This is a genomic window from Ralstonia sp. 1B3, from assembly GCF_036631435.1.
On record NZ_JAPNUG010000015.1, the window covers coordinates 1 to 57,671 of the forward strand.

Annotated in this window: 36 protein-coding genes, 3 tRNA genes and 20 pseudogenes (1 of these 59 running past the window's edge); 27 read left to right on the forward strand and 32 right to left on the reverse strand. The window is 63.9% G+C overall.

The window, feature by feature from the left end:
• The 7 pseudogenes from OWR21_RS03885 to OWR21_RS03915 all read left to right on the forward strand — a co-directional run.
• A pseudogene (locus OWR21_RS03885) lies at positions 1 to 683 on the forward strand (sigma 54-interacting transcriptional regulator); the annotation flags it as partial.
• 1,150 nt (positions 684 to 1,833) lie between these two features.
• Positions 1,834 to 2,496: pseudogene (locus OWR21_RS03890) on the forward strand (LuxR C-terminal-related transcriptional regulator).
• A 61-nt stretch (positions 2,497 to 2,557) separates the two neighbouring features.
• Positions 2,558 to 3,423 (forward strand): annotated as a pseudogene (locus tag OWR21_RS03895) (zinc-dependent peptidase).
• A pseudogene (locus OWR21_RS03900) lies at positions 3,420 to 3,976 on the forward strand (hypothetical protein). Before OWR21_RS03895 ends, OWR21_RS03900 begins: the two co-directional pseudogenes overlap by 4 nt.
• A gap of 203 nt (positions 3,977 to 4,179) precedes the next feature.
• Positions 4,180 to 4,439 (forward strand): annotated as a pseudogene (locus tag OWR21_RS03905) (type B 50S ribosomal protein L31).
• A 183-nt stretch (positions 4,440 to 4,622) separates the two neighbouring features.
• Positions 4,623 to 6,409, forward strand: a pseudogene (locus OWR21_RS03910) (ArnT family glycosyltransferase).
• A gap of 18 nt (positions 6,410 to 6,427) precedes the next feature.
• Positions 6,428 to 7,768, forward strand: a pseudogene (locus OWR21_RS03915) (MATE family efflux transporter).
• 244 nt (positions 7,769 to 8,012) lie between these two features.
• Here OWR21_RS03915 and OWR21_RS03920 read toward each other — a convergent pair.
• The 4 genes and pseudogenes from OWR21_RS03920 to gltX all read right to left on the reverse strand — a co-directional run.
• Positions 8,013 to 8,086: transfer RNA gene (locus tag OWR21_RS03920), tRNA-Glu, on the reverse strand.
• Positions 8,087 to 8,205: 119 nt separating this feature from the next.
• Positions 8,206 to 8,281 (reverse strand) — tRNA-Ala (locus tag OWR21_RS03925).
• Between the two features lie 126 nt (positions 8,282 to 8,407).
• Positions 8,408 to 8,821, reverse strand: coding sequence for a hypothetical protein (locus OWR21_RS12560; RefSeq protein ID WP_442968595.1), 414 nt, complete (start codon positions 8,819 to 8,821; stop codon positions 8,408 to 8,410).
• A gap of 111 nt (positions 8,822 to 8,932) precedes the next feature.
• Positions 8,933 to 10,011, reverse strand: a pseudogene (gltX, locus tag OWR21_RS12565) (glutamate--tRNA ligase); the annotation flags it as partial.
• On the opposite strand from gltX, the pseudogene OWR21_RS03935 reads away from it, so the two are divergent.
• Positions 10,010 to 10,965, forward strand: a pseudogene (locus OWR21_RS03935) (patatin-like phospholipase family protein). The pseudogenes gltX and OWR21_RS03935 overlap by 2 nt on opposite strands.
• Positions 10,966 to 11,038: 73 nt before the next feature.
• On the opposite strand, the gene OWR21_RS03940 reads toward OWR21_RS03935, so the two are convergent.
• The 5 genes and pseudogenes from OWR21_RS03940 to OWR21_RS03960 form a co-directional block, all read right to left on the reverse strand.
• Positions 11,039 to 11,686 carry a C40 family peptidase gene (locus OWR21_RS03940; protein WP_027677664.1) on the reverse strand — a complete coding sequence of 216 codons (648 nt, stop codon included), beginning with the start codon at positions 11,684 to 11,686 and terminating at the stop codon, positions 11,039 to 11,041.
• 241 nt (positions 11,687 to 11,927) lie between these two features.
• Positions 11,928 to 13,581, reverse strand: a pseudogene (locus tag OWR21_RS03945) (ABC transporter ATP-binding protein).
• Positions 13,578 to 14,701: pseudogene (locus tag OWR21_RS03950) on the reverse strand (ABC transporter permease). The pseudogenes OWR21_RS03945 and OWR21_RS03950 overlap by 4 nt, the downstream one beginning before the upstream one ends.
• A 14-nt stretch (positions 14,702 to 14,715) precedes the next feature.
• On the reverse strand, positions 14,716 to 15,768 hold the full coding sequence (locus OWR21_RS03955; protein ID WP_027677667.1) for a microcin C ABC transporter permease YejB: 1,053 nt from the start codon (positions 15,766 to 15,768) through the stop codon (positions 14,716 to 14,718).
• A 16-nt stretch (positions 15,769 to 15,784) separates the two neighbouring features.
• On the reverse strand, positions 15,785 to 17,671 hold the full coding sequence (locus OWR21_RS03960) for an extracellular solute-binding protein (protein WP_147213691.1): 1,887 nt from the start codon (positions 17,669 to 17,671) through the stop codon (positions 15,785 to 15,787).
• A gap of 308 nt (positions 17,672 to 17,979) precedes the next feature.
• On the opposite strand from OWR21_RS03960, the gene fabI reads away from it, so the two are divergent.
• Positions 17,980 to 18,774, forward strand: coding sequence for an enoyl-ACP reductase FabI (fabI, locus tag OWR21_RS03965; RefSeq protein ID WP_147213690.1), 795 nt, complete (start codon positions 17,980 to 17,982; stop codon positions 18,772 to 18,774).
• A 184-nt stretch (positions 18,775 to 18,958) separates the two neighbouring features.
• On the opposite strand, the gene OWR21_RS03970 is transcribed toward fabI, so the two are convergent.
• The 6 genes and pseudogenes from OWR21_RS03970 to cysS form a co-directional block, all read right to left on the reverse strand.
• Positions 18,959 to 19,052 (reverse strand) — tRNA-Ser (locus tag OWR21_RS03970).
• Positions 19,053 to 19,198: 146 nt separating this feature from the next.
• Positions 19,199 to 20,449 carry an aspartate kinase gene (locus tag OWR21_RS03975; protein ID WP_045204290.1) on the reverse strand — a complete coding sequence of 417 codons (1,251 nt, stop codon included), beginning with the start codon at positions 20,447 to 20,449 and terminating at the stop codon, positions 19,199 to 19,201.
• 96 nt (positions 20,450 to 20,545) lie between these two features.
• Complete coding sequence (gene tilS / locus OWR21_RS03980) at positions 20,546 to 21,964, reverse strand: tRNA lysidine(34) synthetase TilS (RefSeq protein ID WP_147213689.1); 1,419 nt, start codon at positions 21,962 to 21,964, stop codon at positions 20,546 to 20,548.
• Positions 21,933 to 22,901, reverse strand: coding sequence for an acetyl-CoA carboxylase carboxyltransferase subunit alpha (locus OWR21_RS03985; RefSeq protein WP_009238448.1), 969 nt, complete (start codon positions 22,899 to 22,901; stop codon positions 21,933 to 21,935). Before OWR21_RS03985 ends, tilS begins: the two co-directional genes overlap by 32 nt.
• 86 nt (positions 22,902 to 22,987) lie before the next feature.
• Positions 22,988 to 23,879 (reverse strand): annotated as a pseudogene (locus tag OWR21_RS03990) (DNA-3-methyladenine glycosylase family protein).
• Entirely contained in the window at positions 23,864 to 25,255 is a 1,392-nt protein-coding gene (gene cysS / locus OWR21_RS03995) for a cysteine--tRNA ligase (RefSeq protein ID WP_147213687.1), read from the reverse strand. The pseudogene OWR21_RS03990 and the gene cysS overlap by 16 nt, the downstream one beginning before the upstream one ends.
• A gap of 253 nt (positions 25,256 to 25,508) precedes the next feature.
• On the opposite strand from cysS, the gene OWR21_RS04000 reads away from it, so the two are divergent.
• Genes OWR21_RS04000 through OWR21_RS04015 form a run of 4 tightly spaced genes read left to right on the forward strand, consistent with a single transcriptional unit; the run spans position 25,509 to position 28,143 of the window.
• Entirely contained in the window at positions 25,509 to 26,159 is a 651-nt protein-coding gene (locus tag OWR21_RS04000) for a tetratricopeptide repeat protein (protein WP_147213686.1), read from the forward strand.
• A gap of 51 nt (positions 26,160 to 26,210) precedes the next feature.
• Positions 26,211 to 26,792 (forward strand): peptidylprolyl isomerase, encoded by a 582-nt coding sequence (locus tag OWR21_RS04005; protein ID WP_147213685.1) that lies wholly within the window; start codon positions 26,211 to 26,213, stop codon positions 26,790 to 26,792.
• 29 nt (positions 26,793 to 26,821) lie between these two features.
• Entirely contained in the window at positions 26,822 to 27,328 is a 507-nt protein-coding gene (locus OWR21_RS04010; RefSeq protein WP_027677677.1) for a peptidylprolyl isomerase, read from the forward strand.
• On the forward strand, positions 27,325 to 28,143 hold the full coding sequence (locus tag OWR21_RS04015; RefSeq protein WP_147213684.1) for a UDP-2,3-diacylglucosamine diphosphatase: 819 nt from the start codon (positions 27,325 to 27,327) through the stop codon (positions 28,141 to 28,143). Before OWR21_RS04010 ends, OWR21_RS04015 begins: the two co-directional genes overlap by 4 nt.
• A gap of 21 nt (positions 28,144 to 28,164) precedes the next feature.
• Here the strand turns inward: OWR21_RS04015 and cysE are convergent, their stop codons facing one another.
• Together cysE and OWR21_RS04025 are read right to left on the reverse strand one after the other, a co-directional pair.
• Positions 28,165 to 28,911, reverse strand: a complete 747-nt coding sequence (gene cysE / locus OWR21_RS04020; protein WP_147213683.1) for a serine O-acetyltransferase — start codon at positions 28,909 to 28,911, stop codon at positions 28,165 to 28,167.
• Positions 28,912 to 29,058: 147 nt separating this feature from the next.
• Positions 29,059 to 29,943, reverse strand: coding sequence for an RNA methyltransferase (locus OWR21_RS04025; protein ID WP_147213682.1), 885 nt, complete (start codon positions 29,941 to 29,943; stop codon positions 29,059 to 29,061).
• Positions 29,944 to 30,077: 134 nt separating this feature from the next.
• On the opposite strand from OWR21_RS04025, the pseudogene OWR21_RS04030 reads away from it, so the two are divergent.
• The 3 genes and pseudogenes from OWR21_RS04030 (at position 30,078) to OWR21_RS04040 (ending at position 32,590) form a co-directional block, all read left to right on the forward strand.
• Positions 30,078 to 30,889 (forward strand): annotated as a pseudogene (locus tag OWR21_RS04030) (inositol monophosphatase family protein).
• A gap of 295 nt (positions 30,890 to 31,184) precedes the next feature.
• Positions 31,185 to 31,889, forward strand: coding sequence for a glutamine amidotransferase (locus OWR21_RS04035; protein ID WP_332394643.1), 705 nt, complete (start codon positions 31,185 to 31,187; stop codon positions 31,887 to 31,889).
• A complete protein-coding gene (locus tag OWR21_RS04040; protein ID WP_147213679.1) occupies positions 31,886 to 32,590 on the forward strand; it encodes an MOSC domain-containing protein in 705 nt (234 codons plus the stop codon). Before OWR21_RS04035 ends, OWR21_RS04040 begins: the two co-directional genes overlap by 4 nt.
• 12 nt (positions 32,591 to 32,602) lie before the next feature.
• Here OWR21_RS04040 and OWR21_RS04045 read toward each other — a convergent pair whose 3' ends face one another.
• Both OWR21_RS04045 and OWR21_RS04050 read right to left on the reverse strand, forming a co-directional pair.
• Positions 32,603 to 34,420: a methyl-accepting chemotaxis protein gene (locus OWR21_RS04045; protein ID WP_332394644.1), complete on the reverse strand. Its 1,818-nt coding sequence runs from the start codon at positions 34,418 to 34,420 to the stop codon at positions 32,603 to 32,605.
• Positions 34,421 to 34,489: 69 nt separating this feature from the next.
• Entirely contained in the window at positions 34,490 to 36,373 is a 1,884-nt protein-coding gene (locus tag OWR21_RS04050) for a methyl-accepting chemotaxis protein (protein WP_147213677.1), read from the reverse strand.
• A gap of 238 nt (positions 36,374 to 36,611) precedes the next feature.
• On the opposite strand from OWR21_RS04050, the gene OWR21_RS04055 reads away from it, so the two are divergent.
• The 3 genes and pseudogenes from OWR21_RS04055 to OWR21_RS04065 all read left to right on the forward strand — a co-directional run bounded on the left by OWR21_RS04055 (position 36,612) and on the right by OWR21_RS04065 (position 41,326).
• Positions 36,612 to 37,508, forward strand: a complete 897-nt coding sequence (locus OWR21_RS04055) for a LysR family transcriptional regulator (protein ID WP_332394645.1) — start codon at positions 36,612 to 36,614, stop codon at positions 37,506 to 37,508.
• 95 nt (positions 37,509 to 37,603) lie between these two features.
• Positions 37,604 to 40,245: pseudogene (gene mutS / locus OWR21_RS04060) on the forward strand (DNA mismatch repair protein MutS).
• A gap of 4 nt (positions 40,246 to 40,249) precedes the next feature.
• Positions 40,250 to 41,326: a hypothetical protein gene (locus tag OWR21_RS04065; protein ID WP_332394646.1), complete on the forward strand. Its 1,077-nt coding sequence runs from the start codon at positions 40,250 to 40,252 to the stop codon at positions 41,324 to 41,326.
• 47 nt (positions 41,327 to 41,373) lie between these two features.
• Here the strand turns inward: OWR21_RS04065 and OWR21_RS04070 are convergent, their stop codons facing one another.
• Complete coding sequence (locus tag OWR21_RS04070) at positions 41,374 to 41,901, reverse strand: FKBP-type peptidyl-prolyl cis-trans isomerase (protein ID WP_147213627.1); 528 nt, start codon at positions 41,899 to 41,901, stop codon at positions 41,374 to 41,376.
• An 11-nt stretch (positions 41,902 to 41,912) separates the two neighbouring features.
• Here OWR21_RS04070 and OWR21_RS04075 point away from each other — a divergent pair.
• Together OWR21_RS04075 and OWR21_RS04080 are read left to right on the forward strand one after the other, a co-directional pair.
• Positions 41,913 to 43,141 (forward strand): annotated as a pseudogene (locus OWR21_RS04075) (ribosomal protein uL16 3-hydroxylase).
• 239 nt (positions 43,142 to 43,380) lie between these two features.
• A complete protein-coding gene (locus OWR21_RS04080; RefSeq protein ID WP_037043393.1) occupies positions 43,381 to 43,623 on the forward strand; it encodes a hypothetical protein in 243 nt (80 codons plus the stop codon).
• A 152-nt stretch (positions 43,624 to 43,775) separates the two neighbouring features.
• Here OWR21_RS04080 and OWR21_RS04085 read toward each other — a convergent pair whose 3' ends face one another.
• From OWR21_RS04085 to OWR21_RS04120, 8 genes are all read right to left on the reverse strand, one after another.
• Positions 43,776 to 44,561 (reverse strand): MBL fold metallo-hydrolase, encoded by a 786-nt coding sequence (locus OWR21_RS04085; protein ID WP_147213625.1) that lies wholly within the window; start codon positions 44,559 to 44,561, stop codon positions 43,776 to 43,778.
• Positions 44,562 to 44,595: 34 nt separating this feature from the next.
• Positions 44,596 to 45,792, reverse strand: a complete 1,197-nt coding sequence (bamC, locus tag OWR21_RS04090) for an outer membrane protein assembly factor BamC (protein ID WP_147213624.1) — start codon at positions 45,790 to 45,792, stop codon at positions 44,596 to 44,598.
• 61 nt (positions 45,793 to 45,853) lie between these two features.
• Complete coding sequence (gene dapA / locus OWR21_RS04095; protein ID WP_147213623.1) at positions 45,854 to 46,738, reverse strand: 4-hydroxy-tetrahydrodipicolinate synthase; 885 nt, start codon at positions 46,736 to 46,738, stop codon at positions 45,854 to 45,856.
• Between the two features lie 118 nt (positions 46,739 to 46,856).
• Positions 46,857 to 47,423: a class I SAM-dependent methyltransferase gene (locus OWR21_RS04100; RefSeq protein WP_332394647.1), complete on the reverse strand. Its 567-nt coding sequence runs from the start codon at positions 47,421 to 47,423 to the stop codon at positions 46,857 to 46,859.
• A gap of 10 nt (positions 47,424 to 47,433) precedes the next feature.
• On the reverse strand, positions 47,434 to 48,636 hold the full coding sequence (locus tag OWR21_RS04105; protein ID WP_147213621.1) for a tryptophan--tRNA ligase: 1,203 nt from the start codon (positions 48,634 to 48,636) through the stop codon (positions 47,434 to 47,436).
• Between the two features lie 21 nt (positions 48,637 to 48,657).
• Positions 48,658 to 49,323, reverse strand: a complete 666-nt coding sequence (locus OWR21_RS04110) for a site-2 protease family protein (RefSeq protein WP_027677695.1) — start codon at positions 49,321 to 49,323, stop codon at positions 48,658 to 48,660.
• Positions 49,324 to 49,389: 66 nt separating this feature from the next.
• Positions 49,390 to 50,013 (reverse strand): L-threonylcarbamoyladenylate synthase, encoded by a 624-nt coding sequence (locus tag OWR21_RS04115; protein ID WP_147213619.1) that lies wholly within the window; start codon positions 50,011 to 50,013, stop codon positions 49,390 to 49,392.
• Positions 50,014 to 50,026: 13 nt separating this feature from the next.
• Entirely contained in the window at positions 50,027 to 50,887 is an 861-nt protein-coding gene (locus OWR21_RS04120) for a 3',5'-nucleoside bisphosphate phosphatase (RefSeq protein ID WP_332394648.1), read from the reverse strand.
• 149 nt (positions 50,888 to 51,036) lie between these two features.
• Between OWR21_RS04120 and OWR21_RS04125 the strand changes: the two are divergent.
• The 3 genes and pseudogenes from OWR21_RS04125 (at position 51,037) to OWR21_RS04135 (ending at position 53,055) form a co-directional block, all read left to right on the forward strand.
• Positions 51,037 to 52,115: pseudogene (locus OWR21_RS04125) on the forward strand (NAD(P)/FAD-dependent oxidoreductase).
• 8 nt (positions 52,116 to 52,123) lie between these two features.
• A complete protein-coding gene (locus tag OWR21_RS04130; protein WP_332394649.1) occupies positions 52,124 to 52,669 on the forward strand; it encodes a DUF4166 domain-containing protein in 546 nt (181 codons plus the stop codon).
• Positions 52,666 to 53,055 carry a thiol-disulfide oxidoreductase DCC family protein gene (locus tag OWR21_RS04135; protein WP_332394650.1) on the forward strand — a complete coding sequence of 130 codons (390 nt, stop codon included), beginning with the start codon at positions 52,666 to 52,668 and terminating at the stop codon, positions 53,053 to 53,055. The genes OWR21_RS04130 and OWR21_RS04135 overlap by 4 nt, the downstream gene beginning before the upstream one ends.
• Positions 53,056 to 53,063: 8 nt before the next feature.
• Here the strand turns inward: OWR21_RS04135 and OWR21_RS04140 are convergent.
• A pseudogene (locus tag OWR21_RS04140) lies at positions 53,064 to 53,980 on the reverse strand (alpha/beta fold hydrolase).
• Positions 53,981 to 54,059: 79 nt separating this feature from the next.
• Positions 54,060 to 54,928 (reverse strand): annotated as a pseudogene (locus OWR21_RS04145) (ferritin-like domain-containing protein).
• Positions 54,929 to 55,016: 88 nt separating this feature from the next.
• Here OWR21_RS04145 and OWR21_RS04150 point away from each other — a divergent pair.
• The 3 genes and pseudogenes from OWR21_RS04150 (at position 55,017) to OWR21_RS04160 (ending at position 57,065) form a co-directional block, all read left to right on the forward strand.
• Positions 55,017 to 55,542: pseudogene (locus tag OWR21_RS04150) on the forward strand (gamma carbonic anhydrase family protein).
• Positions 55,539 to 56,552 (forward strand): Hsp33 family molecular chaperone HslO, encoded by a 1,014-nt coding sequence (gene hslO, locus OWR21_RS04155; RefSeq protein ID WP_332394651.1) that lies wholly within the window; start codon positions 55,539 to 55,541, stop codon positions 56,550 to 56,552. The pseudogene OWR21_RS04150 and the gene hslO overlap by 4 nt, the downstream one beginning before the upstream one ends.
• 105 nt (positions 56,553 to 56,657) lie before the next feature.
• Entirely contained in the window at positions 56,658 to 57,065 is a 408-nt protein-coding gene (locus OWR21_RS04160) for a hypothetical protein (protein ID WP_316901627.1), read from the forward strand.
• A 56-nt stretch (positions 57,066 to 57,121) separates the two neighbouring features.
• Here OWR21_RS04160 and ftsB read toward each other — a convergent pair.
• Both ftsB and eno read right to left on the reverse strand, forming a co-directional pair.
• Positions 57,122 to 57,455 (reverse strand): annotated as a pseudogene (gene ftsB / locus OWR21_RS04165) (cell division protein FtsB).
• Positions 57,456 to 57,546: 91 nt separating this feature from the next.
• A protein-coding gene (eno, locus tag OWR21_RS04170) for a phosphopyruvate hydratase (RefSeq protein WP_009238483.1) crosses the window boundary here: on the reverse strand, positions 57,547 to 57,671 show its 3' portion. It continues 1,159 nt past the right edge of the window; only the last 125 of its 1,284 coding nucleotides appear in the window; its start codon lies off the right edge, out of view — the gene reads right to left on this strand; it ends in the stop codon at positions 57,547 to 57,549.

Here is a 57,671-nt window from a genome sequence, read left to right on the forward strand (position 1 = left end):
GCGTCATATCGGCTGGGTGGAGCACGCCAACGGCGGCACGCTGTTCCTCGATGAAATCGGCGACCTGCCGCTGGAGAGCCAAGTCAGCCTGCTGCGCTTCCTGCAGCAAGGCACGATCACGCGTCTTGGCGGACACCAGGCGATTCCGCTGGACATCCGCATCATTTCGGCAACGCACGTGGACCTGGAAGCGGCCCAACACCACGGCGGATTCCGTACCGACCTGTTTCATCGACTGTGCGTGCTGACCTTGTCGGTGCCGCCGCCCGCGAGCGGGGCAGCGACATCGTGCTGCTGGCCGAACACATCCTGGCTCAGCACGCGAGCGAAGCCTGCACCGCATCCGCGGGTTCACGCCCTGCGCGCTCCACGCGATGATGCATTACCCCTGGCCGGGCAATGTGCGCGAGCTCATCAACCGCGTGCGTCGCGCGCTGGTGATGACCGACAACCGCAAGATCTCGGCCGCCGACCTGCATCTCGAAGGCTATGCCTCCGTGTCGGGCCAGACGCTGGAGGAAGCACGCGAAGGCGCCGAATCGGATGCCATCCGCACGGCCATCGCGCGCAACGGCTTCCATATGGGCATGACCGCGCGCGAACTGGCAGTGTCGCGCGTCACGCTGTATCGGTTGATGCAGAAGCACGGCATTCGGGCAGAGCATCCGCTGCATCCGGCCTAGGCTTGATCGCATCGCTTTCATTCCGATCGTCGGGGCGTAGCGCTGATGCTGCGCCCCGGATGCGCTTTGAAGCAGGAGAAGCGGCGAGACCGAATTGGCCGCGCGAGCTCCTCATCCGGTCCACCCAATAGTTGGTTCAACGGACTGAATCCGGCAGCCGGCACCAGACGAAACGGAGGCCACCAGCGCAGCAAACGCGGTCAGGTTGGCTTGCATCGGGATGCCCATGCGAAGCGATGACTAGAAGAAAAGAGTGCCCGCCGGGGGACGGAGCACGAAACCGTTGAAGGTACGATGCCACCCCGTCCGTTGCACGTTGCGAACGCCGCACATTTTGGTGCGTTCGCGAGCATCAACAACGACGCCCGCCGCCGAGAGACTGACGCGGCGCCTGTAATCCGGCGCGGTAGCTGCACATGCCTCGATACACCCCACTTCCGGGGGGATTGCGCAAGCCCCGTCGCCGTTGGATTGTTAAGCCACGCATGCGACGTACTCAGTTCGCCGTCCGTGAGCGCGGACACGACAGAACCGGTGGATGGATCGAATGCGCGGGTGGGAATAGGACCGAATGCGAGTCGCGCCGGCAACGTATCGGCGAGAACGCTTCGAAGGGCGACCAGCAGCGTGATGACACGCCGCATAACGAGATCGCCGTCTACTGCGAGCGCCGGCTTCATGACGACCATGGCCGCGCGATTTGCGACCACTCCGGTCTTCTCGACCATCCACCCGAACGGCAAACGTCGAGCACAGCGCTGCGCGATTGTCGGCATGGCTCGCTCCTCCCGAAGGGTATAGAGCGACATCCATGCCATGACGGCTAACGCCTTGTTTTAACGGGATATTTTTCACACGGAGAACCACCCAACCCGGCATGGCATGCGTTTTTTGTGTCGCGACTGAAACAGCGGTCGCCATAAAAACCGCAGTAGTCGGGTGCAGGCTCTCCGGTGGCCGAATTGCGCGCCCTGGCAAACGCTGGGCTACAGTACCCAGGACGCAGCAACGAGGGTCCCGAGGCATGGCCGTGGCGCCTGTCATTTTTGACTTCCGCCACTAAAATGATTCGGAACGGGGTCTGCTCCGGCCTGTATCTCGCCTGGGCGACAAGGATGTTCGCAAGATCGGTAACAGGTCGAGAACAACGATGAACACTGTTTTGATCGAAGCCCATCCGTTGGTGCGTACAGGCATTGCGCACCTGCTACGGACGCTCAAGGGCGTCACTGGCGTCACTGTCGTCGAACCGGACGAAGGATGTTCGACGCCATCGAAACCAATGCCGACGCTGGTCTTCTTGTGATCGGCCTGCCGCTGCCACATCTCGACGAGTTGTCGGCCATCGGCGAGATCATGCACCGCCCGCACGCGCGCCACGTGGTCGTGCTGGCTGAATCCGAATCGCCCGACATTATCCCGCTCATGCAGATGGGCTTGTCGGGGTACACGCTCAAGCATTCGCCGGGCGAAGTCATCGCGGCTTCGCTTGAGCTGGTGCTCGTGGGCGGTCAATACATTCCAGCCAGCGCGCTGCTGCCGGAATCGCGTCTGGACGGCGCGCCCAACCCCGCGCTGGCAGGCGACCCGCAGACCGATCCGAAGCTGCTCGGGATTACGCCGCGGCAGTACGAGATTCTGGTGCTGCTCGCGCGGGCATCCGGTCAAGACCATCAGCCGCATGCTGAATATCTCCGAAGCAACAGCAAAGGCGCATATCAGCACGCTGTATCGGCGCCTGAAGGTCCGCAGCCGTACCGAGGCGGTGTACGTCGCCAATCAGCGCGGCGCGCGCCTGCTCTCGGTCGCCTGACTCCATCCAAAGCGAGAGCGCACGTCGCAAAGTCGCACGCGACGGCCGATATACTGGCCGCATGCTTTCGTCCGTTTTCCGCTGGTTCTCAGGCCGCGCACGTGCGCGGCGCCTGGCGCGTTACGCCATCTCCGACGCGCTGTGGTCACGCGCGCTCGACGGGCTGCCCTTTCTGCTCGATTGGCCTGACGCGGACCTCGCACGCCTGCGTGAAACGGCCACGCTCTTCATCGCCGAAAAGGAATTCACCACCGCGCACGATTTGCCGCTCACCGACGAGATGGTGGTCAGCATCGCCGTGCAGGCAAGTGTGCCGATCCTGGAGCTTGGCATCTCGTGGTACGGCGGATGGCACGGCGTGGTGATCTACCCCGGCGAGTTCATCATCCGCAAGGAAGTCATGGACGAAAACGGCGTTGTGCACAACGTGCGTGAAGAAGCCGCCGGCGAAGCATGGGAGCACGGCCCGGTCATCCTGTCGTGGCAGGACATCGAACTCGGAGGCGCACTGGCCGAGCCCGGCGCGCAGCCGTACAACGTGGTCATGCATGAGTTCGCGCACAAGCTGGACATGCTCAACGGCGAGTCGGACGGCATCCCGGCGTTTTCATCGCGCCTGCATGGCAGCGTCGACCGCGAGCAATGGGCCGATGACCTCTACGCCGAGTACGACGCCTTTGCCCATCGTTGCGAGCAGATTCCGGAGCATCGGTGGGGCGACGATCCGATCCTGTCGTTGCTCGACCCCTATGGCGCACAGCATCCGGCTGAGTTCTTGCGGTGGCGTCGGAGGTGTTCTTCGTCGAACCGGTGGCCATGCGCGAGACGCTGCCGTCGTTGTACGCGCTCTTGCAGGCTTTCTACCTGCAGGATCCGGCACGGCGCGTGCTGGAACCTGAACAACGCCAGGAGGGCTTCCTGCCATGACGATTCGCCAAGCGCTTCGCACCACGCTGCTCGGTTGTTGTCTCGCTGCCGGCACTGCGTTGGCGCAACCGACAGCGCCCGTGATCCTCAGCGTTACCGCACAGTTCGATGGGCAATCCGAGACCAAACGCGTCACGCTTGCAACGGACGCGTCCACCATGGGGCAGCACGTCGCCTTGCTCGAACGTACGCATACCTACGACGTGGGGGCTCGATGCCGCGCAAGGAATGGGAGACACGCTTCGCCGCCGGCCTGCCCGACGACACGATCCCACAGGGCTGCGACACCACCACCTGCCAATTCATACGTCACCGCTGGGCCAAGACCGGCGTCGACGTCACCCTGCGACCAATGGTCGTGTCGGGCGAGTTCCAGACGCTGTCCATCGGCGTAACGCTGCATCGGTTCCAGCCTTCGCCCGACGCTGAGGCCCCTGCCCGAGTCGATACCTGGACGCGCAACCTGGACACCTCGTTGCGCATCGGAGACACCAAAACGATGGATCTGGACGGCCACGGCGTGCTGACGATCGAGCGCTTGGCCGCGCCTTAATGAAAATAAGACTTATTAGTCTCTTTTCGATGCACCGGCACGACGGATTTTGCGGCAAGCGCGTTGCTCAAGCCTTTATTTCTCTGGCATAATTCTCGTTTCTCCACCCGGCAAGTGATTCGAGGGCTGGTCGCACGGTGGCTCCTACCCTGTGAGCACCTGAAGCGCGCCGCGAATTGGCTACCTCTACCCCAGGGCCCATCATGAAAGAAGGCATTCACCCGAATTACCGCGAAGTCGTGTTCCAGGACATGTCCAGCGACTTCAAGTTCATCACCCGCTCGACTATCCAGACCAAGGAAATGATCACGCTGGACGGCAAGGAATACCCGCTGGCCAAGATCGAAGTCTCGTCCGAATCGCACCCGTTCTACACGGGCCAGCAAAGGTTCTGGACACGGCCGGCCGCGTCGAAAAGTTCCGCAACAAGTTCGGCAGCAAGATCGGCAAGGCTGCCAAGTAATACCGGCGCCGGAGACGGCTCAGCGCATGATCCGCTCAGTGCAGACCGTCTTAGTGGTCAGAAAAAGGCAGCTCCGGCTGCCTTTTTTGTTTCTCGGCACATGGTAGGCCGTTGATTCGGCCCCTCTTTACGATCCGCACGTCGCTGTGCAACCCCGGCTGGGCTCGCCTGGTCTGACACTCGATGAACACCACCCGCGTCTCGCGCATCCGCCTGACTGCCGCCGCCACCCGCGAGTTGCCGCGTTGGCTGCTGCTCGCCATCTGCGTCATCTACGGCCTGTCGGGGCTGTTCTCGCGCGACCCGTGGAAAAACGAAGACGCCGCCGGCTTCGGCGCGATGTGGACGCTGGCCACCGGCAACGCGCAGGACTGGCTGATGCCGAACATCGTCGGCCGCCCGGTCGTGCAATCGGGGCCGCTGGTGTTCTGGATCGGCGGGGCGTTCATTCGCCTCTTCGGACAATGGCTGGGCCCGGCGGACGCCTCGCGCCTGGCGACCGCCCTCTTCTTTTTCGTCACGTGCGCGTGCATCTGGTATGGCGCCTATCTGCTGGGGCGCCGTGCCGAGGTCCAGCCGTTTGAATTCGTCTTCGGTGGCCAGCCCAACACGCGCGACTACGGCCGTACGCTTGCGGATGGTGCGCTGCTGATCTTCCTCGCCTGCGTAGGCCTGGCGCAGCGCGGTCACGAGACGACCCCGCTCGTTGGGGCGCTGTGCTTCGTGGCGGTCGCGGTATATGGCTTGATCCGTGCGCTCGACAAGCCGGTGCACGGCAGCCTGATCTACGGCATCGGCATCGGTTGCCTGTCGCTGGCGGGCGGCCCAATCCTGCCATTGGCAATCACGGTGGCCGTATTGATCGCCGCACACGCCACGCGCGTGGTGCCGCTGCGCCCGCTGCTGACAGTGGCGCTGCCCGTGTCGCTCGTTATCGGCTGCTCATGGCCGGCGATGGCGCACTTGCTCGCAAATAATCCGACTGACGCTGTGACGTACGTTCGAGAATGGGCGCGCTTCGATCGCCATCAGTATGCTGGCCCCACGACCCATTCGCTTGGCTTTGTCGCACGCAACCTGCCGCTGTTCGCATGGCCGGTCTGGCCGCTGGCTGCATGGGCATGGAAGAGCTGGGGCGGCATGCGCACCGCTCCGCATATCACGCTGCCGCTGGCTGTCTTCCTGCCGCAATTTGTGTTGCTGCTCATGCAGCCTCACCCGGGCGACGACGGTTTCCTCTTGCTGATTCCGCCGATGGCCGTGATGGCGACGTTCGCGCTGCCAACGCTCAAGCGCGGTGCCATCAGCGCAATCGACTGGTTTGCGCTGCTGGCCTTCACCATCCTGGGCGGCACGCTCTGGCTGCTGTGGATCGCCAAGATGACGGGTTTCCCGCCTCAGCTTGCGCGCAACGTGTACCGCATCGTGCCCGGCTATCGACCCGAGTTCAGCTGGACCGCACTGGTATGCGCGCTGCTCGTGACTGCCGCGTGGGTGCTGATCGTCGTCTGGCGTACATCGCGCGCGCCCAAGGCCATCTGGCGTGCCGTGGTGATCTCGGCCGCCGGCACCACACTGATGTGGGTGCTGATGATGACGCTGTGGCTGCCCACCATCAACTACGCCAAGACCTACCGCGATGTCGCGCAGTCAGCTGCGCTTGCGCTGCCGCGCACCTACACGTGCAGCCGATCCGCATGGGCGATGCGCAGCTTGCGTCGTTCGCGTACTTCGGCCACATCCGCTTTGGCAATGCAGAAGACAACTGCGACATCCTGCTGCGCCACGACCCATACGACTACGGCGCACCAACGAGCGTCTCCAACTTCGAGTGGCGCCTGATCTGGGAAGGCCGCCGCCCTGCCGACCGCGATGAGCACTTCCGTATGTACCGCCTGACCGAGGCCGCGGCGGCCACGCATCCGCCGCCGAACCCGGCAACCACACGCCGACGTAAACTGCGCCAGTAACGCTTCCGCAGCACCTCCATGTTTGTCGCCGACGTCCGCCGCATTACCGCACTGGCTTGGCCGGTACTGATCGGCCAGTTGGCAGTCATCGCCTTTGGCGTCCTCGATACGGCGATGGCCGGCCGCGCCTCTGCGGCAGACCTCGCTGCCATCGGGCTCGGCGGATCGATCTACGTGACGATCTACATCAGCCTGATGGGCGTGCTGCAAGCGCTCTCGCCCATCGCCGGACAACTGTACGGCGCGCAACGGCACAGCGAGATCGGCGAGGAAGTCCGCCAGGCCGTTTGGCTGGGACTCGTGCTCGCGGCGATCGGCATGCTGATCCTGTGGTTCCCTGCCCCACTCCTGCAACTGGCGGACGCCACGCCGGAACTCACCGAGAAAGCCACCGCCTACCTGCGGTATGAAGCGCTCGCGTTGCCCGCAGCGCTCGGCTTCCGGATCTACTCCGCGTTGAACAACGCGCTGTCGCGCCCTGTGATGGTGACGGTGCTGCAGCTTGCCGGCCTCGTCCTCAAATTTCCGCTGAACGCGCTGTTCCTGTATGGCGGCATGGGCATCCCAGCGATGGGCGGCCCGGGATGCGCACTCGCCTCGATGATCATCAGTTGGCTCTGGTTTGTCGCAGCGGCTGCCATCCTGATGCGTAACCCAGCGTACAAGCCGTTTGCGATTTTCACGCAGTACTCGCCGCCCAATCGGGCGCGGCTGTGGGCGCTGGTACGCCTGGGGGTGCCGATGGGCTTCACCTACTTGATCGAGATCACGTCGTTCACGTTGATGGCGATCTTCATCGCACGCCTTGGCACGGTGGTCCTAGCAGGGCATCAGATTGCCGCCAACCTTGGCGCGGTGGCCTACATGGTGCCGCTGTCCCTGTCCATCGCGACGTCGACACTGGCGGCGCAATCGATCGGCGCACGCGATCGCGTGGCGGCCCGGCGTATCTCGTTGAACGGCATCAGGTTGGCGGTGATGTGTGCGGTTGCCGTTGGCGCGGCGGTGTTGTTCCTGCGGCGGAGTTGGTGAGCCTCTACACACGATGCCGCTGTCCTGGCGATTGCGGTGCCGCTGCTGCCTTTCATTGCCTTCTACCAGATGTTCGACGCGCTACAGGTCATGACGGCGTTTATCCTGCGCGCATACAAGATCGCGCTCATCCCAACCGTTATCTACGCGCTCTCACTGTGGGGCGGCCTGGGCGGCGGCTATGTGCTCGGATTTGGACTGCTGGGGGACGTTGCGACGGCACTGCGTGGCGCAGCGGGCTTTTGGGCGGCCAATGCGCTCAGTTTGATGGTGGCCGGTGCATTGCTGCTCAGCTATTTCAATCGCGTCAGCCGCACCGCCGATTAAAGCAAGCCATTCGCGGCCGCTTTAAAACGACATCAATCCGGATCGACTGGAATTGAATAGAAAGCGCAAAAGAAAAAACCCGCTGCAAGCAGCGGGTTTTGATTTGGCGGAGCGGACGGGACTCGAACCCGCGACCCCCGGCGTGACAGGCCGGTATTCTAACCGACTGAACTACCGCTCGTGTCGGTTGCAAAATCAGCTAGAGACTGATTTTGCTAATGAGCTTCTGGTTAAGCTCTTGTTTTGGCGTCCCCTAGGGATTCGAACCCCTGTACTCACCGTGAAAGGGTGATGTCCTAGGCTCTAGACGAAGGGGACAGAAACTGTTTTGCAACGCTTTCTGTCTTACGCTGCGAAGTCCGCTACTATAACGAACTTTTTTGCGTTTTGGAAGCCTCTTTTCAAAATTTATTTTTGAATCGAATCTTCCGGCATTTTGGTGGAGCTAAGCGGGATCGAACCGCTGACCTCTTGCATGCCATGCAAGCGCTCTCCCAGCTGAGCTATAGCCCCAAGGTACTGCCTTTTACTGCTTGCTTCTTACTGCATTTCGCTTCGTGTTGCAGCGAAAACAAGAGTATAGGGGAAGTGTTTAGCGCTTGGCAATACCCTTTCGCAAAAATTTTTGAGCCGCATTGATCACGCCGCCAAGCGACGCAGAACGACGTCGCGACCGAACAGTTCCAGCACGGCATCAATCGACGGCGTTTGCAGTTGGCCCGCCACCAGCAGGCGCACCGGCATTGCCAGCTTCGGCATCTTCCAGCCCTGTGCGGCCAACACTTCCTTGAAGGCGGCGCCAATGGCCTCGCGTTTCCACTCGGGCAATGCGCCCAGCTTCTCGGCCAGCGCGGCAATGCCAGGGCGTACGTCGTCGGTGAGGTGTTGCGCAGCCAGTTCCGGCTCGACCGTGATATCCGTGCGATAGAACAGCAGCGCCGTCTGGGCGACTTCACGGAGCGTGTTGGCGCGATCCTTCACGAGCGCAATCACGTCGGCCAGCACAGGGCCGCCATCGACCTTACCACCCAACTCTTCAATGAACGGCTTCACCAGATCGGCCAGGCGCGCGTTATCGGCCTGCTTGATGTAGTGGTTGTTCAGCCAGGCAAGCTTTTCAGGGTTGTACTGCGCCGGCGACTTGCCCAGGTGCTCGAGGTCGAACCACTCGATGAACTGCTCGCGCGAGAAGATCTCGGCATCACCGTGGGCCCAGCCCAGGCGGGCAAGGTAGTTGACGATGGCTTCGGGCAGATAGCCCGCATCACGGTAGCCGGTGACGGCCATGGCGCCGTGGCGCTTGCTCATCTTCTCGCCCTGCTCGTTGAGCACGGTCGGCAAGTGAGCATAGACCGGCGGTGTACCGCCAAGCGCGCGCAGGATGTTGATCTGGCGGGGGTGTTGTTGACGTGGTCGTCTCCGCGGATCACGTGGGTGATCTGCATATCCATGTCGTCAACGACCACGCAGAAGTTGTACGTGGGCGTACCGTCGGGGCGCGCGATCACCAGGTCGTCGAGTTCGTCGTTGGAGATTTCGATGCGGCCCTTCACTGCGTCGTCCCACACGACGCTCCCACCGATCGGGTTCTTGAAGCGGATCACAGGTTGCACGCCGGCCGGCGGCGTCGGCAGAACCTTGCCGGGCATGGGGCGCCAGGTGCCGTCGTAACGGGGCTTCTCGCCGCGCTCGCGTTGCGCCTCGCGCAGGGCATCCAGCTCTTCGGTGCTCATGTAGCACGGGTAAGCCAGATCCTGCTGAACCATCTGCGCGACCACGGCGCGGTAACGGTCCATGCGCTGCATCTGGTAGAAGGGGCCTTCGTCGATATCCATGTCCAGCCAGGCCATCGCTTCCAGGATCACGTCGACGGCTTCCTGGCTGGAGCGCTCCACATCGGTGTCTTCAATGCGCAGGATGAAATCGCCCTTCATCTTGCGTGCGAAGGCCCACGGATAAAGTGCCGAGCGGATGTTGCCCAGGTGGATGAAACCAGTGGGGCTTGGAGCGAAACGAGTGCGGACGCGCTGTGTCATAGGAATGGCTGAACGAATAAGGCCGCGCGATCGAATCCTGAGCGCGGATTCTGGGCGGCCTCTATCAAAACCGAAATTATAGCAACCGAGCTGCGCCAGTCTGACCGATCCGTCGCCGAACTTTGGCACAATGGCGGCCGGCCGCAGCGCGCTCGAGTACGACCGAACATCACTGCGCGACATACCCAACCGCCCTAACCTCCTCATGCAACGCCGCCTCCTCCTGGGCGCCGCCGGCGCCTCGATGCTCTCCGCCTGCACCGTGACGGGCTTTTCGTCCGGCAAAACTGAAACGCCCGTCACGCCCGCCACGGCTGTACTTCCGCCCACGGCCCAGCCAGCCACGCAGCCCGTCCGGATCGGATTGGCATTGGGCGGCGGTGCCGCGCGCGGTTTTGCGCACATCGGCGTCATCAAGATGCTGGAAGCCCAGGGCATTCAGATCGACTTCATCACCGGGACGAGCGCGGGCAGCGTGGTGGCGGCGATCTACGCATCCGGCATGTCGGGGTTGGAAATGAACCGCATGGCGCTCAAGATGGACGAGGCCATGATCGCCGACTGGGCACTGCCGTTCGGCACGCGCTTCGGCGGCTGGCTCAAGGGCGAGGCGCTGGAGAAATACATCAACCGGCTGGTCAAGCAAAGAGCATCGAGCAGATGCGCATTCCGCTCGGCATCGTCGCGACGGACCTGGCAAGCGGCAAGCCGATCCTGTTCCGGCGCGGCAATACCGGTCAGGCGGTGCGTGCGTCCTGCAGTATCCCGGGCGTGTTCCAGCCGGTAACGATCAGCGGTCGCCAATATGTGGACGGCGGCTTGGTGGCGCCCGTGCCCGTTACCTACGTCAAGCAGATGGGCGCGACGTTCGTGATTGCAGTGAACATCTCAGCGGACCCGTCCAACCAGGCGGTGTCAGGACAGGCGAGCATGCTGCTTCAGACGACGGCCATCATGGGCCAGAGCATCAGCAAGACGGAGCTGGCCCAGGCCGATGTGGTGATCACGCCGTCGCTGCCGTTTGTGAAGGGCAGCGACTTTACCGCCCGCAACGAGGCGATTCTCGCAGGCGAGCAAGCCGCGCAGGCCGCCATGCCACTGCTGCGGGAGAAGCTGCATTTGACGCAGACCATCGTGGGCACCCTGCTGCCGCCGCACTGACACTCCGGTCAGCGGATAACAAAAAAGACCGCCGCAGCGGTCTTTTTATTGCGTGATAGCGGGCCCGAGCGAATCAACCGCCGTACATTGCCAGCGGCTTGCCGGCGGCGTTCGGATCGACTCGCTTGAGTTGCTCGACAAAGTTGTCGGCGCCATCCTTGATTGCGGCGCCCGAGTTGCCTTCGATGCGGCGGGCACCGTTGTAGCGCGTCACCCAGTACGAGGCAGTCATGTCATCCACGCGGATCTTGCTGCCGGTGGACGGTGCGTGCACAAACTTGTTGTCGCCGATGTAGATGCCGACGTGCGAGAACGTGTGGCGCATGGTGTTGAAGAACACCAAGTCGCCGGGACGTAGTTCAGCCGTGTCCACACTGGTGCCCACACGGCTCATTTCCACGGCGCGACGCGGCAGCAGGAAACCGAACGTGTCGTTGAAAACGTAGCGGACGAAGCCGCTGCAGTCGAGGCCCGATTCCGGCGTGTTGCCACCGAAACGGTAGCGCAGACCGATCATGCCCAGGGCGTTCATGACGACGTCGCCGGTCTTGCTCATCACGTTGGAGATGAGGCCCGGCTTGGCTTCGGGCTTGACGTCGGCGCGGACTTCCGTGTCCTTGAAGACCGTATCAGCATGCACTGCATTCGACACGATCACGCCGCAACCGATCACAACCCCTACCGCTAGGCGCGCCATGGAATGAAGTACGAAATGCTGCATTGGCTCTCCCTCGGAAACTCGTAATGATGCGGCCAACATACGCAGCCGCAAATGAGAACAGTCCGAATCTTGTTAAAACAATCTCGCAGGATGATAAAAGTGACACTTTGACTTGTCAAAGGTCGTTACAAATTCATCGGAATCCACATGCAAATCAGGCACTTAGACATGACTTTGGATGCGCATTCTTACAAAAACAGCGCATCAAAACTGCACTGATTCGGGGCAAACGCGGTGCGTTTTACGGGTTATCCCGGGCAGGGATGAGTGAGGCAGCCGCCATCAGCTTGCAGGTGTAGGGGTGAGAAGGCGACGCCAACACCGCTTCGGTATCCCCCTCTTCCACCACCTTCCCATCCTTCATCACCACCACGCGATGTGACATCGCGCGGATGACGGCAAGGTCGTGGCTGATGAATAGATACGACAGGTTGTACTTTTTCTGAAGGGCTGACAGCAGCGAAAGCACCTGCTGCTGGATTGACACATCGAGTGCCGAAGTGGGCTCATCCAGCACCAGCAGCTGCGGCTTGAGAATCAGCACACGCGCGATGGCGACGCGCTGGCGCTGTCCACCGGAGAATTCATGCGGGTAGCGGCCGAGCGCTGTGCGGTCAAGGCCAACTTCGCGCAGCGCCTCGATCACGCGGTGACGGCGCTCGGCGGCGTTGACGTGCGGTTGGTGCAGCGCCAGCCCTTCTCCGACGATTTCCTCAATCGTCATGCGCGGCGACAGCGAGCCGTATGGATCTTGAAACACCACCTGCATGCGCGCACGCACTGCCCGGCGCTCGTCGCGCGAAATACGCAGCAGCGAATTGCCCAGGAAACGCAGGTCGCCGCTCTTTGCCGTTTGCAGCCCCAGCAGCGTCTGCGCTAGCGTGGTTTTGCCTGACCCCGATTCGCCGACGATGCCAAGCGTCTCGCCTTCGCGCAGCTGCAGCGACACAGCATCGACCGCGGTGAACGGGTCAGTCCGGAACCAGCCGGCAAACCCGGGACGATGGCGTTCGTAGGTGACCGTCAGCTTGTCGGCTTCAAGCAGCACGGGGCAAGCGGCACCAGCGGCAGCACGTCCCGCTGCGGACGGCTCTCGAGCAGCCGGATCGTGTACGGATGCTGGGGCGCGGCAAACACGTCGGCCGTGTTGCCGGTTTCGACCAAGACGCCGCGCTCCATCACGCCGACGCGCTCGGCAAACGCGCGCACCATGTTCAGGTCGTGCGTGATGAGCATGATGGCCATGCCGAATTCGGCCTGCAGTTCGCGCAGCAATTGCAGGATCTGCATGCGCACCGTCACATCGAGCGCGGTGGTCGGCTCGTCGGCCAGCAACAGCTTCGGCGAGCACGCCAGCGCCATGGCGATCATTGCGCGCTGGCGCTGGCCACCCGAAAGCTGATGGGGAAGGCGTCAAACCGGCGCGGCGCCTCGGCAATGCCGGTGCGTTCCAGCAGCGCAATCGCACGTGCCTTGGCGGCGCGCTTGTCCAGGCCCTCGTGCAATTCCAGCGTTTCGACGATCTGGTTGCCGATCGTGTACAGCGGGTTGAGCGCAGTCATCGGCTCCTGGAACACCATGGCGACGTCGGCGCCGCGCAGGCCGCGCATCTCGCGCTCGCTGGCGGCCAGGAGGTCGCGGCCTTCGAGCAGGATGCGGCCGCTGTATTGCGCGTCGGCCAGCAATCGCATGATCGATAGCGCGGTCACGGACTTGCCCGAGCCGGATTCGCCCACCAACGCGAAGCGCTCGCCGGCGTGCAAGTCGAGCGAGACATGCTTGACGGCTTCCGTCACCTCGCCGTGTTCAGATTCGAAATGCACGCACAGGTCATCCAAGCGCAACAGCGGACCGTCGTACTTCGGCGTGGAGGAACGCAGATCGACGCGGGTCATTTCACCCCCGCCGGTTTCTGGCGCGTACGCAGTTGGGCGAATGACAGGCGCGTGTCGAAGGCATCGCGCAGCGCGTCGCCCATGAAGGTCAGCAGGACGAGTGTCAGCACGAGCACCACGAAGGTCGACAGCGAGATCCACCAGGCATCCAGGTTGGCCTTGCCTTGCGCAAGCAGCTCGCCCAGGCTCGGGGTGGATGGCGGTACGCCGAGGCCAAGAAAATCCAGGCTCGTGAGCGCAAGAATGGCCGCGCTCATGCGAAACGGCAGGAAGGTGATCACGGGCGTCAGGCTGTTGGGCATGATGTGGCGCCACATGATCTGCCAACTGGACAGACCCATCGCCCGCGCGGCCTTCACATAGTCGAGCGAGCGGTTGCGGTAGAACTCGGCGCGCACGTAATCCGACAGACTCATCCAGCCGAACAACGACAACAGGATGATGAGCAGCCCAAGACTGGGCGTGAAGATCGATGCGAAGATGATCAGCAGATACAGCTCCGGCATCGAGCTCCAGATTTCAATCAGCCGCTGCGACACCATGTCGAAGCGCCCACCGAAGAAGCCCATCAGCGCGCCCGTTAGCGTGCCGACCAGCACGCCGAGCACCGTCAGCGCCAGGCCGAACAGCACCGACACACGGAAGCCATACAGCAGCCGCGCAAACACATCGCGGCCACGATCGTCTGTGCCGAGCCAGTTTTCCGCAGAAGGCGGCGCCGGATTGGGCTCTTTCGAAAAGTAGTTCAGCGTCTCGTACGAATACGGATTGGGCGGGTAAATCGCAAAGCTGCCCGGCTCCTTGAACTTGTCTCGAATGAACGGATCGAGGTAATCCGTCGGTGTCGGGAAATCCCCGCCGAAGGTCGTTTCGGGTACGACTTCACGATCGGGAAATACCAGTTGCCGTGATACTTGACCACCAGCGGTCGGTCATTGGAGATGCACTCGGCGCCCAGGCTGAGTACGAACAGCACCACGAAGATGAGCAGGCTCCAATAGCCCAGCCGATGCTGCTTGAAGCGGCGCCACGCACGCTTGAGCGGCGATGGCGAGTGGCGCACCGGATGTGGCGCGGCCGTGTTGGATGCATGCGTGGATGTGCGCGAATACTGAGTCATGGTCGCCGGCCCGCCTATCGCCCAACCGAGCCGAAATGGATCCGCGGATCGACCAGCACGTAGCACACGTCGGAAATCAATCGCGCAGCGAGGCCAATCAGCGTGAACAAGTACAGCGTGCCGAGCACGACGGGATAATCACGTCGCATCACGGCCTCATACGACAGCAGGCCCATGCCGTCGAGCGAGAACAGTTGCTCGATCAGCAGCGACCCCGTGAAGAACGCGCCAATGAAGGCCGAAGGAAACCCCGTCACCAGCGGCAGCAGCGCGTTGCGGAAGATGTGCTTCCACAGCACGCGCCGCTCCGACAAGCCCTTGCTACGCGCAGTCAGCACATACTGCTTGCGGATCTCCTCCAGGAACGCATTCTTCGTCAGCATGGTGATGACGGCAAAGCTGCCCACCACCGATGCCATGACGGGGAGCGTGATGTGCCAGAGGTAATCCGTGATCTTGCCGAGCAGGCTGAGCTGATCCCAGTTGTCGGATGTGATGCCGCGGATCGGGAACCACTGGAAGAACGTGCCGCCGCCAAACAGCACCAGCAGCAGCACCCCCAACACAAACCCCGGGATGGCATAGCCGACCAGCACGATGATGCTGGTCACCAGATCGAACCGGCTGCCTGCGCGCACGGCCTTCGCAATGCCGAGCGGCACCGCTATGAGATACGTGAGAAAGAACGTCCACAACCCGATCGAAATCGATACCGGTAGTTTCGACTTGATGAGATCCCACACGCTGCGGTGCTGGAAGTAGCTCTCACCCAGATCGAAGCGCGCAAAACGGCCGAGCATCAAGAAGTAACGTTCGACGGGGCTTTTGTCGAAGCCATACAAGGCGCGGATTTCCTTGATCTTCTCGGCGTCGACGCCCCGACGGCCGCGATAGTCGAAGGCACCGCCACCGCTGGCCTCGCCGCCCGCGCCCCGCCCCTTCATCTCCATCATCATCTGTTCGACCGGGCCACCGGGTACGAACTGGATCACGACAAACGTGAGCGTGATCACGCCGATCAGCGTCGGGATCAGGAGCAGCAACCGTTTGATCAGGTACGCGAACATGGTGTCACCGATGCGGTCATTTGGCAGCCGATTGGGCGGATTCCGGCGTCCGCCACCAGGCCGTCAGAACCCAGGCCTCGGCCGAGTAGTAATACGGCAAGCGATCCGGGTACATCAGGTTCTTGTTGTAAGCTACGCGGTGCGAGGCCGAATACCAGTGCGGAATCACATAGCAACCCTGCATCAGCACGCGGTCGAGGGCGCGCGAAGCGGTGACCAGCTCGTCGCGATTGTCGGCACGCAGCACATCGTCGATCAGCGCGTCGACGGCGGCCGATTTCAGGCCGATCACGTTGTCCGAGCCGGCCTCGTCAGCCGCAGCGGAGCCGAAGCGGTCCTTCAGTTCATTGCCCGGGCTTTGCGAATCGGGAAAGCGCAGCGAGATCATGTCGAAATCGAACTCTTCCAACCGCTTCTGGTAGAGCGCGAAATCGGTCATGCGCTGGTTGACCTGGATGCCGAGCTTCTCAAGGTTGCGTGCATACGCCGCCATGACGCGGCTCATGGCGCCGCCATCGTCGAGCATCTCGAAGACGAACGGCTCACCCTTGCTGTTGCGCAGCGCACCGTCGGCGTAGGTCCAGCCCGCCTGGGCCAGAAGGCGACGTGCCTGCCGCAGGTTGTCACGGAGTGAGCTGGGCGGATCCGTCGAGGGCGGTGCGGGCAGCACACCAAACACCTCGGGGTCGAGCTTGCTGCGCAGCGGCTCCAGCAACGCCAGCTCGCCCTTGCTGGGCATGCCCGTGAGCGAATCCGACGCGGCCAGTTCGCTATTGGCGAAGTAGCTGTCGAGCCGGCGATATGCACCGTAGAAAAGCTGTCGATTGAGCCATTCGAAATCGAGCGCCAACGCCAGCGCCTTGCGCACGCGAAGATCCTGAAACAGCGGCCGCCGCAGGTTCATCACAAAGCCCTGCATGCCTGCGCCATTCCGATGCGGGAATTCGCTCTTGATCAACTCGCCGCTGCGGAACTTCACGCCGACATAGCTCTTGGCCCAGTTCTTGGCACGGTATTCCACCATGGCGTCGTACTCGCCGGCCTTGAACGCTTCCAGGCGGGCGGTTTCGTCCTTGTAGAGCTTGTACTGGATGCGCTCGAAATTGAACGAGCCACGGCGCACGTTCAGATCGCGTCCCCAGTAGTCGGGATTGCGACGGAAGGTAATGCCGCGCGACGGATCGAAGCGCTCGATCACATACGGCCCGCTGGCAACGGGATCCTGGAAGGTCAGCTTGTCGAACGCGACATCCTTGCCGCCATCCGGGTCGTCGGGCTTGCCGCTGCCCTTGCCCCACTTGGGCGAGAACACCGGCAGGCCGCCGACGATGAGCGGCAGCTCCTTGTTCTTGCGCTTGAAGTCGTAACGGATGGTGCTGGCGTCCACCACCGTCACCTTGGCCACATCTGCGGTCATGCTGCGATAGGCCGGGCTCGCGCCCTTGCCCATCAGCATGTCGTAGGAGTATTTGACGTCTGACGCGCGCACGCGATCGCCGTTGGAGAACCGCGCGCGCGGGTTGATGTGGAACGTGACCGAGAGTTCGTCGGGAGCCACCGTCACGTCGTCCGCAAGCAGGCCATAGCCGCTGGCGGTTTCATCCCAGCTCGTAATCAGGAGGCTTTCGAACACCAGTTGATTCAGGCCCGGTGCCGACGTCCCCTTGATCGTGAATGGATTGAACTTGTCGAAGCTCGTGCGGCGGTCTGGATTGCCGAGCAGCAGCATGCCGCCGATGGGCGCCTTCGGGTTCAGGTAGCCGAAATTGGAGAAACCCGCTGGATACTTGAGGTCGCCATATTCGGCGTAGCCGTGTGCCGCCCAGGCGGGTGTCGCGCAAATCGCCGCCAGCAGGCTGAACAGCGCCATGAATCGCTTGTGTGCCACAACGCGCACGCTCATTGCGCCCCTTGCCCCCAATGTCCTTGCATGCGTTGATCCGATTGATCGCTGTCTGAAAAACTGTTTTCGACGATTCTAACGCCCTCCCACGGCAATCCCACCAATTCCGGCCCGGGATCGTCCCGCATTGACAAGGCTGGCAGGCGTTGTGCGGCACCGCGCAAATGGGCAGGCGCCCCGCGCTTTCCGGTATGATCGCGCCCACCTAATTGCCTCGTGCCCCGGAAACCGCCGCTGCGCCGCTGCAGTGACGAGTGACCACAGCAACATACGGGCGCGACGTTGCCCCACATTTGTATGGAGAAACCATGGGATTCCTCGCTGGCAAGCGCATTCTGATTACCGGCCTTCTGTCCAACCGCTCGATCGCCTACGGCATCGCCAATGCCTGCAAGCGCGAGGGCGCGGAACTGGCCTTCACCTACGTCGGCGAACGCTTCAAGGACCGCATTACCGAATTCGCCACCGAGTTCGACAGCAAGCTGGTGTTTGATTGCGACGTCGGCAGCGATGAACAGATCGCCAAGGTGTTCGAAGACCTCGGCCAGCACTGGGGCCACTTCGACGGCCTGGTGCACTCGATCGGCTTTGCGCCGCGCGAAGCGATTGCTGGCAACTTCATGGATGGCCTGTCGCGCGAGTCGTTCCGTATCGCCCATGACATCTCGGCCTATAGCTTCCCCGCGCTGGCGAAGGCTGCGCTGCCGATGCTCTCGCCCAATGCCTCGCTGCTGGCCCTGACCTACCTGGGCGCTGAGCGCGTGGTCCCGAACTACAACACGATGGGCCTGGCCAAGGCGTCGCTCGAAGCGAGCGTGCGTTACCTGGCCAGCGCGCTGGGTCCGAAGGGCATCCGCGCCAACGGCATCTCGGCGGGCCCGATCAAGACGCTCGCCGCGTCCGGCATCAAGGATTTCGGCAAGCTGCTCAAGTACATGGAAGACGTGGCCCCCCTGCGCCGTAACGTCACCATCGAGGAAGTGGGCAACGTGGCGGCGTTCCTGCTGTCGGATCTGGCCAGCGGTATGACTGGCGAGATCACGTACGTGGACTGCGGCTTCAACGTGACCGCCGGTGTGCCGGACGTCGTCGGCCAAGGCTGATGCGTTAATGCACCCACGCATGCGCGCGCCATCTTCGGAAGGCGCATGCGTGGGGAGCAGACAAAGAAAAAGCCCGCATGGCGCAAACCATGCGGGCTTTTTGACGTGCAGTGCAATGCGAGCCGTCACGTCAGCTCGACTCGCATCCGCCTGTTATGCGCGCTTCCCGCGAGAAGCGCCAAACTGGCGGAGACGGAGGGATTCGAACCCTCGATCCAGGTTTTGGCCCGGATGCTCCCTTAGCAGGGGAGTGCCTTCGACCTCTCGGCCACGTCTCCCAAACTTGCGTCACACGAAGGAGCCCGTGCAACGAAGCGCGTATTCTAGCCACTTCACCCCACCCGGTCAACGACAACTGCATGACATGGGGTGAGAATCTATGGCCCCGGGTCGCCACCCGGCCATCCGGTGTCAGCTCAGCCGATTACGCCTGATCCAGCTCGAACGCCTTATGGAGCGCGCGCACGGCCAGCTCCATGTACTTCTCATCGATGAGCACCGAGATCTTGATTTCCGAAGTGGAGATCATCTGGATGTTGATGCCCTCTTCCGACAGCGTGCGGAACATCTTGCTGGCGATGCCCACGTGCGAGCGCATACCCACACCCACCACCGACACCTTCGACACCTTCGGGTCGCCCGACACGCTGGCCGCGCCGATATGCGCCTTCACGCTGTCGTTCAGGATCGCCAGGGCGCGCTGGTATTCGCCGCGCGGCACGGTGAAGGTGAAGTCCGTCTTACCTTCCACCGACTGGTTCTGGATGATCATGTCGACGTCGATGTTGGCGTCGGCGACCGGGCCCAGGATCTGATAAGCGATACCGGGCTTGTCCGGCACACCGATCACGGTGATCTTGGCTTCGTCGCGGGCAAAGGCGATGCCGGAAATGGCGGCGGCTTCCATGTTCGAATCTTCCTCAAAAGTAATCAGCGTGCCCGAGTTCATCTCGACGTCGAGCGGCATCAGCGGGTCGGTCAGCGACGACAGCACGCGCGTCTTCACGCGGTACTTGCCGGCAAACTCCACCGAGCGAATCTGCAGCACCTTCGAGCCAAGGCTGGCCATTTCCAGCATCTCTTCGAAGGTGATCTTGTCCAGCCGGCGAGCGTCGTCCACCACGCGCGGGTCGGTCGTATAGACGCCGTCCACGTCGGTGTAGATCAGGCATTCGTCGGCTTCGAGCGCGGCGGCAACGGCCACGGCCGAGGTATCGGAACCACCACGGCCCAGCGTGGTTATATGACCTTCGCTGTCGATGCCCTGGAAGCCCGTGATGACGACCACGCGGCCCGCGTCAAGATCAGCGCGCACGCGCTCATCATCGATCGACTGGATGCGCGCCTTGGTGTAGGCCGAATCGGTTTTCACCGGCACTTGCCAGCCTGTGTAGCTGCGGGCGTCGATGCCTTCGGCATGCAGTGCAATGGCCAGCAGACCCACGCTCACCTGCTCGCCCGTCGAGGCAATCATGTCGAGTTCACGCGGGTCGGGTTGGGCCGAAATCTCTTTGGCCATACCCAGCAGGCGGTTGGTTTCGCCGGACATGGCCGAGGGGACGACCACGATCTGGTGACCTGCACGGTGCCACTTGGCAACGCGCTTGGCGACATTCTTGATGCGTTCAACCGAACCCATCGAGGTGCCACCGTATTTGTGAACGATGAGAGCCATCTTGGAAAGATCAGGAGGAGGCGAAGCGGTGCAAAAGCTTTTGAAAATACAGCAATTTACATCGATCGGCAAGCAAATCACCGGTGACGATGTGTTTCAGAGCGCACCCTCGACGCCGGCCGACCACGTGATTTGCCAACCAGCACCGGTGTGCATGGCGGCTCGATTCATTCCCAGCCCAGCTGCGAACACGAGCATGTCGCCCGCATAAAGTAGCGGCAACCGCTCGCGCTCCCAGGCCGGAATGCCCGCCTCCTGATAGGCCTGTTTGAGCGCGCGGGACGGTGCGCCGGAGCGCAGCACGATGCGTTCACCGCCACGGCGGGGCGTCAGAAGGAGCGGCGCTTGCAACGTTTGGGCTGCAACACCGTCGTTCGCCACGGGCTCAAACAACAGCGTCCCGCCCCATGCGTCCAACGTCACGCGCTGTTCAGCCAGATGCGTCGGCTCGAACAGCGCCGCACCGATGGCAATTGCGGCCGGCTCTGGAATATCGCTGGCGCCAGCGTCGATCCATGCAACGCCACGGTAGCGCCTGACCTGCCCAGTCGGCAATTCAATGCGCAGCGCACCGTCATCTCGCGCGTCGGTCAACTGCGTACGCAGATCCTCCAGACGTCGACTTGGCAGCGCGCGCATGCCTGCCTTGGCCAACCACGCACGCAGCACCGCACGCTGACGCGGCACGGACAGTGCATTCAGCGCGGCCACGTTCAGCTCCTTCGCCGACGCGATTTGGGTCAGGTCCGCCTGTGCAATCTCGTCGATCAACGCGGCGGCCTCCGCCAGATGCGCAGCGCTGCGCGACAGCGCTTCGCGATACGCGGGGAAATGATCCGCCATGCCTGCCAGCAGCGGGCGCAATGCATTGCGCGCGTAGCGTGCGTCGGTGTTGGACGGATCTTCAACCCAGCTGAGCGCGTGAGCATGTGCGTACAGCTCGATCTCGCTGCGCGATGCATCGATCCATGGACGCAGCAACGTGATTGCGCCCGCCCGAGCCATCGGCATGGCGGCCAGCCCGTCGAGGCCGGCCCCGCGCATCAATTGCAGGAGTACCGTTTCAGCCTGGTCGTCCTGATGATGGGCCGTCAGCAGGATGGAGGCGCCCGTCTCCTCGCAAAGCGCTTCGAGTGCGGCGTACCGGGCTTCGCGCGCCGCCTCTTCAACGCCCTGCCCCGCATCGATCGCTACGTGGACGCGACGCGCATGAAACGCCACGCCGACCGCCTCGGCCATGCGTTGACACGCGCACTCCCAGACATCGGCATCGGCCTGCAAGCCATGGTGGATATGCAGGGCAACGAGCTGCACGCGGGCGCCCGCGTCGCGCCACGCGGCACACGCGTGCAGGAGCGCGGCGGAATCCCGCCCGCCCGACAGCGCGATCGCCACGATCGGTGTGTCGACCTCGCCAGAAACAACAAAGGCCGCACACGCGGCAACGCGTTGTGCGACCTTGTTGACGAGATCAGCCGACGAATCAGCGACCTTCGGTTTCCTTGAACTTGCCATAAGCCATCAGGCGTTCGTGACGGCGGGCCTGGAGTTCCGACGTCTTCATGCCCTGGAACTGGCGCAGCGACTCAGCGAGCGCGCGCTTGAGCATCGTCGCCATGCCCTTCGGATCACGGTGTGCGCCGCCCAGCGGCTCATTGACGATCTTGTCGATCAGGCCCAGCGCCTTCAGACGATGCGCCGTCAAGCCCAGCGCCTCGGCGGCTTCGGGCGCCTTCTCTGCGGTCTTCCACAGGATCGACGCGCAGCCTTCCGGCGAGATCACCGCGTACGTGGCGAACTGCAGCATGATCACGGAGTCACCCATGGCGATGGCCAGTGCGCCGCCCGAACCGCCTTCACCGATGATGGTGGCGATCAGGGGCACCTTCAGGCCGGCCATCACAAACAGGTTGTGGCCGATGGCTTCGGATTGGCCGCGCTCTTCCGCATCGATGCCCGGGAATGCGCCCGGCGTATCGACAAACGTGAAGATCGGCAGGCCGAACTTGTCCGCCAGCTCCATCAGGCGCTTGGCCTTGCGGTAGCCCTCGGGCTTGGACATGCCGAAATTGCGCAGTGCGCGCTCCTTCGTGTCGCGGCCCTTCTGGTGACCGATCACCATGCAAGCCTGGCCGTTGAAACGCGCCAGACCACCCACGATCGACAGGTCGTCCGCAAAGGTGCGGTCGCCGTGCAGTTCGTGGAAGTCGGTGAAGATCTCGCGGACGTAATCGAGCGTGTACGGACGCTGCGGGTGTCGGGCAATCTGCGCGACCTGCCATGGCGTCAGATTCGCGTACAGATCTTTGGTGAGCTGCTGGCTCTTGGATGCCAGGCGGGAAATTTCTTCAGAAATGTCGACAGCGGAATCGTCTTGTACGAAGCGAAGTTCTTCGATCTTCGCCTCAAGTTCTGCGATCGGCTGCTCGAACTCCAGGAAGGTTGTTTTCATGGATCTTCTGAAAGGCTCTTGAAGGCGCGCATTCTACCGGATTTTGACCGCCCGGCGACGCGCTCCGTTTCATCGAAATGAACAGATCAATAGGTGGTCGCGGTGTCGAGACTGCGCCACATATACCAAGTGGCCACGGTGCGCCACGGTTCCCAGTTGGCGGCCACTTCGCGCGCTTCGCTGCGAGTGACGGGTTCGCCACTGAAATAATTTTGCGAAATCGCGTTGATGAGGCCGATGTCATCCAGCGGCAGCACGTTGGGCCGCATCAGGTTGAACATAAGGAACATCTCCGCGGTCCATCGGCCGATGCCACGAATCTGTGTCAGTTCGGCAATGACATCCTCGTCTTCCATCTCGGCCCACTTGGCGACGTGCACGGTACCGTTGCGAAAGTGATCGGCCAGATCGAGGATGTACTCGGCCTTGCGCTTCGAGAGACCGCAGCCGGCCAGCTTCTCTTGACCGGCACGCAGGAATTGGGCGGGCACCAGCTTCGGGCACACCGCCACGACGCGTTCCCACACCGACTGCGCGGCCTTGACCGAGATCTGCTGACCAACAACCGACCTGGCAAGCGTGACGAACGGGTCGCCGCGCGAAGCCAAGTGCGCCGGGCCATACGTCGGGATGATCTTGCGCAGGATACGGTCGCGCTTCATCAGATCAGCGCAAGCTTCTTGCCAGTATTCGGGGGCCTGAAAGCACCACCTCTGCCGGCACAGGCAAGGTCTCGCCAGTCGCGAGCGTTTCGGGCAACGGCACCTTGCTCGCAGGCGCGCGTTTTGCCGGAGCCTTGGCGACTTTAGCGGCCTTGATCGGCGCGCTCGTGGCGACGACCGCCTTGCTTGCCGCGCCGTCCACCTTCTTGCCGACAGCTTTCTTGGCAGCCGGCGCCTTCACGGCCGGAGCCTTTTTGGTGGCGGTGCTGCGCGTTACGCTGGCTTTCTTGGCCACCGCGTTCATGCGCGTCTCCATTCGGTCAGGCCACCCGGTTTGTCTTCCAGGACAATGCCGGCGGCGAGCAGATCGGCACGGATGGCATCAGCACGGGCGAAATCGCGAGCGGCCTTGGCGGCGCGGCGCTCCTCGATACGCGCTTCCACTTCGGCGGCGGCCAGGCCATCGGCCGACACGCCGCCCTGCAGGAACGCGTGCGGATCGCGGCCCAGCAAACCCATCACGCCGGCCAGCGCGGCCAGCTGGCTGGCCAGTTCGGGCGAGCGCGTCTTGTTCACTTCGCTCGCCAGCTCAAACAGCACCGACACGGCGACCGGCGTGTTGAAATCGTCGTTCATCGCTTCCAGGAAGCGCTTGCCGTGCGACTCGTTCCAGTCGGGCTTGGCACCCGCCGCTGCCGGCACATCCTTGAGCGCCGTGTACAAACGCGTGAGCGCGTGGCGCGCATCATCGAGATGGGCGTCGCTGTAATTCAAGTCGCTACGATAGTGCGAGCGCAGGATGAAGAAACGCACGACCTCCGCGTCGTACACCTTCAGCACATCGCGGATGGTGAAGAAGTTGCCGAGCGATTTCGACATCTTCTCGTCGTTCACACGGACGAAGCCGTTGTGCATCCATGTATTGACGAACGTCTTGCCGGTCGCGCCTTCGGACTGGGCAATCTCGTTCTCGTGATGCGGGAACTGCAGGTCGGCGCCGCCACCGTGCAGGTCGAAATGCTCGCCCAGCAGCTCGCAGCTCATCGCCGAGCACTCGATATGCCAGCCCGGGCGGCCCTCGCCCCACGGCGACGCCCAGCGCGACTCGGCCGGTTCATCGGCCTTGGCGGATTTCCACAACACGAAGTCGAGCGGATCCTGCTTGGCATCGTTGGCAGCCACGCGCTCGCCCGCACGCAGGTCTTCGAGCGACTTGCCCGACAGCTTGCCGTAACCGGGAAACTTGCGCACCGCGTAGTTCACGTCGCCATCGGTGGCCTGATAGGCGAGACCGTTCGTCTGCAGCCTGCCGATCATGTTCAGCATCTGCGGCACGTATTCGGTGGCGCGGGGCTCGTGGTCGGGGCGCTGCACGCCGAGCGCATCGGCGTCTTCGTGCATGGCGGCGATGAAGCGGCCCGTCAGCGCACTCATCGTCTCGCCGTTCTCGACCGCACGCTTGATGATCTTGTCGTCGATGTCGGTGATGTTGCGCACGTAGGTCACCTCGTAACCTGACGCGCGCAGCCACCGCTGCACCATGTCGAACACCACCATGACCCGCGCATGCCCCACGTGACAGTAGTCGTACACCGTCATCCCGCACACGTACATGCGCACGCGGCCGGGCTCGATGGGGACGAACGTCTGTTTCTCACGCGCGAGCGTGTTGTAAATCTTGAGTGATTCCATGAAGCGGTGTCGGGAGACTCAGCGCGCCGCGCATGCGAGGTACAACGTTGCGGGCGGACTAAATTGGAGGCAATCGGCGCCGGCGAGGCGCCTGCAAAACTAGCGGCATATCTTACCGGAACTGCGCTGACGGGGCGGCCTGCCGGTGCGCCTGGCATGCTCCCCGTCAAGAACCTTTCCCGGTGCGCACGGCCGCTGCTGCGCACAAAGACGGTTTGTTAGAATGCGCCGGAGTATAACGGAACCGATTCTCATGAACAGACCGCTGCGTCAGACCGCTGCAACCCTGGCTTGCCTGCTCGCCATGTCGGCAGCACCGGCCTTCGCCCAGACCGCCGGCTTTGCCTTGCCGGCCGATTTGATGCCCAGCACGCAGCAAGCGCCGCAGGTCGCGCGCCAGAAGCGCATCGACGACGCGTTGGCCAAGAAGCAATACGCCGAGGCACTGGCCGAGTTGGACAAGGACGTCGCCTCCCAGCCGCGCAACGCGCAGGCACGCTTCCAGCGCGGCGTGGCGCTTGCCGGCCTCGGCCGCGCCGACGACGCGATCGTGGCCTTCAGCCAGATGACGCAGGACTTCCCGGAGCTGCCCGAGCCGTACATCAACCTGGCCGCGCTGTATGCCGAGCGCGGCGAACTCCTCCGTGCCCGCGACAGCCTGATCATGGCGAACCGCGTAGCGCCGGAAAATGCGCTGGCGCAATCCAATCTGGGCGATGTCTACGTCCGCCTGGCCGCGCAGTCGTACCAAAGCGCCATCAAGCTGAACCCGAAGAACGCCACCGCGCGTGCACGCCTGGATGCCCTGCCCGATCTGCCGGGTGTGCACCCCGCGTCCAAACCTGCCCCGACCACGCTGCCTGCAGCCAGCGGCGTGAGCGCCAAGCCGGCCAAGCGTCAATAAAAAGACGCAGCCGATCCTGCTTTTCCCACCCCAAGTTCTCTCTCGCTGACCATGCTCCGTATCCGCTTCCTCTTTGCCGGGCTCGTGTGTGCACTGGCCGTAACCGCCACCGCCGCCACGGCAGCCACCGCGTCCGCGCCGCGCGTCCAGTTCAAGACGTCGATGGGCAACTTCACCGTTGAGGTGTATCCGGACAAGGCGCCCAAGACGGTCGCCAACTTCCTGCAGTACGTGAAGGACGGCTTCTACAAGGGCACGATCTTCCACCGCGTGATGGACGGCTTCATGATCCAGGGCGGCGGCTTCACGGCAGACATGAAGCAGAAGGACACGCGCCCGCCGGTCGAAATCGAATCGAAGAACGGCCTGAAGAACGACAAGTACACGATCGCCATGGCGCGCACCATGGACCCGAACTCCGCCACGGCGCAGTTCTACGTGAACGTGGTCGACAACAACATGCTGAACTACCCTGGTCAGGACGGTTACGGCTATACCGTCTTCGGCAAGGTCGTCGAGGGCACCGACACCATCGACAAGATCAAGGCGGTGGAAACCACCACCAAGCTCCCGCACCAGAACGTGCCCGTGAAGCCGATCTTGATTGAATCGGCCACCGTCGTCTCCAAGTAACGCTTTTTGCCCCACCCAAGGAATTCACCATGACCCAAGTCAAGCTGCACACCAACCACGGCGACATCACCCTGGCCCTGGACGCTGAGAAGGCACCGAAGTCGGTTGCCAACTTCGTCTCCTATGTGAAGGATGGCCACTACAACGGCACGGTGTTCCACCGCGTCATCAAGGGCTTCATGATCCAGGGCGGCGGCTTCGAGCCGGGCGAGAAGATGAACCAGAAGCCCACGAAGGCTCCGATCGACAACGAAGCCAACAACGGCCTGAAGAACGAGCGCGGCGCCATTGCCATGGCACGCACCAACGATCCGCACTCGGCCACGGCCCAGTTCTTCATCAACACGGTCGACAACGACTTCCTGAACCACACGTCGCCGACGCCGCAAGGCTGGGGCTACGCCGTGTTCGGGAAGGTGACCGAAGGCATGGACGTGGTCGACAAGATCCGTTCGGTGCGCACGGGCAACCGCGGTTTCCACCAAGACGTGCCGATGGAAGACGTGATCATCGAAAGCGCCGAAGTGATCGAATGATCGAGGCAGCGCACGCCGCACAGGCCTCCGCGCTGAAGACACCGGTCCGGGTTTCCGGGCCGGTGTTTTTTATTTCGGATCTGCACCTGACGGCCAGCATGCCGGCCACCGCCGCCGCGTTCGAGCGTTTTCTGCGCACGCGCGCCCGCGAGGCAAGCACGCTCGTCATCCTGGGTGACTTCTTCGAATACTGGGTCGGCGATGAAGAACTCGCGGATCCGTTCCACCAGCACATCGCCAGCTTGCTCGCTGAACTGGCCGGGGCTGGCACGCGCGTGCTGTTTATGCACGGCAATCGGGACTTTCTGCTCGGCAAGCGTTTTCTGAAGGCTGCGCACGCCACGCTGCTGCCCGATCCCTCCGTGCTCGAAGCAGACGATGGCCAGCGTATCGCGCTCGCCCACGGCGACGCGCTCTGCACGCACGACAGGGCGTACATGCGCTTTCGCCACTGGACGCGCAAGCGCTGGGTGCAGTCGATATTCCTGGCGATGCCGCTGCGCTGGCGGCTGAAGATCGCGCAGAAGATGCGCGCGGAAAGCGAAGCCGGCCGCGCCATGTCCGCCAATGTCGCCGGTGAGCCCCGCGCCGCCGCAATGATGGGCGACGTCGCACCCGAAGCGGTGGATGCGCTGCTCAAGGCATCGAATTCCAGCACGCTGATCCACGGCCACACGCACCGCCCGCAACTGCATCACGAGCCGAGCGGTGACCGCTGGGTTCTTTCCGACTGGGATTTCGATCAAGCGCAGCCGCGCGGCAGTTTCCTCAAGCTGCAGGACGGCGCACTGACGGTCGAGCAAGTGGCGGCATGATCTGCCGCCACCTGCCCTTGCTTACTTGAGCATCCGCTTCAGCTCGCTCGCATCGAACGGATCGTTCGGCGAGTTTTCCAGGTGCGCGCCCAGGCGATCCAGCGCGGAAAGAATCGACTCGATGCGTTCCTGCTGAAGCTCGCTGTGGTCGATCAGCCGTTTAAGCGCCAGCGATACAGGATCGTCCGCATCCGGTGTGATGCCATACGCGGAAAACTCCTGCTTGAGCGCAGACCGCGCCTCGGTCGCCACATCACGCTCGATGATGCGCGCCGGAATGCCAACCGCCGTTGCCCCCGGTGGCACCGGCTTGAGCACGACCGCATTGGAGCCGACGCGCGCCCCGTCCCCGATGACAAAACCGCCCAGCACCTTGGCGCCTGCACTGACCACCACGCCCTTGCCGAGCGTCGGATGCCGCTTGGCGCCCTTGTAGAGCGACGTGCCGCCCAGCGTGACACCCTGGTAGATCGTGCAGTCGTCACCGATCTCAGCGGTCTCGCCAATCACGACGCCCATGCCGTGGTCGATGAACACGCGCCGGCCGACCGTCGCGCCGGGGTGGATCTCGATGCCGGTAAGGAAACGCCCGAGGTGCGAGAACCACCGCCCCAGCCACCGGAAGCCGCTGTGCCAACACGCATGCGCGATTCGATGGACGATGATGGCGTGCAGGCCTGGGTAGCAGGTCAGCACTTCCCAGCGGCTGCGCGCGGCCGGGTCTCGCTCCATGATGGCGCCGATATCTTCGCGAATGCGTGTGAACATCTTGAGGTGTGTGGATCGTTATATCTATATGCGCGATGCGCTGAGGGCAGTGTAAGGCATTGCCTTACCGCGCTGCGGCAAGGGTTTTAACCAGACATGCAGGGGATGCCGCCCGGTTTGATCAACAACGGGCGGCGTTCAGGGCGATCAGCGACAGTCGTCGGCAGCGCCGGTGGGTGGCGTGGTCGCTGCAGCGCGGCGGCCGAGCATGCGCTTGGCGATTCCGCGCAAGATGTTGACCTCTTCGGTCTCCAGCTGCGTGCGGGCGAACAGACGCCGCAGGCGCGGCATCAGCTTTTTCGGCTGGGCCGGGTCGAGAAAACCGATCTCGACCAAGCCCTGCTCCAGATGTTCGAACATGCCGTCGATCTGCTCGGCGGTAGCTGGCTCGCCGACAAAGCCGACGCCTTCCATGCGGGTGTCGCCCGTGCCGGTGCCGGCCAGCAGCGCCATGCGGACCTCGTACGCAATCAACTGCACCGCCTGCGACAGGTTCAGCGAGGCATACGCCGGGTTGGCTGGAATGTGCGTGACGACGTGGCAGCGCTCCACCACCTCGTTGGGCAAGCCGAATCGCTCGTTGCCGAAGACGAAGGCGACGGTGGCGCCCGGCGCAGCCAGCAATGCAGCCACCTCTTCTGCCGCAGCGCGCGGGCCGATTCGGCGGGGCCCGAATTCGCGCGGGCGCGCAGTCAATGCAATGGTCAGCGAGGCGCCGGCCAGCGCTTCCCCAATGTCGTCGACCACCCGGGCGGCGGCCAGCACGTCATCGGCGCCGCTTGCCATGGCAACGGCATCGGCGTGGCGTTGGGCCTCGGCCTCGCGCGGGCGGACGAGCACGAAGCTGCCGGGCTCGCCAAACCCCATCGTCTTGAGCGCACGTGCCGTGGAGCCGACATTGCCGGGGTGACTGGTCTCGACCAGCACGAAACGGCACCGCGCGGCGCGCTGGCGCAGCGTTTCCGGGTCGGCAGGGTTGGTGTTTGGAGCGCTCATTGGCGCAATTCGCGCGGCGCCGGAGGCGGGGTTCATATACAATACGGCCACTCTTTTGACGGCGGGCAGGATCGCGAGATTGGCCCGCCGCTCGTTCTTCTACAATTCGTTGTGTTGTTTCGCCTGCGGCCGCTTCCGAAAAATCGGCGCGCCAGGCGCGGAGATCCCACATGCATCCGATGCTCAATATCGCCGTCCGGGCAGCTCGCAAGGCCGGCACCGTCATCAACCGCGCGTCCTTCGACGTCGATAGCCTGCGCACCGAGCGCAAACAACACAACGATTTCGTCACCGAAGTCGACCGCGCAGCTGAAGCGGCGATCATCGAGGTCATCAAGACTGCCTACCCCGATCACGCGATTCTAGCGGAAGAGTCCGGCCAATCCTGGGCCGACGGCGAAACCGCCAGCGAAAACGTCTGGGTGATCGACCCGCTCGACGGCACGACCAACTTCATCCACGGCTTCCCGCAATATGGCGTATCGATCGCGCTGATGCAGCGTGGCGTCGTCACGCAGGCCGTGGTGTACGACCCGACGCGCGACGAGCTCTTCACCGCTTCCAAGGGCGCCGGCGCGTTCCTGAACAACCGCCGCATCCGCGTCACGCGCCGCGACAAGCTGGCCGACTGCCTGATCGGCACCGGCTTCCCTACCGCGATCTGGAAGGCCTGTACGACTACACCCGCCTGTTTGCGACCATGACGGAAAACTGCGCCGGCCTGCGTCGCCCCGGCGCCGCCGCGCTGGACCTCGCCTACGTCGCCTGCGGCCGCCTCGACGGCTTCTTCGAGCAAGGCCTGAGCAAGTGGGACATGGCCGCCGGCTCGTTGCTGGTGACGGAATCGGGCGGTCTGGTGGGCAACTACACCGGCGAATCGGGGTATCTGGACCAAGGCGAAATCCTGGCCGGCAACCCGAAGGCTTTCGTGCAGATGATCAAGATCACCTCGCCGTTTTCGCGGTCGAGGGCTGAGGCTTGATTGCTTCAAGCACGCGTTGAAAAGCCCTCGCCCAGTGCGAGGGCTTTTTGTTTCGGCTATCCAGCAGTACGCGGCTGCCCGAAAACGTGGTTCGCTCAATAAAACAGCACATCCCGGCTTCGGCACCGGTTGGCTGGGATAACGCAAGGGGCGCCGCACTGAGGTCGATAGAAGGCAGATTGCAAGGTGCATCGGGAATGCGCCGCGTCCCGCAACAATCCCCCGCAAACCGCACGGGTTTTGCGGGCCGCGCTCCTCATTCACAATGAGCTCCCCATCAACGCCACCGCCTGCCATGAAAACCGCTCTCGCCCTGCGCCACGTTCCATTCGAGCACCTCGGCATCCTGCAGCCGCTGCTGGAAGCGCGCGGCTACACGGTGCGCACCGTTGACGTAGGCGTCCAGCCGGTGCCGACGGACGACATGGTGAATGCCGATCTGCTCATCGTGCTGGGCGGGCCGATCGGTGCGTACGACGATGCAACGTATCCGTTCGTACGCGATGAAGCAGCCGCCATTACGCAACGGCTGGCGGCCCGCAAGCCGCTGCTGGGCATCTGCCTGGGTGCGCAGCTGATGGCCCGGGCGCTCGGCGCGGCGGTCAAGCCGATGGGCGTGAAGGAGATCGGCTTTGCCCCCATCACGCTCACGGCTGCAGGCACAGACTCACCGCTCGCGCCGCTGGCCGACGGCACGCCGGTGCTGCATTGGCATGGCGATCGATACGACTTGCCGCCTGGCGCGCAACGGCTGGCGTTCACGGCAGCCTGTTCAGAACAGGCCTTCGCCATCGGCAACCACGCACTCGCGCTGCAATTCCATCTGGAGGCAAATCTGGAGGAGCTGGAAGCGTGGCTGATCGGGCATGCGGCGGAACTCGGCGCGGCGGGCATCGACCCACGTGCGTTGCGGGCGCAGGTACCGGCCGTCGCGGAACGCCTGTCGCAACGCGCGCGCGAGGTCTTTACCGCTTGGCTGGATCGCGCGGAGGCCGCATGACGCTGCCCGGCCCCATCCGCATCGACACCGTGCTCACCGGGCGCGCGGTCGACTACACGCGCCCGGGCTCCCGCAGCGCCATCGACAAGCGCGCCGTGCGCGACGCGGTGGAAGTCGGCATCAACGGCATCGTTGGCGATGAGCAAGGCGATCTGCGAGTGCACGGCGGCCCTGACAAGGCGATTCATCACTACCCCTTCGACCACTACGCGGCTTGGCAAGCGGATATCGGCGCACAGCCGGTGCTCGCCCAGCCCGGCGCGTTTGGCGAGAACTTGAGCACGACGGGCATCAGCGAAGCGGACATCTGCGTGGGCGACCGCCTGCGCGCGGGGAGCGTGGTGCTGGAAGTGTCGCAACTGCGCCAGCCGTGCTGGAAGCTCAATGACCGCTTCAACACGCGCGACATGGCGCGCCGCGTGCAACACACGGGCCGCACGGGCTGGTATTACCGGGTTCTGGAAGGCGGCACGCTGCGCGCGGGCGATACGCTCGAATGGCTTGAGCGCCCATGGCCGCAATGGCCACTGTCGCGTGTGCTGGACGTGCTTTACCGCAACATGCTCGACCGTGCAGCGCTGGCCGACATGCTGACGCTGCCGCTCACGCCGTCATGGCGCAAGCTGGTCGAGGGCCGCCTCGCGCGCGGCGAGGTGGAAAGCTGGGCCAAACGCATCGATGGCCCAGCGCTCGAAGCCTGAGTTCCCGACCGATCAGAAGGTTTCCCAATCGGCGTCGGAACCGCCGCCGGCCACAGCCAGCGGTTGCTTGCGAGCCGGAGCAGCGGCAGAAACGGCAGCGGCGGGTGCTGCCGGCACAGAAGCCACCGGCTCAGCTGCCATCTTTGGCTCACGCTTGCGCAGCGCGGTTCGCGCGGGCTTGACCGTGCTGACCGGCTTTGCAGCGGCCTTGGCTTCAGGCTTTGCAACCTTCTGGGGTTTCGTCGCGGCCATTGCGGCAATCTCTGCCCCATCCAGCCGGAACTGCGACACCACCTGCGTGAGGTTCTGCGCCTGTTCTTCAAGCGACTGCGCGGCGGCAGCGGCCTGTTCGACCAGCGCTGCGTTCTGCTGCGTCACCTGCTCCATTTCTGTCACGGCCTGACCGATCTGCAGGATGCCTTGCGTCTGCTCGGCCGAGGCGGAAGCAATGTCCTCAACGATATTGGCGACGCGACGCACGGCCTCCACCGTCTCGTTGATGGTCTCGCCGGCCTGCGCAACCTGCGTGTGGCCCGCTTGCACGCGCGACACCGAATCGTCGATCAGCGTCTTGATTTCCTTGGCGGCGGCAGCGCTGCGCTGCGCGAGCGCGCGCACTTCACCAGCCACCACGGCAAAGCCGCGGCCCTGCTCACCGGCGCGGGCGGCTTCCACGGCAGCGTTGAGCGCCAAGATGTTGGTCTGGAAGGCAATGCCGTCAATCACGCCAATGATGTCGGCCATCTTGCGGGAGCCCGCGCTGATGTCGTCCATGGTGGCCACCACGCCGCGCACCACGTCGCCGCCGCGCGAAGCGAGGTCCGCCGCATTCGACGCCAGCGCGCTGGCCTGACGGGCATTCTCCGAATTGTTGGTCACGGTGGAGGTCATCTGCTCCATGCTCGCGGCGGTCTTTTCCAGCGAGGCAGACTGCTGCTCCGTACGCGTCGACAGATCGAGGTTGCCGCTGGCGATCTCGTGCGCGCCGGTGTTGACCGAATCGGAGCTGTGGCGTACCTGGCGCACGGTGTTGACCAGGCTTTCGCGCATGCGGGCCACGGCAGCCAGCAAGCGGCCGAGCTCATTGCGGCCGCCCGTTTTGACATGCACCGCCAGATCGCCCTCAGCCACGCGGCTCAGCACGGTCACGGCTTCGTTGAGCGGCGTGATCACGAAGGCCTTGAGCCCGTAGAACACCGCCACGATCAGCGCCAGCGCCATCGCAATACCAAGCGCCACGAACTTCAGAATCGTTTCATAACGCGCGCGGCCGTTGTCGGCCTCGTCCTTGGCAAGCTTCTTCACGAGCTGCTGGAAATTCTCGATCTGCACCGACCACGCCGCACCGGTATCGGTCACATCTTTGTAATTGATCGGGGCATAGGCTGCGGCATCACCGGCGCGCAAAGCCGCCAGGGCGCGCTGCACGGCTTCGATGTGCGTCTGTGCAGCCTGGACGATCGCCTGGCGCAGCGACTCGTCTACACCTTCGATGCGTGGCGCATTCTTGAAGGCCTCCACCTGTTCGATTGCCTTCTTCAGGCCTTTGTCCGAGCTGGCGAGCGCCGCCGTCTTGGCAGCGTCATCCATGTTCTCCCGCAGGACGCTGTACAGGCGCGACATGCCGGTGCGCGCCCGCTGCATGTCCTTGTACGCGTCGTTCAACAGCATGCTGCGGTCGGAAATCTCATGCACGCGCTCGGTAGCCGTGTTGGTGGTGCGAAGGGCCAGCACACCCACCGCCGCCCCGACGACGATCATCGATGCAAAGGTGATCAGAATCGCAAGCAGGCCAGCGCGCACGCTGGTGTTCTTCAAAATGCGGTCCATCTTTTCTCCGGGATCCGGGCAGGCACGCGATTGCGTGCGCGAGGTCAACGAGGGAAGGTCAATTGCAGGTCAGAAGGTTTCCCAGTCACCGTCGTCTCCGGCGGCCACCAGGGGCTTCGCTTTGGCGAGGCTCGCAGGGATGGCAGCAGGTGCAGACGGGCTCTTCTCGACTTTTTCGATTCGGTCAGCCGGCGTTGCAGCAGCCTTGCGCAGTACCGGCGGCTTGCGCGACGTCAACCGAGGCTTGGTGGCCTCGGTGCTCGGCTTGGCGGCCGCGCGGCGCGGCGCTTCAACCTTGGCGGCTGCCGGAGCGGACGGAGCAGCCGGCGTTGCAACCGCGACAGGCTTGGCCGGCGCAACCACCGCTTCAACCTTGGCCACCATGGCGGGAGCACGCAGCGCATGCGCATCGAGGCGGAATTGCGCCACCACCTGCGTGAGACTCACCGCCTGCTCTTCGAGCGATTGCGCGGCCGCGGCGGCCTGCTCCACCAGCGCGGCGTTCTGCTGCGTAGCGTCGTCAAGCTGCGTGACGGCGTGGCTCACTTCTTCAATGCCCGAGCGCTGTTCCTGGCTGGCCGAGGAAATCTCGCCGACGATGTCGGTCACGCGCTTCACGCTCGCAACGATTTCGCGCATCGTCGTGCCGGCCTCTTCCACCAGCGCGCTGCCCGCATCCACGTTGACGACGGAATCGTCGATAAGCGCCTTGATTTCCTTGGCGGCCGCGGCACTGCGCTGCGCGAGGCTGCGCACTTCACCGGCCACCACGGCAAAGCCGCGGCCCTGCTCACCGGCGCGGGCAGCTTCCACGGCGGCATTCAGCGCGAGGATGTTGGTCTGGAAGGCAATGCCGTCAATCACGCCGATGATGTCGACGATCTTGCGTGACGACGCGTTGATCGAGCCCATCGTCTCCACCACGCGCGTCACCACATCCCCGCCGCGTACGGCCACATCCGAGGCGGACGCCGCCAGTTGGTTGGCCTGCTGGGCGTTGTCGGCATTCTGCTGCACCGTCGACATCAGCTGCTCCATGGCCGAAGCCGTTTCTTCGAGCGAGCTGGCCTGCTGCTCGGTGCGCGACGACAGATCGAGGTTCCCGCTGGCGATCTCGCGCGTGGCGGTGCCAATGGTCTCCGAAGCGCCCTTGATGCGGCCGATGGTCTGCACCAGCGCGCCGCGCATGCGGCTCATGGCGTAGAGCAGGCTGTGGTTGTCATCGGCACGCGTGGCGATCTCGACCGTCAGGTCGCCGCCGGCGATGCGATTGGCCACATCGGCTGCGTAGGCAGGGTCCCCGCCGAGCGTGCGCTGCAGGCCGCGGTTCGCGATGCCGCCCAGCAACACCAGCAAACCGCCCACCAGCACCAGCAGGCCGCCCGTCTGGTACAGCGAAGTCATGAATGCGGCATTGATGTCGTCCATGTAGACGCCGGTCGAGAAGACCCAGTCCCACGGCTCATAGCGCATTGCAAAAGCCGTCTTGGGCACCGGTTCCGTGCCGCCGACCTTCGGCCAGACGTAGCTGGTGAATCCGCCCTTGGGATCTTTGGCCGCGTTGGTCAGGCCCATGTAGACCGCATTGCCTTGCGCATCCTTGAAGCCGGATTGGTCCTTGCCGATGAATTCCGGCTTGATCGGGTGCATCACCACCACGTTGTTGGAGCTCGTGATGGTGAAGTAACCATCCTTGTCGTAGCGCAGCGCCTTGAAGCGGTCGAGCGCCTCCTTCTGCGCGGCGTCTTTGGTCAACGTACCGTTCTTCGTCAGGTCGTCGTACTGCTTGGCCAGGTTCATGGCCATGGTCGTCACGCTGACGAGGTTGTTCTTGCGCTCCTCCACGCGGATCTCGCGCGCCTGATACGCGTTGAATACCGAGATCAAGGTCAGCGCGACAAGGCTGATGACCAACGGCAGCCAAAGCTTTTGGCGAAAGCTGAGCTTGCTCATTCCAGAGTCTCCGGATGCGGAGCCGCGAGGCGCCATTTGCGCAAACGCGGTTCCACTATGGTTTTAGGGGTCCGGATGGTCTATCGGCAGGCAGAGCGCCAACCTTGAGGGCGCCTGCCCGCGCGAGGAGCCGCTGCGCGGCATTTCGACGCTCCCACGGCGACGCCCGCGCCAGCCGATCTTTGCAAATCGCGCCACATTGGGCAGAATTCTTTTGATCTTAAATTGATAATCAGCGATGAAAACCACGCTCGAAGAACTGCTCGCCTTCCGCACGGTGGTCGACACGGGCTCCGTCACGGCGGCGGCTGAGCAGCTCGGCCAGACGGTATCTGGCGTGAGCCGCGCACTGCGCCGCCTGGAAGAGAAGCTGGACACCACCCTGCTCTCGCGCACCACGCGGCGGCTGTCGCTCACCGACGAGGGCGCGACGTTCCTGGCGCAGGCGCGCAGCATCCTCGCCGCCGTCGACGAGGCCGAAGAGCAGATGGCCCTGCGCCGCCAGCAGCCCGCCGGCCGCCTGCGCATCAACGCTGCCATGCCGTTCATGCTGCATGTGGTGGCGCCGCTGGTGCCGGATTTCCGCGCGCAGTATCCACAGATCGAGCTGGAGCTGAACACCGACGACCTGATCATCGATCTGCTGGAAGAAGACACCGACGTGGCGATCCGCATCGGCCCGCTGCGTGACTCCACCCTGCGGGCGCGGCTGCTCGGCACGCGGCGGCTGCGCGTGCTGGCAAGCCCCGCCTATCTGAAAGCGCAGGGCCGGCCACGCAACGTCGACGACTTGCAGAAGCACGTCCTGCTCGGTTTCGGGCAGCCGGAATCGCTGAACCAATGGCCCCTGCGCGGCCCGCACGGCGACCGGTTGCGCATCGAACCCACGCTCAAGGCCTCCAGCGGTGAAACGCTGCGGCAGCTGGCTCTGCAGGGCGTCGGCATCGTCTGCCTGGCTGACTTCATGAGCGCTGAAGACCGACGCACGGGCGATCTCGTGCAGGTGCTGCCGGATGCCACGGTCGAGGTGCTGCAGCCGATTCACGCGGTGTACTACCGCAACACGCAGCTGGCTTCGCGGATCGCGTGCTTTCTCGACTTTCTCGAAGCCCGGCTCACCGACGATGGACGGTGAAGCCGCATCGCGGGTGTGCAACAATTGCGCGATTCAACACCTTCCGCGCGCGGCCTGATCGGATCACATCGGGCGGCGCGCTGCGCTGAGCACTCATGGCTGAACACTCCGCTCCGGTTCTGGAGATCGACCCTAAATACGGCCCTTTCGACAAGCACACTCCAATGATGCAACAGTACCTTCGCTTGAAGGCTGGGCATCCGGACACGCTTGTCTTCTACCGCATGGGCGACTTTTACGAGCTTTTCTTTGAAGACGCCGAAAAAGCTTCCCGGCTGCTCGACATCACGCTCACCGCACGCGGCAGTTCCAACGGACATCCGATCCGCATGGCGGGCATCCCGTTCCACGCCGCGGAGCAATACCTCGCCAAGCTGGTCAAGCTGGGTGAATCCGTCGCCATCTGCGAGCAAATCGGAGACCCCGCCACGACCAAGGGACCGGTCGAGCGCAAGGTCGTGCGCGTCGTCACACCGGGCACGTTGACGGACGCCGCGCTGCTCTCCGACAAGGTCAATAACCATCTGCTGGCCATCGCGCATCTGCCCGGCAAGCGCGGCACGGCGCCGCTGATGGGCCTGGCATGGCTCAACCTCGTCGGCGGCGAATTGCGCGTGATGGAATGCAGCCCCGACCAGCTCGACCGCGAACTCGAACGCATCCGCCCCGCCGAAGTGCTGGCCGACGATGCGACGCTCAATACCCTCCAGGTGGATGTCGCCCGCACGCGCCTGCCCGATTGGCATTTCGACGTGGAAGCCGGCACGCGCCGCCTGCGTGAACAACTCGGCGTAGCGAGCCTCGTCGCCTTCGGCGCGGAAACGTTGACGGCCGCACTGGCGGCTGCCGGCGCGCTGAATTACGCAGCGGCCACGCAAGGGCAATCGCTGCGCCACGTGATCGGCCTGACCGTCGAGCACGAAAGCGAATTCATCGGCCTGGACACCGCCACGCGCCGCAACCTGGAGCTGACCGAGACGCTGCGCGGGCAGGAATCGCCGACGCTGTTCTCGCTGCTCGACACCTGCGCGACCAGCATGGGCAGCCGCCTGCTGCGTCACTGGCTGCATCATCCGCTGCGGGATCGCGCCGTGCCTCAAGCGCGTCAGCAGGCGATTGAAGTGCTGCTCGGCAGCGATTGGCAACGTTGCGTGCGACGCTGCGCACGCTGTCGGACGTGGAGCGCATTACAGGGCGGCTGGCGCTGCTGTCGGCGCGGCCGCGCGATCTGTCGTCCTTGCGTGACACGCTGGCGCGGCTGCCCGAGATTCGCGAAGAACTGCCGCAGAGTGACGCGGCTCCGCTGCTGACGGAGCTGTACGCCGCGCTCAGCTTGCCCGAAGACGCCCACGCCCTGCTGCAGCGCGCCGTGATGGCCGAGCCGGCGGCCATGGTGCGCGACGGCGGCGTCATCGCCCGCGGCTACGATTCCGACCTCGACGAGCTGCGCGACATCTCGGAAAACTGTGGCCAGTTCCTCGTCGATCTGGAGGCCCGCGAACGCGAGCGCACCGGCATCGCCAATCTGCGCGTCGAATACAACCGCGTGCACGGCTTCTACATTGAAGTCACCAACGGCCAGGCCGCCAAGGTGCCGGACGACTACCGCCGCCGCCAGACGCTGAAGAATGCCGAGCGCTACATCACGCCCGAGCTGAAGGCGTTCGAAGACAAAGCGTTGTCCGCGCAAGACCGTGCCCTGTCGCGCGAGAAAGTCCTCTACGAAGAGTTGCTGCAGAAACTGCTGCCGCATCTGGCCGAGTTCAAGCGCATTGCCGCCGCGCTGGCGCAGGCCGATGTGCTGGCAACGCTCGCCGAGCGTGCACATGCGCTGTCGTGGTCGCGCCCCACGCTGACCGATGCCCCGGGCATTGAACTGACGCGCGCACGCCATCCCGTGGTCGAACAGCAAGTCGAACAGTTCGTCGCCAACGACTGCATGCTGCAGGAAGCGCGCAAGCTGTTGCTGATCACCGGCCCGAACATGGGCGGTAAATCGACCTTCATGCGACAAACCGCGCTGGTCGTGCTGCTCGCCTACGTGGGCGCATTTGTGCCGGCGGAAGCGGCCGTCATCGGCCCGATCGACCGCATCTTCACGCGCATCGGCGCCGCCGACGATCTGGCGGGCGGTCGTTCGACCTTCATGGTCGAGATGACGGAAGCCGCCGCCATCCTGCACCGCGCCACACCCAACAGCCTCGTGCTGATGGACGAGATCGGCCGCGGCACGAGCACGTTCGACGGCCTTGCGCTCGCCTGGGCGATCGCACGTCACTTGCTGTCGCACAACCGCAGCCACACGCTGTTCGCCACGCATTATTTCGAGCTGACGCAACTGCCGCAGGAGTTTGCTCAGGCCGCCAACGTGCACCTCTCCGCCGTCGAACATGGTGACGGCATCGTCTTCCTGCATGCCGTGCAAGAGGGCCCGGCCAGCCAGAGTTACGGCTTGCAGGTCGCGCAGCTGGCGGGCGTGCCGCAGCCGGTGATTCGCGCCGCGCGCAAGCGGCTCGCGTGGCTGGAGCAGCATTCCGCCGACACCGGTGCCACGCCTCAGCTGGACCTCTTCGCCCTCGCCGCCGACACGCCCATCGACGACGAAGACGACGAGGCCGACGCCCCCGACAGCGCCCTGACGGAGGCACTCGCCGGAATCGACCCCGACGACATGACGCCGCGCGAAGCGCTCGATGCGCTGTACCGTCTTAAGGCACTGGCGAACCCGTCCGCGTGACTCCATGATTCGCGCCGGCACAGCTTCCCGCACGCTGCGATGCATCGCCATGACCTTGGCGATGCTGCTGCCGGTGGCTGTGCCGGCGGCATCCAAGGGCGCAAAGCCTGCAACTGGCACGCCGGCTGCGTTCACCTTCACGGTGATCGGCAACGTGCCCGAGCGCGCTGAAGATGTCGCCCCTGCGCGCGCACTGCTGGACGCCATCGACGCCGAACACCCGGCCTTTGTCGTCCATCTGGGCAACCTCAAGGGCCGCGATGAGTCGTGCTCCGACACGCTGCTCGAAGCGCGTCATGACCTGCTCGACAGCCTGATCGCGCCCGTCATCTACATCCCGGGCGACCACGACTGGAGCGATTGCCAGCGCCCCGCGGCCGGCAGCTTCGACCCGGTGGAACGCCTCCTGCGCCTGCGAGAGCTGTTCTACCCCGACGACAACACCCTCGGCCAGCGGACCATGACGGTCATGCGCCAGTCCGATCAGGCCAAGTTCCGCAGCTACCGCGAGAACACGCGCTGGACGGTGAACGACGTGCTGTTCGTCACGCTCAACGTGCCCGGCGACAACAACAACTACAAGACGGCGGGCGGGCGCAACGGCGAATACGAAGACCGTCTCGAAGCCAACCGCCAATGGCTCGCCCGCGCCTTTGCCGTCGCACGCCAGCGCAGGATGGCGGGCGTGGTCGTCATGATGCAGGCCGATCCGCTCTTTGAAGACGGGTGGGAGCGGCGCCGCGCACCGACCCTGCTCGACGGTTTGTTGCGCCGCCGCTCGCATGACGGCTACCTGGCACTCAAGCGTCAGCTGCGAGCGCTCACGCGCGATTACGACGGTGCCGTTCTCCTCATCCACGGGGCCAGCCAGACCTTCATGCTGGATCGTCCGCTCAAGGACGAAGACGGCCGCCCGGATCCGCACGTCATGCGCGCGCGCACCTATGGGTCGCCGGTGCTCGATCGCTGGCTGGAGGTGTCTGTCACGCCGGGCCGCACGCCGCTCTTCCATATCCGTAGCCGCCGCCTCGACAACACGCCCGCCCCGGCGCCGGAGATCGCGCCAGCGTCGGCGCAATAAAAACGGGAGCCGAAGCTCCCGTTCTCGCATCTCGATGGACGTGCCGATCAGTGCAGCGTGTGCGGCTTGTCGTCGTCTTCGTCCTCGTCCACCACTTCAAGGCCGTTCTCACCGTGCACGTGGCCGTGCTCGATTTCCTCCGCCGTGGCTTCACGCACTTCAGTGACCTTCAGCTCGAAGCGCAGCGCCATGCCGGCCAGCGGGTGGTTGCCGTCCAGCACCACCTTGTCTTCCGCCACGTCGGTGACCGTGTAGACAATGGCGTCTTCTTCGTCGCCATCCTCGGGCACGCCTTCGAACTGCATCCCAACTTCGAGCGGTTCCGGAAAGCGATCGCGCGGCTCGATCTTGATCAGCTCCTGATCGTAGTCACCGAACGCATCGTCCGGTTCGAGCTGCAGTTTGGTCTCGAAGCCTTGCTCCTGGCCGTCCAGCGCTTCCTCGATCTTGGGGAACGTGCCATCATAGCCGCCGTGCAAATACACCATCGGCTCATCGGATTCCTCGATGACGTTGCCCTGCGCGTCGGACAGTTTGTAAGCCACCGACACCACCGTATTCTTCGCGATTTTCAATTGCGCACTCCATGAACGAAGTCCCATTATACGCTGCCGATGGCGGCGTCCAACCCGCTCTTCCAGCGGAGCGCCCCGCGCAACTCCTCGGCGGGCTGTCACCGCGCGATTTCATGCGCACGCACTGGCAAAAAAGCCTCTACTGATCCGGCAGGCGCTGTCGCCCGAAGAGATGCGTGCGCTGCACTTTCCGCTATCGCCGGAGCGGCTCCTTGCCCTGGCCGAGCGCGCCGATGTCGAGTCCCGCCTGATCGCGCAATCGCGCGGGCGCTGGTCGTTCAACCACGGCCCCTTCGACGAACGCCCGTTGCCCTCGCGCAAGACGCGCAACTGGTCGGTACTCGTTCAAGGCGTGAACCTCGTCGAGCCGGCGGTCGAGGCGCTCATGCAGCGCTTCCGGTTCATTCCGGACGCGCGGCTCGACGACGTGATGATCAGCTTCGCAACCGACGGCGGCGGCGTCGGCCCGCACTTCGATTCGTACGATGTGTTCCTGCTGCAGGCCCACGGCAAGCGCCGCTGGCGCATCTCCGCACAGGATGACCTCACGCTCATCCCCGATCTGCCCCTCAAAATCCTCGCCAATTTCCAACCCGAAGAAGAATTTGTGCTCGAGCCTGGCGACATGCTGTATCTGCCGCCCCACTACGCGCACGACGGCGTGGCCGAAGGCGATTGCATGACGTACTCAATTGGTTTCCGCTCACCGTCGTACCGGGAACTGGCTGGTCACTTCCTGGGCTTCCTGTCCCAAACGCTGGAAGACGACCCCAACTTCGAGGGCCGTTACGCCGACCCCGAGCAAAAACCTACCGGCCGCCCCGCCGAGCTGCCAGCAGCCATGGTCAAGGCACTTGCCCAGAAGCTCAACGCGTTGCGCTGGACGCCAGAACTTGTTGGGGAGTTCCTCGGCGCGTACCTTTCCGAACCGAAGGATCACGTCGACTTTGTCACGCAACCCCGCCTGCCCCTTGCCCGTTTCACGGCTCGTGCGCGCAAGGAAGGCATCGTGCTAGACGCGCGCACGCAAGCGCTGTATGACGCGCAACGCTTCTGGATCAACGGCGATACGTTTGAACCGTCGGGAACGCTGCTTGCGTGGCTTTCCGCGTTGGCCGACGCGCGTTGTGCGACCGCAGCTTCCGTGGATGCCGCAGCCGGCTTGCCGGATCTGATGGATACGTTGCACGCTTGGTACGAAGAGGGCTGGCTAAGGCTCGCTGGTCCCGCGCGGCGATGATTCCGCATTGAAACAGATCGTTACAAAACGGTGTGAATCGCACGTGCGTCAGCCCCGACTCGGCTACACATGGTAGGTAAAGGTCGCTATAATCCGACGCTAGCTTGCAGGTCGAGCAGCCCTCGTGCGGCTTGGCTGCCAGCAGAGAAGAAGGTGTAGTACCTGAGCGATAATTACCGGTAATTATTCATCGCCCTTTTTGTTGTCCGCTTTCCATATTCAGTTTAAGGATCGAAAAAATGAAAAAGTCTCTCCTGATCGCCTCGCTGATGGCTGCTGTGGCTCTGGCTGCTTGCGGTAAGAAGGAAGAAGCTGCTGCTCCGGCCGCCGCTCCTGAAGCTTCGGCTCCGGCTGCTGCCGCTCCGGCTGCTCCGGCTGCTTCGGACGCCGCTGCTGCTCCGGCTGCCCCGGCCGCTTCGGACGCCGCTGCTGCTCCGGCTGCTTCGGACGCTGCTGCATCGGCTCCGGCTGCTAAGCAGTAATCGCGTTTCTCGCGAGACGAAAAAGCCGACCTTCGGGTCGGCTTTTTCATGGGCGAGTGGGCTGCAACGTCCGGACAGTAACGACGACGCCCATCCGCCATTCAAAGTTGTTTCTGAATCTTACAAGCAGCCTCCGGCGAAGGCTATCGCACTCAAACGGTGCGCCAAAGCAGGCCCTCTTCCTGATCCGCGATCGGCACGTCGTCTACGCGAGCACCCAGCGGCATGGCGATGGCCTCGGCTGCCAATTGCGGCGTGTTGTTCTGCTTGGATAGATGCGCAGCCACAACCGTATGCAGCCCATCGTGGCGCACACGCGCGAGGATCGCAGCTGCTATGTCGTTGGCCAAGTGGCCAAAATCCCCGCCGATGCGACGCTTCAAGGACCACGGATAGGCTGAATTGGCCAGCATCTCGCGGTCGTGATTGCATTCGAGCACGAGGGCGTGCATGCCCGCCAGATGCGTGCAAAGGTATTCCGTCGACATCCCGGCATCGGTCAGCACACCCAGGCGTCGCGCACCGTCGTTGAAGACGAACTGCAGCGGCTCGCGCGCGTCGTGCGGCACGGTGTAAGGCAAGATTTGCAGATCGCCGACGGAGAACACATCGTCGGCGCGGCAGAAACGCACGGCTGCACGGTCGGCGCCGCGTAGGTTTTCGGTCGCGCGATATGTGCCGTGGCTGGTCCAGACGGGGATATTGAATTTGGCGGCAACCGCATAGGCGCTGCCAACGTGATCGCTATGCTCGTGCGTGACGAGGATGGCGTTCAGGGATTCCGGCGTACAGCCCAGGCGTTCAAGCCGCCGAACGGTCTCCCGGATACCGAAGCCGCAATCCAGCAGGATGCGCGTGCATGTCGCGCCGCTCGCGGATTCGACGAGCAGCGCATTCCCTTCACTGCCGCTGCCAAGGCTGGCGAATCTCAGTGTCATCGCCCACCTAGGCAGCTGTACTGCATGATGCCGATTACCGAAGTTGCTCGTCGAGCAGCGACAGGATGCGCTTGCCGATGTCGCCGGTCTGCGCGGAGCCATCGTCGTTCTGGACCAGCACGGTCGACGACGTGCCGGCATCCTTCACCACCACGCGGTAACGCTTGGCGCGCTTGAGATCTTCGATCTTCGTGCCCGAGAACAGGCGCGAGAAGAAGCCCGGTGCGTTCGCTTCGGCGCGCGTATCAGCGTAACGGACGAAGTACACGCCCTGCGAACGGTCACGGTCATCCACGGTAAAGTTCACGCGGTCCAGTGCCAGACCCACGGTACGCCAAGCACGATCAAAGGGCTCCGGTACCTGCAGGACCGGCTGGCCATTCGACTGCGTCAGCAACGACGGGCCGGTACGCGGGGCCGGCTCGGCTTTCGTGCCGTCTTGCACGGGGTGCGCAGCCTGCGTTTGCGCGAGCTTCTGCTGTGCGGCCTCCTTGCTGGCGCCCAGGCGCTGCATCAGGCGCGAGAGGAATTCGGCTTCGAGCTCCGGATCGGCCGGACGCGGCGTCCACACGGTTTGGTCCTTGGACGAACCGACCAGTTGTTCCTGCGCGCCGCGGTGCGAGATGTAGACCTCGACCGTGCCATTCGGGCCCTTCTCGATGCGGGTGCGGAACTTGTCGCGCTCAGACGTCGAGTACAGACCGTCGAACACCTTGCCGACGGTGCGGCGAATGATGTCCTGCGGAATCTTCGCGCGGTTCTCGGCCCAGTCGGTTTCCATGATGCCGGTCTCGGGCGAGTCGATCACCAGCAGGAAGCCAAGTTCCTGCCAGAAGGTGCGCAATTGCGGCCACAGGGCATCCGGCGTGGTCTTCACGACCAGCCAGCGCTGATTGCCATCACGCTCGATGCGCATGTCGGACACGGCAGGCAGCACGTTGTCGGTACCCGAGCCCGGCGTCGTGACCTTGGGCGCCGTCGACGTGTACGCCGACAGCGTCGTCGTGCCCGTGTCCGGTGCGGCATAGCGACGATCAGCCTGGATGCCGGTCAAGTCGGGCGGGATCTCAAGCGTCGGGCCCTTCTTGGCCTGCGATTTGTAATCGATGCGGTCCGGCTGCATCACCTCATTGACGGTATCGCAACCGGAAATCAGGGCAACCGACAGCGCGGCCAGCAACAGTTGAGCGGACGTCGCCACAGCCCCGCGACGGGTTTGGTGCAGTTTCATTGACTTGCGATCCTTCAGATGAGAACGATGGCTTAAGGGCCTGAGAAGCGCCTTGAAACAATCAGGAGAGCAGCCCGGCATCCTTCAAGGATGCGCGCACAACCTCGTGATACTGGGGTGCCAGCGGCGTCAACGGCAGGCGGATGCCGCCTTCCATCTTGCCCATGGCCTGGAGAGCCCACTTGACGGGGATCGGATTCGATTCGACGAACAGGTTCTTGTGCACCGACAGCAGTTGCATGTGGATGCGGCGAGCCGTTTCCACGTCGCCGCGCATGGCAGCGGCGCACAGCTCGTGCATGGCACGCGGCGCCACGTTGGCCGTCACGGAAATGTTGCCGTGGCCACCCAGCAGCATCAGCGCGATGGCCGTCGGATCGTCACCGCTGTAAATCTTGAATGAGGCCGGTGCGCCCTTGATGAGGTGTGCCGCGCGGTCGATGTTGCCGGTAGCTTCCTTCACGCCGATGATGCCCGGCACTTCAGCCAGACGCAGCATCGTTTCGACTGTCATATCGGCCACGGTGCGGCCCGGCACGTTGTACAGAATGACCGGCAGATCCACCGACTCGGCTACCTTGCGGAAGTGCAGATACATGCCTTCCTGCGTCGGCTTGTTGTAGTACGGCACGACCTGCAGCGAGGCATCGGCGCCCACTTGCTTGGCGTAGGCCGTCAGCTCGACCGCCTCGGTGGTGGAGTTGCCGCCGGTGCCGGCAATGATGGGAACGCGCTTGTTGGCCTGCTCGACCGCCACGCGGATCAGCTCACGGTGCTCTTCCACCGACACGGTCGGCGATTCACCGCTGGTGCCGACGATCACGATGCCGTCGGTGCCTTCGGCGATGTGCCAGTCGATGAGCTTGCGCAGGGACGGGAAATCAAGGCTGCCGTCCTCGTGCATGGGCGTGACGATGGCGACGAGACTGCCGGAAATCTGGATCATGGTTTCGAAAGCAGACAAAAGCGTGAACGTAAACAGTCGGATTGTACCGGATCGTCAGAACGGATTCGCCACATCTGAGACCCGCCAAGAGACGGGTAAGACGTCGTCCTCAGCAACTTCAAAGTGCGTAGCGCGGCGCAACCGCTCCAGCAGGCGCGCGGACCGCGCAAACCCGCTGCAAGTAAGCCTCCCGGGGCGATGCGAGAAAACCGTCTTCGTAGCCGATCACCCGCAACTGGCCTCGCACCGCGTCAAGCAATTCACCCGGCGCCAGCAGGAATGCCGGGTTCGACGGCTTCCCGACGGTTTCGTTTCCCGCGGCAAAGGTTTCGTAGATCAGCCGGCCACCCGGCGCGACGGCTGCCAGCAAGCGCGGCCAAAGCGGTCGGTGGAGGTAGTTCGTGACGACGACGGCATCGAAAGTGGCTCCGGCAGGCAACGGCCACGGGTTCCCTTCGATGTCGGCGACGATGGTTTGTGCGACGCTGGCGAGACCCGAAAGCGCCGCCGCGTCACGGTCGATGCCCGTTACCCGCAGGCCGCGCGCCGCGAGCCAGCGCACGTGGCGGCCACTGCCGCAAGCCACGTCCAGCACGGAAGCGCCCGCCGGCAGTTCAGCCGCCCAGCGCACCACCCAGGGCGACGGCGCAGCAAGCGTATGCGGATCCGATGCGGCAGCAGACATCAACGGCCCATCAGCTGTACGTCAGACCCATCGCCTCGCGCACCTCGCGCATGGTCTCTTGCGTGACCTTGCGGGCGTTGTCGCAACCATCGGCGATGATGGCGCGCAGCAACGACGGATCGTCCATGTATTTCTGGGCGCGCTCAAGCATCGGCTGTTGCTCGCGCAGGATGCCCTCGATCACGGGCTGCTTGCATTCCAGACAACCGATGCCCGCGCTGCGGCAGCCCTTCTGGACCCACTCTTTCGTGTCGGCATCGGAGTAGACCTGATGCAGCTGCCAGACCGGGCACTTGTCCGGGTCGCCCGGATCGGTGCGGCGCACGCGAGCCGGGTCGGTCGGCATGGTGCGAACCTTTTTCTCGACGGTTTCCTTGTCCTCGCGCATGCGGATCGTGTTGCCGTACGACTTGGACATCTTCTGGCCATCAAGGCCGGGCATGCGCGATGCCTCGGTCAGCAGCACCTGCGGCTCGGGCAGGATGATCTTGCGGGCACCTTCCAGGTAGCCGAACAGGCGTTCGCGGTCTCCCATCGAGAGGCTCTGCGACTCGGCCAGCAGTGCGCGCGCCTGCTCCAGGGCTTCGTCTTCACCACGTTCCTGGTAGGCCGTGCGCAGTTCCAGATACAGCTTGGCACGCTTGCCGCCGAGCTTCTTGGCCGCTTCCAGCGCCTTCTCTTCAAAGCCGGGTTCGCGTCCGTACAGATAGTTGAAGCGGCGGGCCACTTCGCGTGTCATCTCGACGTGCGGCACCTGGTCTTCGCCCACCGGCACGAAGCCGGCGCGGTAGATCAGGATGTCGGCCGCCTGCAGCAGCGGGTAGCCGAGGAAGCCGTAGGTGGAGAGATCCTTCTCCTTGAGCTTCTCGATCTGATCCTTGTACGTCGGCACGCGTTCGAGCCACCCCAGCGGCGTGCCCATCGAAAGCAGCAGGAACAGCTCGGCGTGCTCGGGCACACGGCTCTGGATGAAGAGCGTGGCCTGCGTCGGATCGACGCCGGCAGCCAGCCAGTCGATCAACATTTCCCACACCGATTCCTCGATCACCTCGGGCGACTCGTAGTGCGTGGTCAGCGCATGCCAGTCGGCGACGAAGAAGAAGCACGGGTACTCGGCTTGCAGCCGGACCCAGTTTTTCAGAACGCCGTGGTAATGCCCCAGGTGCAGCGCACCGGTCGGACGCATGCCAGAGAGAACGCGGTCAGGAAACATGTGGGAAATGGAGTTGAAGACTCAGGAAAACAGCATCTGCAACGGACTCAGAATCCACTGCAGCAGTTGAAACAGCAGCGCCATGATGGGGCGCATCCAGACATTGGTAATGACGTTGGAAATGATCAACGCCATCACGATGAAGAAGCCGAACGGCTCGATGCGCGACAGGCCCAGCGCCATACGGGGCGGCAAGAGCGCAGCCAGCACGCGTCCGCCATCGAGCGGTGGCAGCGGAAACATGTTGAAGGCCGCCATCACCATATTGACGAGAATGCCCGCGCGCGCCATGCCGATCAGGAACGGCTCGTTCACGCCGCCCACCGCGAACACAACCGCCAGCACGCCCCAAAAGATCGCCTGGACAAAGTTGGTGGCGGGGCCAGCGAGCGCCACCCACATGCCATGCCAGCGCGGATCCCGCAGATGGCCAAAGCGCACCGGCACCGGTTTGGCATAACCGAACACGAACGCGCCCTTGGTGGCGAAATACAGGAGCAGCGGCATCGCGATCGTGCCGATGGGATCGATGTGCCGCAGCGGATTGATGCTGATGCGGCCCATGACATAGGCCGTATCGTCGCCGAAATGCTTCGCAACATAGCCGTGCGCCGCCTCATGCAGCGTGATGGCAAACAGGACGGGAATCGCGTAAACCGCGATGTTCTGGATCAGTGTGGGGTCCATAGGCGGGCTATTGTAGCAAGCGCGCGCCGCACGACGGCGCCACGGAAGCACGCGCCAAGGCGTCGCCTACAAGCCCACGCGGGCAGGATCGCCCCGGCCCTGGCGCACGAGTTGGGGCTCGCCGCTCGTCAGGTCGATGACGGTGGTGGGTTCGGCCGGGGCCGGGCCGCCGTCGATGACGAGTTCGAGCTGCTTTTCGAGCCGATCGCGAATGGTCTCGGCCTCGTTGAGCGGCTCGTCGTCGCCGGGCAGTTGCAGCGTGGCGGAAAGCAGCGGCTCACCCAGTTCGGCCATCAGCGCCAGGGGAATCGCGTGTTCCGGTACGCGCAGGCCGATCGTCTTGCGCGACGGATGCGAAAGCCGGCGCGGCACCTCCTTGGTCGCCTCGAGCAGGAAGACGAACGGCCCGGGCGTCGCCGCCTTCAGCACGCGGTATTGCTTGTTGTCGACGCGCGCAAACGTGGCCAGCTCGGAAAGGTCACGGCACATCAGCGTCAGGTGGTGCTTTTCGTCGATGCCGCGTACGCGGCGCAGGCGCTCGACGGCGGATTTGTCGTCCAGATGGCAGGCGAGCGCGTAGCAGGAATCGGTAGGCAGCGCGACCAGGCCGCCGGCGCGGATGATCTCCGCCGCTTGGCGAATCAAGCGCCCTTGCGGCGTGGTCGGATGAATCTGGAAGAACTGGGACATGGCAGGCGCGCGCTCAGGACATCCACCGGCTCCAGACCGGCGTCAGGTTGTCGGGCAGCGGCGGCAGCGTGCCAAGCTCGACGCGGCCCTCACCCGGGCCGTGGAAATCTGAACCGCGCGACGCCAGCAGGCCGTAGCGGCGCGCGACGTCGGCATACAACGCGTATTGGTCGGGCGTATGGCTGCCGGTGATGACCTCGACGCCCTCGCCGCCCAGCGCCTTGAATTCGTCAAACAGGGCGCCGTGCTCGACCAGCGACAGCGTGTAGCGTCCTGGATGCGCCATCACTGCGACGCCACCCGCGCCTTTGATCCAGTTGATCGCATCGGCCAGGCGCGCCCAGCGATGCGGCACGTAGCCCGGCTTGCCGTCGCCGAGGTAGCGGTCGAACACCTCGTGGATATCCCGGCAGTGGCCGTGCTCGACGAGGAAGCGCGCGAAGTGGGTGCGCGAAACCATGTCCGGATTACCGGCATAGCGCAACGCGCCTTCATAGGCGCCTTCGATGCCCAGCTTGGCCAGCGCGGCGCTGATGTCTTCAGCGCGCGCGCAGCGACCGGAGCGTGTGCGCTCCAGGCCGAGCACCAGATCCGCGTTTTCCGGATCGATACCCAGGCCGACGATGTGCAGCGTGCGCCCTGCCCACGTGACTGAAATCTCCACACCAGAGAGGTAATCCATGCCCAGCGCCGTCGCGGCTTCGCGTGCGGCGACCTGTCCGCCCACTTCGTCGTGGTCGGTCAATGCCCAAAGTGTCACGCCGTGGGCAGCAGCGCGGGCGGCCACTTCGTGCGGCGCGAGCATGCCGTCCGACACCGTGGAATGACAGTGCAGATCAGCATTTCGGGCGGAGGCGGCGGAGAGATTTGGCATTCCGCCATTTTACTGCTGCGGCGCGCAACCGGGGGGCCATCCCGCCGAGGTTTGGCATCCGGAAGACCCGACTGCCCGTGACGGTGTTCGCGGCGCGCCGCTTGCTGCAGGCTATAGTGGCCGCATTGTTTCGTTCTCGACGCTTTGCCATGACTTCCGCCGCCACCCTCAACGCAGATTCCCCCAGCCCTTGGAGCAACGCATCGACGTGCTCGTCGTGGGGGCCGGGCCGGTGGGCCTGTTCGCGGCGTTCCAGGCGGGCGTGCTCGGCATGTCGTGTGTGCTGGTGGATGCATTGGACCGGCCGGGCGGCCAATGCACGGAGCTGTACCCGGAAAAGCCCATCTACGACATCCCGGCGCTGGTGTCATGCACGGCGCAGGAACTTGTCGATCGACTGATGGCCCAGTGCGCGCCATTCAACTACCCCATTCTCTGCAACCGACGCGCTGAGACCGTCGAAACGCTGGAAACCGAGCACGGCCAGCGCTTTCGCGTCACGACAAGCGCCGGCGACGTGTTCGACTGCGCCGCCGTCCTGATTACGGCGGGCAACGGCGCGTTCACGCCACAACGCGTGGCCTTGCCTGAAGCGGCCGCGCTGGAAGGCCGCCATCTCCATTACGCCGTGCGCGACACCGCGCGCTTTGCGGGCAAGCGCGTCGTCATTGCCGGCGGCGGGGATTCCGCGCTCGACTGGGCACTCGCGTTGCGCAAGGTGGCCGCACGCGTGACGCTGGTCCATCGGCGAGAGGGCTTCCGCGCGGCCGATGCGAGCGTTGCAGAAATGCGCGCCGCCGTCGCCGCCGGCGAAATGGACTTTGTGCTCGGCATGCTTTCGCGCCTGGACAGCACGCCCGACGGTACACTCACCGGCGCAGCCATCCGTGGGCGCGACGGCGAAACCGTGCTGCCCTGCGATGAACTGATTGCGCTATATGGGCTGGTCTCCGAGCCGGGCCCTATTGCCAACTGGGGCGTGGAAATGCGCGCGGGCCGGATCACGGTGGAAACAACGGCGTACGAGACCTCGCGCCCAGGCGTGTTTGCCGCCGGCGATATCGCGCTGTATCCGAACAAGCAGAAGCTGATTCTGTCGGGCTTCCACGAGGTGGCGATGGCGCTGCGGCGGGCTTACCGCTACGCGAATCCGGACAAGACGCTCGTACATACGCACTCGAGCAACGATGCGGGGCTGCAGACAAAGCTGCATGTCACGGCGGAATAAGTTATCGCATGCGCGCACCGTCGCTCTACGAAACTGTGCTGGGCGCGCGATATGCGGAACTGGCGCCGGCCGTGCAGACATTCCACCGAATGACCGGCGCGGTATCCCTGCACGGCGAGGTCGAAACGGAACCGCCCGCGTCGCGCCTCGCACGCGTGCTTGCATGGTGCATTCGCACGCCGCGGACACCGACGCGTGGCCCGATCCGCATCTCGCTCAACGCTGGCGCCACGGAAGAAACCTGGACGCGCCATTTCCCGCGCCACACGATGCGCTCGACGCTATCCCTGCACAAGGGGCGCCTCACAGAGCGGCTCGGCGCGGTGCGTCTGTTCTTTGCGCTGGAGGCGAATCACGGTGTGTTGCAGATGCGCCTGAAAGGCTTGCGCTTTCTCGGCATCCCGTGCCCTGCCTGGCTGCGGCCTGCCGTGTTGGCCGAAGAGTCCGGTGACGGTGACCGCTTCCATTTCAACGTCCGCGCCAGCCTGCCGTTGCTCGGCGTGGTGGCGGCGTATCGAGGTTATCTGGATCTGGCGACGGCGGAGCGCGCATGATCGTCGTCTACGATGCGCATTGCCTGCTGTGCAGCGGCTCCATCCAGTTTCTGCTGCGACATGATCGACAAGGCGTGCTGCGTTTTGCCTCCATGCAAGGCGACACCGGGCGACGGCTGCTCGCGCAGGCCGGCGTAAATCCGGATGACGTCGATACCGTCCTGTTCGTGCGTGACGGCCAAGCGTGGCGGGAAAGCGCTGCCGTCTTGCGCATCCTGCATGTGCTCGGCTGGCCGTGGCGGTTGGCATGGATCGGTTGGTTGATCCCTGCGGCACTGCGCGACGCCGTTTACCGCCGCGTCGCGCGCAACCGCTATCGATGGTTTGGGCGGTCAGACACCTGCATCCTGCCGCCGTCCGGCACGGCACAGCGGTTTCTCGATTGAGCTTCCGCTCAACGCTGCATGCAGAACTCTTCGATCAGCGCGGCAACCTGCTCCGGCTGGTCGTGATGCAGCATGTGGCCCGCATCCGCAATGAGCACCTCACGGAAATCAGGAAACGCCGCAAAGCGCGTCTTGAATTCGGCCAGCGGCACGTCGCCTGCAATGGCTTTTAGTGTGGGCGAATCGACTGCCTCAACGTGCAGCACGGGCGCGGTAACACGGCGCCAGATTTCCATCACCTCATCCAACCGATACAGCTGCGGATTGATGATCTTGTGCGCCGGGTCGCCAAGGATTTCCCAGCGGCCTTCGGCATTCCGGCTCGACCAGTGTTGCGCCAGAAATGCCGCCTTGTCGGCCGGCAAACGCGGATTCGTTTTCTGGAGGCGCGCGGCGACGTCTTCGACGGTGGCGTAAGTGTTGAGACGCGGCTTGTCCTTCAGTTCATCGAGCCAGCGCGCATAGCGGCGCGGCGCCTGCGAGGCCTTCGACGCCGACATGCCGAAGCCTTCCAGGTCGACCACGCGCCGAACGCGCTCGGGCCGGATGCCCGCGTACAGGCACACCACGTTGGCGCCGAGGCTGTGCCCGACCAGCGTCACCTGCCCTCGGGCTGATAGTGATCGATGATGGCTTCAAGGTCGGCCACGTAGTCGGCAAACCAGTAGCTCTCGACGCCGGGGGCATCGGTGGGTCGGGCAGTCCGGCCGTAGCCGCGCCAGTCGGGGGCCACGATATGCCAGCGCTCGCGCAGCGCATCGACCAGAAACTGGAACGATGCAGACACATCCATCCAACCATGAAACAGGAAGAGGATGGGCGCCCCCGGCTCGCCCCATTCGCGGATGTGGTAGCGCAGGCCGCGCACGGGCTGATAGGTCGAGCGGGAGGCCTGACGTGCGGCAGGCTGTGTGGTGGAGTCCATGGTTTCCGTCACCGAATAGAAATCGAACGATCGTTCTTTTTCTGGCGATTATAGCGGCGGATGGACAAGCCCGTAGCGCTTAGAACGAGGCTTCCAGCGCGGCAATTTCGTCGTCGTCGAAACCGGCCTGACGCCGGGCTTCAAGGTTGAACGGCCCGCGCAGACGCGGCGCTCCGTATTGCTCGGCCAGCTTGCGATACGTCGGCACGGGGTCCAGCCCCGCGCGCTCGCAGAGCCAACGGTACCAGCGGTTGCCGACCGCTACGTGCCCAATCTCGTCCCGCAGGATGATGTCGAGGATGCCTGCAGCCGCCATGTCGCCAGCCTGCGCGAGCTTGGCCCGGATCGGCGGTGAAGCATCGAGCCCGCGCGCTCCAGCGTGCGCGGCACGAGCGCCATGCGCGCGAGCGGATCGGCGGCGGTTTTCTCCGTCATTTGCCAGAGGCCGTCGTGGGCGGGATGATCGCCGTAGCGGCAATCGAGCGTGGCCAGATGGGCGGCAAGCAGCGAAAAGTGCGTCGCCTCTTCTGCCGCCACGCGCGTCCAGTCTTCGTAGAAAGCCACCGGCATGCCAGCAAAACGCCACACGGCGTCGAGCGCAAGATTGATGGCGTTGAATTCAATATGCGCGAGCGCGTGGAGCAAAGCGCCGCGACCGCGTGGCGTATCGATCGCACGGCGACGCGGAACCTCAGCAGGCGGCACGAGCACCGGAGCGTCGGGCCGCCCGGGCACACCGCTTTCCGGTGCCGCAATGGCTTCATCAATGCCCCAGCGCGCGGCGTCGACGCTCTTGGCGCGCTCGCCCAGACGCAGCGTGGCGTCCACCTTGCTGGCCGGATCGGTGAGACAGAGCGCGGCAAGGGCAGCATGACGGAGCGTGTCAGCGGGCGTTTGGTGGCGAGGTTGCGGAGCGGTCATCAGCGTACAATTTGGACTTTCCGCCATTTTAATTCGACGCATCGGCCTGCCTTGCCCGGCAAGCTTGAAGACGCGCCCTTTTCCCCCACCTACGCAGATTCTGGAGACCGATCGCATGGCCCTCTACCAACTCGGCGATGTTGCACCGACCATTGACGCCAACGCCTATGTGGCCCCTGAAGCGACCGTCATCGGCCGCGTGGAGCTGAAAGCACGCGCAAGCGTGGCCCGGCGCCGTCATCCGTGGCGACAACGAGCCGATTACCGTGGGCGAGGCCAGCAACGTGCAGGAAGGCTCGGTGCTGCACACCGACCCGGGCTGCCCGCTGAACATCGGCGACCGTGTAACGATCGGCCACCAGGCCATGCTGCATGGCTGCACGATCGGCGAAGGCTCGCTGATCGGCATCCAGGCGGTGGTGCTCAATCGCGCGGTGATCGGCAAGAACTGCCTGGTGGGCGCGGGCGCGATCGTCACCGAAGGCAAGGTCTTCGAAGACGGCACACTCATTCTGGGCGCGCCTGCGAAGGCCGTGCGCAAACTGACGGAAGACGACATCGCCAAGATGCACCTGAACACCGAAACGTATGCGGTGCGCCAGGCGATGTACAAGCAGCAACTGAAACGGATCGATGGATGACTGACGAGCTGAAGAAATTTGTATTCGACGCCGCGCCCGTGCGCGGTGAACTGGTGCGCCTGGAAGGGACGTGGCAAGAGGTGCTGGGCCGCCGCCGCTACCCTGCCCCGGTCAGTACGCTGCTGGGCGAGATGATGGCCGCCGCCGCGTTGCTGTCGGCCAACCTGAAGTTCAACGGCGCGCTCGTCATGCAGCTGCATGGCGACGGCCCAGTGCACATGCTGGTCGTCGAGTGCAACTCCGACCTGTCGATGCGCGCCACGGCCAAGATTGCCGAAGGCGCTGAGATTGCCGACGACACCACGCTGGCCGCCATGGTCAATGTGCACGGCAACGGACGCTTCGCCATCACGCTCGATCCGCAAGACAAGCTGCCCGGCCAGCAGCCGTATCAGGGCATCGTGCCGCTGTCGGACGAAAACGGGCCACTCGCGAGCATCACCGAGGTGCTTGAGCACTACATGCAGAGCTCTGAGCAGCTTGACACGCGCCTGTGGCTGGCGGCTGACAACAAGGTCGCGTCGGGTATGCTGCTGCAGCGCTTGCCTTCGTATGGCGGTGCGATGGAAGGCCGCACGGGCCACGCGCCCGCGCAGGTCGGCGAGACCGGCCAGCTGCTTCACCAGGACGTGGAGGAGCAAGACCTCGACACGTGGGAACGCGTGTGCCAACTCGGCAAGACGCTGCGCCGTGACGAATTGCTCGAGCAGCCCATCGACACGCTGATCAAGCGGCTGTACTGGGAAGAAATGGAAGCCGCGGGCATCCGCATGTTCGAGCCGCAGAGCCCGCGTTTTCGCTGCTCGTGCTCTCGGCTGCGCGTGGGCTCCATGCTGCGCACGCTGGGTCAACCCGAGGTCGACAGCATTCTGGAAGAGCGTGGCAAGGTGGAAATCGACTGCGAATTCTGCGGCCAGCACTACAGCTTTGACGCCGTCGACTGTGCTCAGCTCTTCGCTCAGGAGACCGTCGCACAAGGTATCCAGAGCGCATCCGACCAGCGCCACTGAGCACGGCGACATAGTATGAAGTGCGCGTGGCGCGCGGCACTTATCGGTGCCGCCCACGCTCTAAATCGCCGGATCCGTCATCTGCCGCTTGCTGCGGAACGCACCATGCTCAAGCTCACTTCCTCGTCCTTGCCATCCCTGAATTTCGCTCGCGCGTTGGCACTGCCGATTGGTGCGGCACTGCTGGCTTCGGCCTGCGTCGCCGTGCCGCGTGGCCCGGGCGGCACACCCTACACCGCCCGGCTGCAGGACGATACGCAGGCTGCGCCACCGGTGGCGTTATCGGCGGAAGACCGCAAGAAGCTGGACGCGCTGAATGCGAAGGCGCTACGCGAATCCGATCAAGCCATCCGACGCGATGCCGAAGCGCGCGCCTATGCGACGACGCCGTACTACGCGCCGTATCCATACTACGGAGGCTATTCGGTGTACTACGGCAGCGGATGGCGCCACCGTGGCGGCTGGGGCGTCAGCTACGGCGCCCCCGTGTGGGGCTATCCGTACTACTGGTAAATCCGGGAATTTGTCTTCAAGACGAACGCGCATGCAGGGCGCGTGGCCCAGCGGACTCAGTGATGCAGCTGCTGTCCTGCCGGAGGAGGAGGCGGCGGCGGGGTTTCGCTGGTTTTCGGGGCCGGCGCGACGAACTGCACGAAGCCTTCGTCGTCCTTCACCATGCCCAGCTCATAGCGCGCGCGCTCTTCAATGGCGCCCGTGCCTTCCTTCAGATCCTTCACTTCGCCTTCAAGCTTGGCGTTGCGCTGCTTCAGTTCAGCGTTGCGCTGATTCTGCGCCGTCACCTGCTTCTGCATGTCCCACACGCAGCCAGCCGCCCTTGCCCAGCCAAAGCGGGTACTGGATGGCAAGCAGCAACAGCAGCAGGAACAGCGTAATCAGGCGCATAGAGGCAAGCGTTGGCGGTACTCGGGCCCCAAATACCATGCGACCGCCAGAGCGGCGGTCGCACAGTCATGCGGGGCAAAACTGCGAAGGATTATCGCAGGTTATAGAACGCCGACTTGCCCGGGTAGCTGGCGATATCACCGAGGTCTTCCTCGATGCGCAGCAGCTGGTTGTACTTGGCCATGCGATCCGAGCGCGACAGCGAACCGGTCTTGA

Coding starts and splice junctions, on each gene's coding strand:
- OWR21_RS04085 (WP_147213625.1), bottom strand. CDS start 44,561: ATGACACTGAGATTCGCCAGCCTTGGCAGCGGCAGTGAAGGGAATGCG.
- OWR21_RS04025 (WP_147213682.1), bottom strand. CDS start 29,943: ATGAACCCCGCCTCCGGCGCCGCGCGAATTGCGCCAATGAGCGCTCCA.
- OWR21_RS04050 (WP_147213677.1), bottom strand. CDS start 36,373: ATGAGCAAGCTCAGCTTTCGCCAAAAGCTTTGGCTGCCGTTGGTCATC.
- OWR21_RS03960 (WP_147213691.1), bottom strand. CDS start 17,671: ATGAGCGTGCGCGTTGTGGCACACAAGCGATTCATGGCGCTGTTCAGC.
- cysS (WP_147213687.1), bottom strand. CDS start 25,255: ATGGAATCACTCAAGATTTACAACACGCTCGCGCGTGAGAAACAGACG.
- OWR21_RS04000 (WP_147213686.1), top strand. CDS start 25,509: ATGAACAGACCGCTGCGTCAGACCGCTGCAACCCTGGCTTGCCTGCTC.
- OWR21_RS04120 (WP_332394648.1), bottom strand. CDS start 50,887: ATGCCAAATCTCTCCGCCGCCTCCGCCCGAAATGCTGATCTGCACTGT.
- OWR21_RS04005 (WP_147213685.1), top strand. CDS start 26,211: ATGCTCCGTATCCGCTTCCTCTTTGCCGGGCTCGTGTGTGCACTGGCC.
- OWR21_RS03975 (WP_045204290.1), bottom strand. CDS start 20,449: ATGGCTCTCATCGTTCACAAATACGGTGGCACCTCGATGGGTTCGGTT.
- OWR21_RS04115 (WP_147213619.1), bottom strand. CDS start 50,013: ATGTCCCAGTTCTTCCAGATTCATCCGACCACGCCGCAAGGGCGCTTG.
- hslO (WP_332394651.1), top strand. CDS start 55,539: ATGACTGACGAGCTGAAGAAATTTGTATTCGACGCCGCGCCCGTGCGC.
- dapA (WP_147213623.1), bottom strand. CDS start 46,738: ATGATCCAGATTTCCGGCAGTCTCGTCGCCATCGTCACGCCCATGCAC.
- bamC (WP_147213624.1), bottom strand. CDS start 45,792: ATGAAACTGCACCAAACCCGTCGCGGGGCTGTGGCGACGTCCGCTCAA.
- OWR21_RS04160 (WP_316901627.1), top strand. CDS start 56,658: ATGCTCAAGCTCACTTCCTCGTCCTTGCCATCCCTGAATTTCGCTCGC.
- OWR21_RS04065 (WP_332394646.1), top strand. CDS start 40,250: ATGATTCGCGCCGGCACAGCTTCCCGCACGCTGCGATGCATCGCCATG.
- OWR21_RS04040 (WP_147213679.1), top strand. CDS start 31,886: ATGACGCTGCCCGGCCCCATCCGCATCGACACCGTGCTCACCGGGCGC.
- tilS (WP_147213689.1), bottom strand. CDS start 21,964: ATGGCAAGTTCAAGGAAACCGAAGGTCGCTGATTCGTCGGCTGATCTC.
- OWR21_RS04055 (WP_332394645.1), top strand. CDS start 36,612: ATGAAAACCACGCTCGAAGAACTGCTCGCCTTCCGCACGGTGGTCGAC.
- OWR21_RS04130 (WP_332394649.1), top strand. CDS start 52,124: ATGCGCGCACCGTCGCTCTACGAAACTGTGCTGGGCGCGCGATATGCG.
- OWR21_RS04080 (WP_037043393.1), top strand. CDS start 43,381: ATGAAAAAGTCTCTCCTGATCGCCTCGCTGATGGCTGCTGTGGCTCTG.
- fabI (WP_147213690.1), top strand. CDS start 17,980: ATGGGATTCCTCGCTGGCAAGCGCATTCTGATTACCGGCCTTCTGTCC.
- cysE (WP_147213683.1), bottom strand. CDS start 28,911: ATGTTCACACGCATTCGCGAAGATATCGGCGCCATCATGGAGCGAGAC.
- OWR21_RS04015 (WP_147213684.1), top strand. CDS start 27,325: ATGATCGAGGCAGCGCACGCCGCACAGGCCTCCGCGCTGAAGACACCG.
- OWR21_RS04100 (WP_332394647.1), bottom strand. CDS start 47,423: ATGTCTGCTGCCGCATCGGATCCGCATACGCTTGCTGCGCCGTCGCCC.
- OWR21_RS03940 (WP_027677664.1), bottom strand. CDS start 11,686: ATGCAGCATTTCGTACTTCATTCCATGGCGCGCCTAGCGGTAGGGGTT.
- OWR21_RS03955 (WP_027677667.1), bottom strand. CDS start 15,768: ATGTTCGCGTACCTGATCAAACGGTTGCTGCTCCTGATCCCGACGCTG.
- OWR21_RS04135 (WP_332394650.1), top strand. CDS start 52,666: ATGATCGTCGTCTACGATGCGCATTGCCTGCTGTGCAGCGGCTCCATC.
- OWR21_RS04045 (WP_332394644.1), bottom strand. CDS start 34,420: ATGGACCGCATTTTGAAGAACACCAGCGTGCGCGCTGGCCTGCTTGCG.
- OWR21_RS04105 (WP_147213621.1), bottom strand. CDS start 48,636: ATGTTTCCTGACCGCGTTCTCTCTGGCATGCGTCCGACCGGTGCGCTG.
- OWR21_RS03985 (WP_009238448.1), bottom strand. CDS start 22,901: ATGAAAACAACCTTCCTGGAGTTCGAGCAGCCGATCGCAGAACTTGAG.
- OWR21_RS04035 (WP_332394643.1), top strand. CDS start 31,185: ATGAAAACCGCTCTCGCCCTGCGCCACGTTCCATTCGAGCACCTCGGC.
- OWR21_RS04110 (WP_027677695.1), bottom strand. CDS start 49,323: ATGGACCCCACACTGATCCAGAACATCGCGGTTTACGCGATTCCCGTC.
- OWR21_RS04010 (WP_027677677.1), top strand. CDS start 26,822: ATGACCCAAGTCAAGCTGCACACCAACCACGGCGACATCACCCTGGCC.